The sequence below is a fragment of the Actinospineispora eucalypti genome, assembly GCF_039543365.1.
Lineage (GTDB): Bacteria > Actinomycetota > Actinomycetes > Mycobacteriales > Pseudonocardiaceae > Pseudonocardia > Pseudonocardia eucalypti.
Map to the genome: position 1 here is coordinate 1 of NZ_BAABJP010000021.1, position 54489 is coordinate 54489.

Consider the following 54489-nt stretch of genomic DNA (forward strand, 5'->3'; position numbering starts at 1 on the left):
GTCTGCTGGGGTTGAGGGGCACCGCGACCGCCGGACCGCTACCGGGTCATTTGGGCCACCACCAGCACCAGACCTCGGCCTCGGTGAGCCACTCCCGGCACAGTGACCGGATCGTCCACACCTCGGCGAGGACAGCGGCGATGATGGCGACGGTCAGATACCCGGTGTCCTCGGTGAACAGCCACACCGCCCCGACCCCGAGCGCGAGCCACAGGGTGGTCTTGAACCAGGTCTTGAGCACCCATCCCGTGGTGGACAACATCACGCCACCTCCCCCGTGTTGCGGACCACCGCGAGCCCAGCCGGCGGCAGGGGTGCACACCGCTTGACCAGTTCGGTGATGTCCTCGTCGGTGGTGTGCCCCAGCCGCAGCCGACGCGGCAGCCGAGAACCCTTGTCCACGCGGAACCCGATCCCGGCGTGCTCCTCATCCAGCGGGATCTCATCGGCCAGCGCGCCCCGGTCCCGCGCCCCATCACCCAGGGCCATGTCCACGTGGCTGGCGGCCGTGACGCCGAGGCAGATGCGGGTCGTGAACAGCTCCCGGATCTCCACAACGTCCTTGGACGGTTCCTGGACGTAGCCGGCCACGTTGAACAGCGTGTTCCGACCCTGAGTCATGATCTCCGAGAGCAGCGCGATCGCCTCACCCCGATCACCGCGGCTGGCGAACGCGGTCAGCATCGCCAACTCATCCACCATGATCAGGTCCTGCGGCGAATCCGGACCGAGGACCGCCCGGCGCATCTTGTCCCCGCGTAGCCGCTGCTGGGCGGCCTTCATGTCCTCCCGCGCCTCCCGCAGCAACTCCAGCGCGTCCTCGGTGGTGACCGCGCGCCGGTAGAACAGCTCCTTCCCGATCTCGGTTTCGGTGCCGCCCTTCGGGTCGATCACCCGCACCCGCACCAAGCCGTCGCGGATCATCGGACCCATCTGCCGCAACGGCCCCCAGATCGTGGAACTCTTCCCCGTCCCGGTCGCCCCGGCCACGAATAGGTGCGAGGTACCGGTGACCGAGACCAGGACTGGTTGGCCGAACTCGTCATCCCCGATGTCCAGCGCGGACAGGTCCACCTCATCCACCGAAGTCGGGATCTCCGGGGCCGGCAGCGGCACGGCGAACGGGTTTTCCCGCTCGACGACCACCGTCAACCGCCCCGGGCGTGCTTTGGCCACCGCGACCCGGTGCGCGCACAACGCCTCCGCGAGCGCCTCCGACCGGTCCGTCCAGGCGCGCAGGTCTTGACCGCGGACCATGCGGACCCGCAGCACATCAATCGAGGGGGTGACTGCCCGCACCCGCTCCAGGCGAGGCACCAGGATCTCCCCGGTGAGCCGGTTGTCCCGGGTCAGGTCGCACTCGAACAACAGCGCACCCCACAAACCGCCCCGGTAGTCCCACCACCGCCGCTTGAACGCCCGCAGCGTCGGCAACACCCACCGGTCGAACGTGGGCGGATGAACCCGCCACCACACCAGCAGCACGCCCACCGCGCCGGCGAGGGTGTAGGCGACCGGCAGCCAGCCGTAGCGCGCCCACCCGGCCACCAGCACGGCCGGCACCGACCACACCAGCGGGTGGCGCCACAGCCACGCGAGGGTCTTCATGTCCCGGCCGGTCGGGCGCGTGGCCCGGCCCCCCGGCTTGTATCCGTTACCCTTACTCATCACTACCCACCTCAATCAGAATTCGTCGCAATTTCGGGTTTGGTTCAGGCAGGTAGAGCGGGTGCCCGCCGTCGTATCCGCCAAGATCACCGGCGGGCACCCACCCCACCCTCATTCACCTTCTCGGGAAACGGGGTCGGGCCGAATCAATCAGCACCGTCAGCATCGCCATATCCAGCGCGAGCTTGTGATGCGTGTTCTTGAACCCACCCGCCCGGTACGGGATGCCGTGTACCGCTTTCCGGAGTTGCTTCATGGCGACGTCGAGTTCTTCCAGCGCGCCGTCCACCCTGCGTGACATACCGGCCTCCCCTTTATTTCCATTCGCGGGAGACCAGTTCGGCCTCCCACTTCTTCGACGCGGTCACCATGATTTGCAGCGACCGCCCGGCCTTCTTCGCCGCCTTCATCAACTCTTCGGCATCCGGAATCCGGTAACTCGCCACCGTCGCCTTATGGTCGGCGGCTTCGTTGATGAGCTTCTCGATATCGCCCATCGCCACATCCAGCAGCACCAGCGACTTCCAAAACTCCTGATACTTCCGCAAAGCGCGCTGGTTCACCGGCCGCAAATTCATCTTCGCCGCCGCCACCGTCGACAACGCGGTCGCCATCACGCCACCGCCCCGGCCCTGGCAGCCTTCGCCGCCGCCGCGCGCTGCCGCTGGACCACATCGGCCTCGGCTTCCAGCACCCTGTTCGACGCCAACCACTCGGCGTCGAGGATGGCCCGCCACACCACGTGCGGCTGACCCGTCAGCAGCGCCCACTCACCGAGCCGGCCCCACTGCACCCGCAGCCGCTCATACCAGTCCATCCGCCAACGCGCCGCCTCTACCAGCTCCCCCCAGCTCGGAGTCTTCCCAAGCTGAGGCCGGCTCTTGGCCTCCAGATACAGCGCGTCCACCGCCGCCTCGACCCGTTCCGGTGTGCACTCCGGACGCACCCGCGTCTGTCCCGTCTTGGTCGTCATGGGTCACACGCCCTTCCGGATCGCGACCTGAGCCAGCCGGATGCCCTCAGCCACCCCGGCCCGCCACGCCTGCTCAGTCGGGACCTCCCGCTCCCCCGACCGCGCCCACTGCCGCCGCTCCCGCTCCAGCCGGCGCACCAGCCGCCCCACACCCCGCTGCTTCGGCGCCCTGACCTCCGTACCGTTATTCATGTCGTTTCCGCTCCCACTTGTATTGGTTTCCGTCCGCCGTGCCGTACTCGTTGCGCTCATATGTGAACCTCCTATTCGTCGCCGGTACCGCCGCACTCCGGGCATTCCCCGCCGTCACGGCAGATGTCACAGAACTCGTCTTCCTCGCAGGCCAGGCAATCGCCCGTCCCCGCGCACGTTCCGCACTCCATGCGCACCTCCCGTCCACTCGTTTCTCGACACGTTTCTGTCATTCCGGCGCGCACGAATTGCGCCGGTTTTTGGCATGGGGGTATCCACTGTGGAATTGTCAAAGAACTATCGATCAACCACTCCGGAACACGACCGGCCAAACGCTCAGCCGCGCCCCGTATCGCCGCTTACTTCTCCGAGGCCGCCGAAACCGCCATCGGCTCGGTACCGGTCAACTTCATGCCCAGCGCCTTGAACGCCAGACCAGACGACACCCGACCGGTCTCCTCATCGCGCATCTCCCACGCATTCACCCGCGCGTCGATCAGCTCGACCCACTCACCCTCGCCGAAACCCTCACCAGGGTCCGACGCCAGCGTCACCCGGATCTCCTCACCCTTCGGAGTCCGCTGCCCCGCCACCGGCCGCTGCTTCACAAACAGCGACACCACAAACTGAGTCGCCCCGTTCCGATCCGTCACCGGACCCGAACCATCACGCTTCTGCTTCACCTCCGGCGCCTCCACCACAGTCAGCCGGAACCCGTTCAGCGCCACTGGGATGTCTCGCATCGGTCGCTCCTCCTCTCCTTTGGTCAACAGGTCCTCATTAGGACTCAACCAACGTAACACGCCTCTCGGAGACCTGTCAACAGGTCCTCATGAGGAGTAGGGTGAGGAGGCGATGACAGCAGTAGACGAGAGATCAGGAAGCAGTCCATGACCATCGACCTCGGTGCCCGCGCACCGAAGTACCAGCGCATCGCCGAGCAGCTACGGCGCGAGATCGCCGCTGGTCAGTACAAGCCCGGCGAGCGTATGCCGGCCGAAACCGACCTGGTAGAACGCTTCGGCGTCAGCCTGCCGACGATTCGCCAGGCACTGTCTGTCCTGCGCGCCGAGGGGCTGATTGAGTCGCGCCAGGGCAAGGGGACCTTCGTCAAGGAGACCCGCAAGCTCCAGCGGCGCTCTCGCCACCGCTACGGACGCGCACGGGCTGACGGCAAGCTCCTGACGTCTCATCTTCGACACGAGATCGCCGCAGCCGGACGGGAAGCCACTCCAAGCCACGTGGCCGAAGCCATCGCAGACGCGCCCGCCGAGATGGTTGTCCGCCGCCGCGTGCTCCGCGACGCCGAATCCGGCCAGGCCGAAGAGGTCGGCGCGAGCTACATCCCGACCGACATCGCCGGCGGGACGTTCCTCGAAGAGCCCACCGTCGTGCCCAAGGCGCTGTTCCTCTGCGTCGAAGACCTCAGCGGCACCACCTACGCGTACGCGCGCGACCGCTGGGAAGTGCGCATGCCCTCGGCGTACGAGGCCGATGTGCTGGACCTCGTGCCCGGCGCCACCGTCATTCACGTCCTGCACGTAGCCGAAGGTGCGGACGGCCGTGTCCTGGAGGTCTCCGAGTCGGTATGGCCCTCCGACCGGATCGTCATCCTCGACGACTACCCGATCACTCCGGACGCCGAGGTCCCCGGCGCCCCCTCGGAGGTCTGATGACGGCGAACGACGCGCCTCGCCTCAAGAACCACTGGTGGTCCCGCCCAGGCTGGCATCCCGGCCGGATCATGTACACCTGGCACATCACGTTCGAACACGCGACCGAGCTGCACGAGCACGTTCGCGCCTACCAGGCCGCCCTCACGCTCCCAGATCTACAGCTCATCCCGCCCCGCTGGCTACACCTCACGGTCCAAGGTCTCGGATACACCGACGAAGTGGGCGCCGATCTCCTGGACCGAAGCGGCATTGCCGTTGCGGAGGCTCTCCAACGCGTGCCGCCCTTTGACCTCAGCTTCGGCCGGCCCGACATACGGGGCGAAGCCATCGCCATGGCTCCCCGGCCGGCCGAGCCGTTGCAGGAAGTTTGGCGAACCATCCGCCAGGCCATCGCCGAGGTGACCGGAGAGGGTGCGGTGCACACCGGACCCGAGCAGGCCAACGGATTCCGACCCCATGTCAGCGTCGCCTACAGCAGCGCCGACCACGACGCCGAGCCCTACGCCCAGGCACTCGATTCCGTGCGACAGCCCGTTACGACCACCCACGTGAACGCAGTGAGCCTTATCCGCCAGGAACGACTCCTCGCTCCCCACTGGCTCTACCGCTGGACCACTGCCGCCGTCGCCCCGCTCAACGACTGAGCGCGCACTCCAATGGAACACCTAGACAACTTTGACGATCTGCGGCGGGACCCCGACCCGATCCGCAGGGGCCAACGGGCCTCCATCCTGCTCGCGCAGTACCAGCAACAGGCAACCGAGCTTGCCCGCATCCGGCGGCTCGCCATCGAAGAGGCCCACCGCGACCGGGGGATGAGCTACACCGAGATCGCTACCGCCCTTGGCCTGAGCAAAGGACGCATCACCCAGATACGCAAGACCGACGCGATCCTGCCGGACGCCAACATCCCCGGCGACCCCTCGTAGGTCCGACGCGACGAACGCTGCACCCGCGCGTTCAGAGTTTCTCTTCTTCTTCAAGGCGGCGCCGTTGGCGCCGCTGCGGCACTGTGCCTATGCAGCCGCAAGCGCTCGCACGGGGCGTGCGGCCTGCCGGCCGGTCCCCGCGCGGCGCGCGGCCGCCTTCAGCGGGGCCGCCCATTCAGCTCGTGTTGCCCAGGTCCTTCCGCATCGCCGCCTCGAGCTTGGCTATCACGGCCTTGTACTTGTTGTGTACCTGCGTAAAGTTCGCGTCGCTGATCGACTCGCCCTGTTCGGCCCTTGCTCGATCTTCGTCCGTGAGCCGCTCAATGAGTTGTGCGCGCGCGGTAACCAGCGCTCGGACAGCTGCGAGCACCTCACGGTGGCGTTTCCGGACCTCCGCCGATGCAATGATCTCCAACTGGCCGATCGGCGTGTTGTCAAGATCGTCTGACCCGCTCTCGTGGATCGCGCGTTGTTCGAGGTCACGGACTGCGGCCAAGTAGGCGACGTACGTCACGCGTTGTTCGGCGAACAGCCGACTGCGCCGTTCCCGACTGTTCGTCATGGCGCCGGTCAACAACGCGCCAAGAACACCGCCGATCGCGCCGGTGAAGGCCCCGAGGATCCCGGCTACGCCGGTCGGGGTGAGGAAGGCAGCGAGTTGGGCCAACATTGAACCTCGCAAGACGGGGGAGTACCAGCGGCGTGGCGTGGGGCGTACAGCGATCTCACGCGCTCAGCAGGATCCAGAAACTACACCGATGCCCTCGCCGGGCGGGCAGGTCTCCGGGATGGCAGGGGAGGGAAGCGCGGCCGGCGGGCTCGTGGTGGGCGCGTCCGGTGCCATCCCGTCGACCTCCCAGAGGGCTACCAGACCGCGCAGCGGGGGCAAGCCTGGCATAATTGGCCGCCGGTACGAGGGAATGTTGCCCCCGCTGCGCGGCCTGGTCGGGCGATGCCAGGTCGACGGGATGGCACCTCAGCCGGCACTTGTGGGAACAAGATCAAACCCCGCACTTACCCCCACTAAACAACACCAACTGACGCCAGATGAGCACGAGCGACACCCATCGTCGTTCCCGGTTCGTGCAGCGTACGGCGGGTAACGACAACTAAGGGCAGCCTACGAAACCAGCGGACGACGAATCCGCGGGTTCGGGGTTCGATCCCCCGGGGGCCCACCGTTCGCTAGGCGATTCGACGCTGTGGCGGGATGCTTGCGGCGTGCCTTACCACTGGTTGATGCGCCGGTACGTCCGTGCGGGATTCGAGGCGTTGGACGTGTTGGTCGACGGCCCGCCCTGGGCGATGCGTGCGGCGATCCGCTACCGCGTGCTGGACGGCGACAAGCTGGCCTACAGGGGGACTTCCTTCGTGCGCATGTCCTGGGGCCGCATCGTAGAGGCGCGGGTGCTCCCCGGACGCTCAGGCCGTCGCCGCGCTCGCGCCTCCGGCCGCATCCGACGCCGGATGACCTCGTGATGCGCCTCTCGGAGAGCGCGCGCGGTGCGGTGCGGGACTTCGCGTTCGCTGTTGCCGACGGCGCGCTGTACGTCGACCAGTACGGCGATCTGGGTGACTATCGACCCGCGCTGATGGAATACGGGTCAGCCCTGGAGATGGTGTTCGCGATCTTCGTCGGTCGCGCGCCGGGTGCGGCGTACCAGCCTTGCGCCTGTAACCGCTTGAGCAGCGGGAACAGCGTCCCCGAGTCGAGCCGCGGGAACTGGGCCAGCTGGCCGACGGTGAGCGTCTCGTGCTCCCCCACAGCGTGAGCATGACCAGGTACCGCGGATAGGTCAGTTCCCAGGGCTCGGTGCGACTGCCTCCGGCGCGCGAGCTCCGCGAATCGGCCGCCGGGCCCCTACCAGGTGTCGGCCGCCGTGGCCAGGGCGACATGACGTTGAGGTCGCAAGTATCACTCAATTCGAGGTTCGCCGGCGGGTGACGGCGCCACACGTCTGTGGGACCCGGCGGATGATCGGTCGACGCCGGGTGATCGGACGGGCGCTCGGTCACGCTTTGCAGTGGCTCGGCGACGCGTTGTAACGATTGAGGCGTGTGTGACGAATGAGATCGTCGGCCGGTAAAGATAACACTCTATTGCCGACCGCGGGGTCGTTATGCCTGGACGGCCGCGCCGTGGGTGCCTTAATTGCTTTCTCTATATGGTATTGGTTACAGACAGCGATCACTTTTGGGGAGCTTCGGCGGCCTAGTTGCCGCCTCACTCGCCCGGATTAATCCCCGAATCGCGACGTCACGAGTGATCGTGATGTGCGTTGGTTGACAGTGAAAGGACTCCGGCGCCATCGAGGGGGGCCGGTCGAGCGTCAATCGAAAGGGAATACACGCATGCTGAAGAAGGCCATTATCGCCGGCTCCATCACCGCCGTTGCGATGGCCGGTCTCGCCGGCGCCGCTTACGCGAGCGACAGTGACGACACGGCAAACACCCACTGCAACTCGTCCGAGGTGCACAAGCAGTCCAACAAGGGCCACCAGCTGGTTGGTGGGAACGTCGACGTCAACCGCCTGTCCGGCGGTGTGATCCAGGGTCAGGTCGACAAGGTTCCTGGCATCTGCCCGAGCGTTGGCAACAACAACAACCTCTGAGGTCGATTGACGCTCGGTGCCCCGGTGGCTGGGGGAGTCGCCACCGGGGCACTGCCCTGTTCTTTAAATTAGTTAGGCTCCCGCCGGTGAAAATTTCGGACTAGGGCTCCAGCACTACTTTCCCGCTGGTCGCGCGCGTTTCCAGCGCACGATGTGCGTCGGCCGCGTCGGCCAGCGGGAAGCATTGCACTCTGGGTCGCAGGCGACCGGTTGTTACCGCCGTGAGTGCCTCTTCCTCCAGCTCGCGCAGATTGTGCCGGCGCAGCATTCCCGGGCCGATGGCCCAGGTGACGGTGAGACCCCGGGCGACGATGTCATCCACGGTGACCGGAATCGGCGCCCCGGCCCCGGAGGACCAGCCGAACATGACCAGGCGGCCGCCGGTGTCGAGCAGGCGCAACGCGGCGGCTCCCGGTTCGCCGGCCACCCCGTCCAGCACCAGGCTCACCTCCCGCCCGGCCAGCGCTTCGCGCACCTGGTCGGGCCAGCCGGCTTGCCAGTAGTCCACCGCGATGTCCGCGCCCAGCTCGCGCGCGACCGCCACCTTGTCCGGCCCGCCGGCCAGCGCGACCACCGTGGCCCCGGCGTTCCGGCCGGCTTGCACCAGCAGGCCGCCGATCCCGCCCGCCGCCGCGGTGACCAGCATGACGTCGTCCTTGCTGATCCCCGCCGCGTGCAGGATGCCCATCGTGGTCCGACCGGTGCCGATCATGGCCACCGCTTCGGCGTCGCTGGGGCCTTCCACCTCGGGCAGCTTGTGCACCGCCGCGACGTCACGCACCGCGAGCTCGGCGTATCCGCCGCTGGCCGGGCCGAGGTGGGCCACCACGCGCTGCCCCAACCAGCCGCCCGGCACGCCCTCGCCGATCTGGTCGACCACGCCGGCCACCTCGCGGCCGGGGACCATGGGCAACTCGGGCGGCGCGAACGGCCCGGCGCCGGTGCCGGCGCGGATCGTGGTGTCCACCAGATGCACGCCGGCCGCGCGAACCCAGATCCGCACCTGGCCCGGTCCGGCCTGTGGGTCGGGGACCTCGGTGTAGCGCAGCACCTCCGGCCCACCGAACTCTCGTTGCTGGATCGCTCGCATCCGTTCGCTCCTTGGTCACTCGGTCTTGAGGTCAAGCCTGCAACCTGGAGTAACGTTGAGGTCAATGTGCTGAGAGCGAGCCCATACCCCAGCCGCGGTAGTCCATTTGGCGGTAACGGTTGTCGCTGCAACGGCCTAACGTCGAACCTCGCCCGCGACGCTGGGTATCGACGCCGACGGGGCGAGGGTGCCGCTTCCGCCGAACGCGCCTGCCCGGTTTTCCCGCGCGGGCGGTGGGTAGACACAGGGCACGCTCTCAGCCTGAAGCGGAAGGAACGATGTCGATGGGCATCACGGATCCGGGGGTCGTAGCGTCGTCACGAATCCGGGCCTACGCCACGGTGAGTGTCTCGGGGAGGCTCGACCGGCTCGGGATTGCCCGGCTGCGGGCCGAGTTGGCCGGCTGGCGAGCCGCCGGGGCGGTGGACGTGCGGTTGGATCTGTCCGGCGTCACCGGCCACGACGCCACCTTGGCCCGCACACTGGCCTGGGCGCAGAGCCAGCTGAACGGGGCCGGGGGCAACCTGCTGGTCACCGGGGCCGACCACCAGCTGCGAGGTGAGCTGCGCGACGCCGTCGCCGCGTTGCACGCGCTCCCCGGCTGGCGGCACGACCGGCATCACCATCACCACCAGATGCCGGACCAGCGGTCCTACCGCCCGGAGACCGCCGACCAGCCCTAGTGTCCTGAGTCGAAAGTCATGCGGCGGCCTCCGGCGCCCAGATGGCGCCTTGCGGCGTTGTCGTCGTCGCTGGTAGCGCCGCTACCAGCTCCTCCGAGTTGGACACCAGCCTTGCGATGCATCCATCTGGATCACCGGATCCTCGCCGCGAACTTACGACTCAGGACACCAGCGCGGAACGCGCGTGCCGAGCGCGCGCCCAGTTAGGTGCGCGGGAGACACGAGGTCAGGAGCCGAATCGGGCGCGCAGCAGCAGGCGCTCGGTGTCGGTGAATGCGGTGCGGCCGTGCAGCGTGACGTGGTTGTCCACGAGCAGCATGGCGTCGTCGGGGATGGGTAGCCGGATGTCGTCCGAAGAGTCGGCGAGCAGCCCGGCGACCAGGTCGATGGCCGCGCGCACCTCGGCGTTCTCGTGTTCGGGGCGTGCGGCCAGGCCGGCCTCGATCTTGTCCCGGCGCCAGCGCCACAGCGGGCGCTCGCCGAGCACCGGCGCGAGGTAGTAGCCCTTTGCGTCGGTGTGGCCCGGCCCGCGCATCGACTTGGGCACTCGCATCGGCAGCGGTGTATCGGTCAGCGCGCGCACGGCGGCCGGCCCGCCGGGCAGCGCCGCCAGCCGGTCCCGCAGGACCCGGCCGTCGCGCAGGAACCGTTCCCCGCCGCCGCAGCGCGGCGCGCGCACCGCGTACAACATGAAGTAGTGCTCGGGCATCGGCACCAGCGCGGAGTCGGTGTGGTGCTCGGCCTCCAGATCCGGGCCGTCACCACCGGTCGCGCCGGCCGCCGGCGTGCCCTCGGCCGGTGCTGGGACCTCGGTCGGTGCCGGGGTTTCGGCCGGCTTCGCCGGGACGGTGCCGACCGCCTGGTTGCCGACGTCGCGCACCTCGACCGTCTCGGACGGGCCGGCACCGACCAGCTGGGCCAGGTCGCGCAGCGCCGCGCGCCGTTTCTCCAGGTCGGCGTCGGCCAGGCCGAGCCGGGGCACGGACACCGCGCAGGCCCCCGCCTCGAACGCCCGCCGGATCTCCTCGGCCAGCTCGCCGGGTGCGTCCACCCAGCCCGGTCGCGCTTCCACCCGCGTCAGCATGCGGGCGATCCTGTCACCTCTCCTCCGACCCGTCCGACCGGGTGGCCAGCAGGTACGCCGACGGGGTCCGCTCCATCCGCTCCTCGCCGCCCAACCGCACCAGCTTGGGTTCCCGCACCAGCCGCCCGTGGACCGGAAGGCCCGCCGCGCCGAGCAGCTTCGCCACCGCTTCGGGCCGGCGGCGGTGGAAGTCCAGCACCACCGCATGCCCCAACGCCTCGGTCAGGCGCAGTGGTTCGTCGCCTATCTGGAACGCCAGCAGCGCCCAGCCGCCGGGGGCTAGCACCCGGGCGAACTCGGCGAACGCCTTCGGCAGTTCTTCGTCCGGCAGGTGGATGGTGGAGTACCAGGCCAGCAGGCCGGCCAGCGAGCCGTCCGGGATGTCCAGGGCCAGCATCGAGCCCTCCTGGAACCGCGCCTCGGGGTGCGCCCGCCGGGCCTCGGCCAGCATGCCGGGGGAGAGGTCGACCCCGAAGACGTCCAACCCGAGCGAGCGCAGGTGCCCGGTGACCCGGCCGGTGCCGCAGCCGATGTCGGCCACCGGCCCGGCCTCGCCGACCAGCTCGGCGAACGCCGCGAGCATGCCGCGTTCCAGGGGCATCTGCCCGAGCTCGTCGGCGGCGAACGCGACGTAGTCGCCGGCCACGGCGTCGTAGGAGTCGCGGGTGGCGGTCAGGAAGTCCAGCTCGGTGGTCACCCGCCGGACGCTAACTTCCAGGTACGACAGTTTCCGCGCGGATGCCGGCGACCAGCGACTCGGTGAGCCGGCGCAGCTCGGTGCGGAAGTCGATCCGGCAGCGCCGGGCCAGCTCTTCCTCCTCCAGGTAGAGCGCCTTCAACAAGGTGGGCGGGTTGGCCCATGGCCACAGCCCGGAGGCCAGCACCATCGTGCCGGTGACCACCCGTTGCCCCTGCTCGAAGCTCAGCCCGGGGCACTGCTGGGCCAGCGAGGTGGCGAGGTCGTCCACCGCCTCCAGCAGCGTGTACTTGAACCGCATCGCGCTGTCCCGGGAGACGTTGTGCTCCAGGCTGGCCGGGGCGTTGGCGAGCAGGTCGCAGAACAACGGGTCGTCGGCGAGGCAGTCGACCAGTGAAGCGGCCACCCACTCGGTGCTCGCCTCCTCCGGCAGCTCCACCCGGCCGGCCGCGCGCTCGCACCAGTCCCGGTACCCGGTGGTGGCCAGGTGGAGGTAGATCTCCTCGCGGGTGTCGAAGTAGCGCAGCACGTTGGACTTGGTCAGCCCGACGTCCTTGGCGATGTCGCCGAGGCTGACGTTGCGCACGCCGTTCGCCAGGGCCAGCCGGCGCGCGGCGGCCAGGATGGCGGTGCGGCGCATCGCCTTTTGTTCCGGGCTGCGCGCGCGCCGGAAGTCGGCCACGTTGGTCACCGTCGAGTCCACCGCACCGATTCTACGAGCACAGGGCTTCTGATCAGGTCAGATCCGTGAGGTTTAGGTAACCCACCCGTCATATGTGTGACCCGCGGCTCGTTACACAGGGTTACCTTCATGCTATAGCTGCCGGGCGTTACTGGATCTTGTCACTCGGTGGGATGGTTCGGCGGATCGGACATATCTCCGACGCCCGTCTCCGCGTTGGGAGGGCAAAGCAACAAAATGACAACGAACGGAGCATCATGAGCCGCACCAAGCTGATCATCGCCTCTTCCGCGGTCGTGGCCGCTGGCCTGCTGGGCCTGGGCGGGGTCGCCATGGCGGACAGCAGCGACAAGGGCGTGGACGTTGCCGGCATCGACGCCCCGGTCAGCACCCTGACCGACGCGACCGCCGACAACAACCTGGACGGCCTGAGCAGCGACTCGGTCGCCAACACCGACGCTGCCGGCTCCGTGACCAAGGGCCTCGGCGGCGTCGGCAAGTGAACTGAGCATTAGCGGAGACGCCGCTCGGGCCTGCTGGTCAGGCTCCGGGCGGCGTTTTTGTTTGTGTGGCCGCCGTCGAGGCGGTGCCGCCGAAGATCGGCGGCGCGGTCTCGTCGAAGCTCCTGGCCAGTAGGTAGCCGAGCGAGCCGATCGCGCCGAGCGCCATGGTCAGCACGATCCAGCCCCACGGGTTCCGGCCCCGCCGGCGGCTGTCGATGTGGATGAACACGGCGATCAGGATCAGCTCGATCAGAAAGTCATTGATGATCAGGAAGCTGCTCGCGCTGTCCGTCCAGCCCCGGTAGAGCAGGCTGATGCCGTCCACCGCGATGGCGTTCACCGTGAACACCGCGATGACCAGCCACCCGACCGCCATCAAGATCCTCTGCGCGTTCTTGGACATACCCAAAAACCTAACGCCGTTAAGCTCGACCGTCCAGATGGATGTGGACGGGGATCTGGTGCGGGGTTAGATGCGGCGGGCGTTGTGGAACTTCTGCCGGGCCATGCTGGTGATCTGGACCGGCCGGCCGGTCTCCACCGCGTTCAGGATCTTGTTGTCGCCGACGTAGATGCCCACGTGGCTGACCGGAGAGTTGAAGAACACCAGGTCGCCGGGCTGCAACTGGTCCCGGGAGACCGGCGTGCCGACCTGCGACTGCTGCCGGGAGGTGCGCGGCAGGTCCTTGCCGATCTGCTTGTACGCCCACTGCACCAGGCCGGAGCAGTCGAACGACCCGGGCCCGACGGCGCCCCACACGTACGGCCGGCCGATCTTGGTCATGGCCTTCTCCAGCGCCGCCGTCGGCAGCGGTTTCCCCTGGAAGATCGGCTTCGCGGCCTGCGCGGCGGCGGCTTGCGCGGTCTGGACGGCCTGTTGACCGATGTCGATCGAGCGGGACAGCGCGGCGATCTCGTTCGCGCCGGTCTGGTGCAGGTCGACGGCGGCGACCGTGCCGCCGGCAGCGGCCGGCGCGGGGGTGGCCAGTGCGCCGAGGGCACCGGGCGCGGCGATGTTCTTGGCCTGCTGGACCGGTGCCGCCGGAGCCGGTGCGGGAGCGGCCGCGGGAGCGGCGGCCGGCGCGAGGGCGGCCGGTTGCACGACCGGGGCCGGTGCGGCGGCGACCGGTACCGCCGGCGCGGGTGCGGCGAGCGGTTGAGCGGCCGGGACGGCGAGCGGTTGTGCGGTGGGTGCGGCGAGCGGTTGTGCGGCCGGCGCCGCGAGCGCGGGGGCCGGGATGGCCTCGATGGCCGGCGCGGCGGCCTGGGCCGGGATGGCGGCGATCACGGCGGCCGGTACCGGGAGCGCGGTGGGGGCGACGGCGGCGGTCGGCGCGGCCAGGTCCGGCGCCGGGACCACGGACGGCGCATCGCCGATGATCACCGAGGCGGGCGCGGCCAGCGGGGTGGCCTGCCCGGCCGGCGCGACCGGCGCCGCCACCGCGGCGGGTGCGGGGGCGGTCTGCGCGGCTCGCGGGGTCGCGGCCTGGTCGGCGGCCAGGGTGATCGGCTGGGCGAAGGTGCCGGTGTCGGCGGGGGTGGGAGGCGGCGGGACGGTGGGCACGGCGGCGAGCGTGCCGGTCATGGTGACCGCCGCACCGGCGCCGACGGCGGTCATGGCCACGGCGGACAGCGCGCGCTGCCGCTCGGCGGGCCGGGCGTGCGCGGGGCCGCCAACGGGCCTGGCCGGCACCTCGGCAACCGGAAAGGCGGCGAACCGCGTCGTCGCTTGGACACCACGCCGCGCGCGATGTGCGCCCATCGAAAGACCTCCGCGCCCACGCGGGATCGACGCGCGGCACTGCGGCGGCGAACGATCCGTGCGCACCCGCCCCGGTGTGCTGTCGGGCGCCAGGGGGAAAGCCGGTGGGCGGGAAGGGACCGGCCAGGCGCACCAGTCGGCTTGCTGCCGACCAGCCGAAAGTGACCGTAACTAATCCGAGACTCGCTCGTTCACTCCATGCGGTTAACGGTCGCCGATTAACGTTTACCGAGCAGATGCATCCATCGTGGAAGCTTTCTCGAACGGGTGAGCCGACGAATGAGGCATCACCATCGGTGAACGGCCTGGCTCCGAGTGGGGCGATGTGCGATCGGCTGGCCGTGGACTCCGCTGGGGCCAGTGTTTCTGATGTGACTTTTGTGACGAGCGACACGTCGGTCGTTCGGCGGGGTGCGTCGGGTCGGCCGGAGCGCCGAGCGGCGGGTTAGTAGGGTTCCGCGCGTGCGGGGCGGATTTGATGATCCAGACGCGACGAGGCGGCTCGGCGGTATCGGCGCGCACCACGGCGGAGGCGAAGCCGGGGGTGTGTCCGAGCTGACCGGCGTCACGCTGGCCCGCCGCTACCAGATCGGTGAGTTGCTCGGTGCCGGCCAGGCGGCCGAGCTTTACCGGGCGGTGGACTACCAGACCAACCGGCCGGTGCTGGTCAAGCTGTTCCGGCCGGCCACCGACCCGCGCGCCGAGGCGGACTTCCTGGAGGGCGCCCGCCTGCTGGCCAGCCTGAGCCACCCCGGCCTGCTGCCGGTGCGTCAGTTCGGGCAGGAGCGCGGCCGCGTCTACCTGGTCATGGACCACCTGGATGCGCCGACCCTGCGCGGAGTGATCACCCAGCGCCGGCCGTCCGACGGTGAGCTCTCGAGGATCGGCGCGCGGATCGCCGAGGTCCTCGACTACCTGCACGAACAGGGCGTGGTGCACCGCGAGGTGACGCCGACGAACATCGTGCTCTCCACCGACGGGCAGCCCCGGCTGGCCGATCTCGGGGTCCCCGCGCTGGCCGGCGAGGCGGGGCGGGGTGGTTACCCGCCGGCGTCGGCCTACCGGGCACCGGAGCAGGTGCGCGGCGAACCGGCCGGGCCGCCGGCGGACGTGTTCGCGCTGGGTCTGGTGCTGCTCGAGGCGGTGACCGGCCAGCCGGCCTACCCCGGCGACGAACGGTCCGCCGCCGCCGCCCGGCTGCACAACCCTCCGGTGGTGCCCAACGACCTGGCCGCCCCGCTGGCCAACGCCCTGCTGGCGATGACCGAGCTGAACCCCGGGGGCCGCCCGAGCGCCGCCCGGGCGGCCGCGATGCTGTCCGGCGCGCCGGCCGCGTCGGCCGCGGCCGCGCCGGTGGAGGGCTCGAGCGGCCCGGGCATGGGCAAGATGGCCGCGATCGGGCTTCCGGTGCTGGTGCTGCTCGGCCTGCTCGGAGTGCTGCTGTTCACCGGGGACGACGACGACTCGTCGGCCGGGTCTACCTCGGCCAGCGCCACCGTCGCCAGGACGGCGGCCCACACGGCGACGCGCACCGCCACGCCGACCACCCGCGCCACCACCAGCCGGCGCACCGCCAGCCCGTCGGCCGAGGCCAGCCGGCCCAGCCTGCCGGACCTGCCCAGCATCTCCGACCTGCCCAAGCCAGACGTGCCGTCCGGGATGACCGATAAAATGAAGCAGGCCTGGGACGATTTCACCAGCTGGCTTTCCGGGTTGTTCTGACCGGAAGTGTAGTGACCGGAGTCACTCGCTGGTTGATTTCGGCGTTACGCGAGGCGTAATTTTACGCAAGGCGTAAGCTCTGGCGTGAGGGGTGCATCGTGGCTGACCGGGGTCGCCGGGGAGGCGGCGTAAGCGGTTTCTGGCAGAACGTCAGCGACGACCTCAAGGATTTCTTCGACGACGAGGTGGTCGACCGGGTCCGCAATGTCGAGCGGGACCTGCGTGGCGACCGGGACAAGCCGGCGGAGGCGGAGTCCGGCCGGCGGGCCGAGATGGACGAGTTGCGGGCCGCCATCGCGGAGCTGAGCAAGAAGGTCAGCGCGTTGACCGATCGGAACAAGTCGACCGGAAACGGCCCGGCGGACCGGGGCTGACCACAGAGGGAGGGGTCGCCGAGTGGACGGACCCGAGAGTCCGGGGCCGAAAGCGGCTTCGCGACTGATCAAGCGCTACGCGAACCGGAAGCTCTACGACACCGTCGAGCGGCGGTTCACCTCGATCGGCGACATCCGTGACCTGGTGCGCGAGGGCGTCGACGTGGTGGTTGTGGACCATTCGACCGGCGAGGACCGCACCGCCGAGACCCTCGGCCAGGCGCTCGGCCGGGAGCGGGGCAACGGCGGACTGGCGCTGAACATGCTGGAGGAGCTGATCCGCGCGCCGGAGCGGCTCAGCCGGGTGCTGTCCGCCGACCGGAAGGACGCCGAGGAGCTGCGCGAGCTGCGGGACGAGGTACGCGCGCTGTCCAAGGTGCTGGACGACCTGCTCGCCCCGGGTGACGACACGACCAAGGTGGACTGAGCCATGGCATCCGAACTGGAACGCAGCTACAACCGCACGGTGCGGGTGCTGGCCCCGCTGCGCGCCCTCTACGACGACATGTGCACGGCGGCCGGCCTGCTCAAGTTCATGCCGCAGATCACCCGGTACCGGGTGACCGACAACCCGGACGAGGCCCGGATCGCCACCGAGCTCACCCTCGGCCCGGTTTCCTGGCCGGTGGAGGGCACGCTGGTGGTGCGCCGCACGCTGCCGCCCCGCGAGCTGGCCGCGCGCATCGACATCCCCAGCCTGCAGATCGTGGTGGACGGCCGGATCGAGCTGGAGGGCACCGCCGCCGAGGAGACCCAGCTGACCTTCGCCGCCACCATCCGGTCCGCCCATCCGCTGGTGCGCCGGATGCGCAGCCAGCTGACCGGCGCGCTGGAGGAGACCGTGGACACCACCACCGACCGGATCGCCATCCTGGCGCGCCAGCACGCCGAGGCGGAACGGCGGCTGGCCAACTCGAGGAACCAGGAGCGCGGTTGATGGAGCGGACGCTGGACGGTCGGGTCGCGTTCGTCACCGGTGGTTGGCACGGGCTCGGCGCGGCGATCACCGACCGGCTGGTGTCCCGGGGCGCGGCGGTCGGGGTCGGGTACCGGCGGCCGGACCCGGACGTGGACGAGTTCTTCGCCGAGCGGGCCGGCCACCCGATCACCCTGCACCACGGCTCGCTCACCGAGCCGGCGGACTGCCGGCGCACGATCGCCGAGCTGGTCGAGCAGCGGGGCCGGCTGGACGTGCTGGTGGCCCAGGTGAACTTCCGCAACGCCGGGCTGCTGTCCATCCGCCGGGGCACCCGCAGCCTCACCGACGGGGAGTGGGAACGGGCCATCACCGGCCACCTCTCCGGCGCGTTCCACCTGGCCCAGGCGGCCCTGGAGCACATGACGGCGGCCCGGTTCGGCCGGGTGGTCTTCGTGCTCGGCTATGCCGGGGTGCACGACCTGCAAGGGCACTTCGCCGCCGTGCGCGGCGGGCTGGGCGCGCTGGCCGCCGAGCTGGCCCGGGAGGTCGCCGGGTCCGGGGTGACGGTGAACCAGGTCGCCACCGGCCTGCTGGCCGACGAGATCCTCGCCGACCTGCCGGAGGAGGCGCTGGCCGCGACCATGCGCAACATCCCGGTCGGCCGGCCGGCGGAACTGGCCGAGGTGGCCCGGGTCGTCGAGTTCCTGGCCGATCCCGAGTGCGGTTACCTGACCGGTCAGCTGATCGCCGTGGACGGTGGGCTCACCCTCTGAATGGAGCAGCGTGCGGCACATTTGCCACATCTGCACCACCCGTATGCCGTAGCTGATCGGCGTGGGTCACTCAATCGGGCGATGGGAGCGCAACCGCGTTTCGTCATCAATCCGTGATCGTTAGTCCTGCCGTGGATGTGTGCCCGCGCCTCCCGCGCGCAGGCACACGTGTGGGCAACCGAGGAAGGATGACTCTGATGAGTCGTACCAAGCTTTTTGTGGCCGGCGCGGCCGTCGCCGTGCTGGGTTCGCTGGGTGTGGCCGGCGTGGCCTACGCCGACTCCGACGACTCGGGCTCGCCCGTGGGTGGCCTCAGCACCGAGAAGGCCGAAGTGGCCGATGTTCCGCTGACCGGCGTCCTCAACGGCGCGAAGACCGACCAGCTGAAGACCGACGGGCTTCCGTCGACCGACAGCGCGGGCTCGCTCACGAACTCGCTCGGCCGGTAATCTGAAGACCCCCTGCACGACTCAATCGGCCCCCGCGTCGCCCCGATGGCGCGGGGGCCGATTGCTGTCCGGATAGCCCCTCAGGCCGGGTTGGCCGCCTCGGCGGCCGCGACCGCGTTGCGGAACAGCACCGCCACCGTGGTCGGGCCGACGCCGCCGACCCGGGGCGTGATCGCCCCGGCCACCTCTTCGCAGCGCTCGTCCACGTCCGGCAGCAGCTTGCGGCCGGAGTAGCGCACGCCGCCGCCGACCACCACCGAACCCGGCCGCACGTGCTCCGGCTGGATGATCCCGGGCACGCCGGCGGCGGCCACCAGGATGTCCGCCCGGCGGGTGTAGCGGTCCCAGTCCGGCACGCCGGTGTGCACCACGGTGACGGCGGCGTTGGCGGTGGGCCGCTTCTGGGCGAGCAGCATGGCCAGCGGGCGGCCCAGGGTGGCGCCCCGGCCCAGGATGACCACCTCGCGCCCGGACACCGGGATCTCGTGGAAGGCGAGCAGCTCCTCGATGCCGGCCGGGGTGCACGGCAGCGGGCCGGGCACGCCGGCCGCCAGCTTGCCCAGGTTGAGCGGGTGCATGCCGTCGACGTCCTTGGCCGGGTCGATGGCGAGCAGCGCGGCGTCGTAGTCCAGGTGCTTCGGCACCGGGTACTGCACCAGCATGCCGTGCACCCCGGGGTCGGCGTTGTAGCCGGTCACCACGGCTTCCAGGTCGCTTTGCGTCGCGGAAGCCGGCAGGTGGGTGTGCGGCGAGTCGAAGCCCAGTTCGGTCGCCTGCTTCTGCTTGATCCGGATATAGCCCGCGCTGGCGTCGTCGTCGCCGACCAGGATGGTGGCCAGGCTGGGCGCGATGCCCCGGGCGCGCAGCGCGGCGGCCCGCGCCGTCACATCGGCGAAGATCTTTTCCGCGACGGGTGTTCCGGGGAGCAGCTTTGCGTTAGACACGGGGAGAGACTAGCCAGCGCGCCGGGCGCTCGCTCGGATCACGTGGACGGGCAGCTCCGCGTACTCCCACGGCTGCAGGTTGACCAGGTCGGAGACCAGCACGTAGCCCTGCTCGAACTGCCCGGTGGCCGCGTCCACCAGCCGGTACCACTGGCGGTCCGAGTCGATCGGCCGCGCCTCCAGCAGCACCACCCGCAGCTCGCCCGGCTCGAACCGGCAGCGCCGGTGCAGCGACTCGATCAGCTGCTCCCGGTGCAGGTGGCCGTCGCCGAAGTTCCAGCCGAGCAGCGAGCCGGCGACCACCTCGCCCTCCACCAGCACCGCGTCCTCGTGCCCCCGGTTGGCCCGGGGCAGCAGCGCGAACAGGGCTCGCCCGTGGTGGTGCATGAGCCGGAAGGTCTGGATCTTGTGCGCCAGCCACTCGGCGATCTGTTCGCCATAGATGATCTTGAGCTGGTTCTTGATGAACCCGCCGTAATGCGTCGCGTGCCGGTTCACCTTGTCGATCCCGGACCGCTCGAACAGCCACATCGAGGTCGACCAGTTGCCGGCGTAGTAGCGCATCGACAGCAGGAACGACACCTGGTCCGGGCGCAGGTTCCCCCAGGCGATAAGGAGCAGCACCGGCAGCCCGAACACGCCCAGGCACCACGGGTGCTGGGCGGTGATCACGTACTGGTCCGGGTGGCCGAGGAACAGCCAGGCCGCCGAGAACAGCATGAACACGTTCCACTCCAGCGGAACCCCGATCGGCATGGCGGTCAGGATCTGCAGGTGGAAGGCGATCATCACCAGCGCGGCGATCGTGGTCACGGTCGAGCTGCTGGACAGCAGCAGCACCAGCGGCGCGCCGAACTCGACCGCGGCGGCGGCGTAGGCGATCAGCCGGGTGAACCCGGACGGCAGTACGTCGTCCGGGAAGTCCCGGTACAGCCGGCGCTTGAGGAACCGGGGCATCACCGGGCTGTTGCTCAGCATGACCTGGATGACGAACGGGAACATCCGGTTCAGCTTGGAGGTCGCCGCGCCCAGCCAGATGAACACGGTGAGCAGCTTGATCACCGCGACGGTGTCCAGGAACGGCAGCAGCATGGCCGCGGTGGCGAACCAGAAGTGCTCCGGCCGGGCGGCCAGGAAGACCGTCTTGTCGCGCAGCCCCAGCAGCGGGATGAGCACTACGATCGGGATCATCAGGTGCGGGTTCAGCATGTGCACCGGGCCGTTCAGGCCATTGCACTGATAGTCGGCCGGGCACAGCAGCGCGTAGCCGATGGAGAACAACAACCCCACGTAGAGCAGTGCGTCCACCCAGGTCCGCGTGTCGCCGCCGGTCAGGGGCAGCTTGCCGCCCCACGGGGGCTGGCGGATCGTGCCGGGCCGGGCGAAGTACAGCGGCCCGCCGACCGGCGGCACGAACCGCGCGGTCAGCGGCCCGAACCCGCAGCCGAGGCCGAGCACCTCGAACCCGAGCGTCCACAGCACGGCCTTCTGCAGCACTACGGGCTGCCACCACCAGTTGGCGATATCCGTGACCGACCCGATTCCCGGGGTCAATTGAATGAAAGCTAAACCACCCGCGACATAGCCGGCGAGCTTGACCCAGTAGAGGACATACATGCCCCAAGGCATGCCGATGCCGTACTCCGCCCAGTGCTTGACCAGCGGTTTCAGCCGTTCCGCGCGCATGTTGAGGTACCACATCAGCACGTCGAAACGGGGCGGCAGTTTCGGCGCCAGGAATCCCATACGGTTCCCTACGAGGTTTCTACAACCGAACGTGACGACCGGGGCGAGGTCGTTAGATACCTTAACAACAGCACCAGCAGGACCGACAGCACCGAAGCCACTCCGCCGACAATCGTCGGTGCCCTTCCGCCGAACCGCTCGCCCAGCGCGCCGAGCAGCGGGGCGCCCAGCGGCGTCCCGCCGAGGAACAGCAGGATGTACAGCCCCATCACCCGGCCGCGCATGGTCGGGGAGACGGAGAGCTGCACGCTCGCGTTGGCGGCGGTGGTGAAAACCAGTGCGGCCAACCCGGTGGGCGCCAGCACGATCGCCGTGGCCAGCGCGTTGGGCATGAACCCGACGACGATCTCGAGCAGGCCGAACGCCAGCGCCGCGCCGTAGACCACACGCAGCCGGGGCTTACCGGTCCGGCGCGCGGCCACCGCCGCGCCGAGCAGCGAGCCGACGGCGAGCACCGTGGTCAGCGCGCCGTAGTCCTTCGGCCCGCCGCCGAAGACGTTGCGCACCAGGAGCGGCAGGGTCAGGTAGAAGTTCAGGCCCAGCGTGGATACCAGGAAGACCAGGGCCAACACCGAGATCAGCGTGGGCTGCCCGCGCACGTAGCGCAGGCCCTCGCGCAGCTGCCCGCGCGCCCTGGCCACCCGCTCCGACCGGAACAGCAGGGCCGGGTCCATGACCAGCAGCCCGGTCAGCACGGCGGCGAAGGACGCCGCGTTGAGCAGGAACACCCAGCCGGTACCCACGCCGGCGATCATCACGCCGGCCACCGAGGGTCCGACGATGCGCGCCAGGTTGAAGGTCATCGAGTTCAGCCCGACCGCGTTGGTCAGCTGGTCCGGCCCGACCAGCTCGGAGACGAACGCCTGCCGGATCGGCACGTCCAGCGCGGAGAAGCAGCCGAGCAGGAAACACAGCAGGTACACCTGCCACAGCCGGACCAGGTGGGTCACGTCGAGCGTGCCGAGCACCAGCGCGCACAGCCCCATGCCGGACTGCACGGCCACCAGCAGCTTGCGCTTGTCGTAGCGGTCGGCCAGCACGCCGCCCCACAGCGAGAGGCCGAGCGTCGGGCCGAACTGCAGGGCCGCCGCGATGCCCAGGGCCACCGGGCTGGACCCGGAGAGGTCGAGCACCAGCCAGTCCTGCGCGATCCGCTGCATCCAGGTGCCGATCAGCGACACGACCTGGCCGGCGGCGAAAAACCGGTAGTTGCGAACCCTCAGCGAGGCGAACATCCCGGTCTTTGCCACGTGCTTAGGAGCCCGCCATCCTGTCGAAGATGTCGCTGGCCTTGGCCAGGGTGATTCGCTCTTCCTCGGTGAGCTCGGCCAGCTGTTTGTTCAGCCAGCGCTCCTTGAGGCTGGCCTCGGCGGCGAGCAGCTCGGCGCCGGACCTGGTGATCTCGATGATGGACTGCCGGCCGTCCGTCGGGTGGTCCCGGCGGGACACCCAGCCCTGGTCCTCCAGCGCCGCGATCACCCTGGTCATGGACGGCGGGCGGACCCGTTCGGTGGCGGCCAGCTCGCTCGGCGTGAGCGGTCCGCAGCTTTTCAGCGCGTACAGCGCGGAGAGGTGGGTGAGTGAGGCCGAGTCGTCGGCGCGCTGCGAGCGCAGGCGGCGATTCAGCCGGACCACCGACAGCCGCAGTCGACTGGCCAGGTCCGAGCCGACATCCTGCTCGAGCGCCATGTCGTTAGCCTACCTTAGGACACTTTGCCTGATCGTAGTGGAACAGCGGACTGTAGCGGTACAGACCGATCTATGCCCCACCGGTGGTTGATTGTGCCCTGTCAACCGCCCCGCCGGGATACCGCGAGCCAAATCAGCAGCCCGCCGGCCAACGCCGCCGAGCCGGCCACCAGGCCGCCGGCGGCCACCACCCCGCCGCCGGTGCCGACCAGACCGATCACCACCGCGAACGGCACGAACACCAGCCAGGACACGGTGCTCACCGCCGAAGCCACCCCGGCGCGCACCCGGGACGGCACCGCGTCGTGCAACAGCCGGTTCACGTGGATGCCGGTGACCACCACCAGGAGCGCCAACGCGGTCTGCGCGGCGACCGCCGGCACCGGCCCGACCGGCAGTGCGAGCACCGCGCCCGCCCCGGCCATCGCCGCCGCGGTGGTGGCGGCGGCCACCGGGCGGTGCAGCCTCAACCGGCCGGCGAGCAGCCCGCCCAGCCCGAGCGTGGAGGTCAACCCGGCCCAGTACGGCCCGTACCAGACCGCCGGCACGGCCAGCGCCACCAACCACAGCGGCCCGAACTCCAGCAGCACCTGCACGAGCAGCGCGGTGAGCACGGCCAGCGTGACCACCGGCAACAACCGCCGGTGTAGCGACCGGTAGCCGATCACCAGGTGGGCGCTCAGTGGAACCTCGGCCCCGGTTTTGTGTAGCCGCGGTTCCCGGAAACGCAGGTAGACCACCATGGCGGCGATCCCGAACGGAATGGTGAGGAAATAGGTGGCGCGTGTGTCCAGTGCGCTGGCCAGCCACCCGCCGGCCAGCGCACTGGACACCAGGCCCAGGCTCTCGGCCAGCCGGATCCGGCCCATCTCCCGCTCGAACCGCTCGCCCGAACCGGTCTCCTCGCGCACCGCGTCGTACACGGCGGCCTCCGTGGTGCCCGAGTACATGGCGAAGAACCCGCCGAGTGCCAGCGCGCTCAACAGGTATCCCGGCACGTCGGTGGCCAGCCCGCCGAGCAGCGCGCTGACCGTGAGCGCACCGGTGGCCAGCAGCAGCACCCCGCGCCGGCTCCAACGGTCGGCCAGCACCCCGGACGGCACCTCGAGCAGCGGCACCACGGCCGCGTACGCGGCGGACACGAACCCGATGTCGGCGGCGTCGAACCCGATCTCGGTCTCGAACAGCTTCTCCACCGGCACCCAGAAGCCCACACTCTGCAGGAACCCGCCCAACCACAACGGCCACAACCGACGGCGCAGCAAACCGTTCCGACTGTCCAGCAACATGCCGGTACCGAGTCGCCAACCCTCTCGGGCGTTACACGGGTTCTCCCGCGCCCCGCTTTGGCTCTGCGTGGAGATATGCAACGCCCGACAGGCCGCCACACACGTCCCCTGCGGCACACACGTCGCGTGAGGGTTACGTCATGGGGATTTGATCTGGATGGAATCCCCACCATGCATCCCTCATGAAACGCATGTGACTTGGCGACGCCCGTGAGTGTCACGTTTGCCTCGTCTGTCACGGAATTCCCGAAAGGGCCACCGGGTGGGCACCGGTAGCCCACGCTGTACTGGGTGATCGGTGGACCGTTCCGGGGGAGCGAGGCGCGAGCGCGCGGGTTGGTGACGGCCGACGAGCTGCGCGGACCGCGCTTCCGTCGGCTGTTCCCGGACCTGTACCTGCCGGCGGACCGCGAGCCCGACTTGGTGACCCGCTCGCGTGCGGCGTTTCTGCTGGTAGAGCGGATGGGTGGCGTACTGTCCGGATATTCCGCGGCGGCCCTGCTGAATGCGGACTGCGCACCGCTCGACCCGCCCGCTGAAGTGATCGTTCCGAGGCCGGCGCGGCCACACCCCGGTCTGCGCATCACTCGCGGAAACCTCCCCGAGCGCGACGTGACGATCCGGAGGGACTGCCGGGTGACCAGCCCGGAACGCACCGCGTGGGACCTGGCCCGGCGTCTCCCGCTCATCGAGGCGGCTGTCGCCATGGATGCCCTGGCGCACGGTCGAACATTTCGCCCAAGCGATCTGCTCGCCCGGAAGAAGGCGCAACCGAACGCCCGGGGGTCAGCCCGGCTCGGCATCGTGATCGAACTGTCCGACCCGCGAGCGGAGTCGCCGATGGAGACCCGGCCGCGCCTCGGCCTGGTGCGCGCCGGGTTGCCGAAACCACACGTCCAGTACCAAGTCTGTGACGCGCACGATCACGTGATCGCCCGGGTCGACCTTGCCTATCCCGCCGCCAAACTGGCCCTGGAGTACGACGGCGAGGTGCACGACGATCCACTAGTGCGGGAGCGCGACCGGCTGCGCGACCACGATCTGGGCGATCTCGGCTGGCGGGTGGTGCACCTGCGCGGGCAGGACGTCCTGCACACCATGGCGCACACCGCGGCGCGGGTGCGTGCGTGGCTGGCGCGGCGTTCCGGCCCGTCCGAGGGCTCGCGCCAACCGGCCCGAGGGTGCTGAAGTGACTGAATCAGGGTGCTGAAGTGACTGAATCAGAGTGCTGAAGTGACTGAATCAGGGTGGGGGGTGGGCGCGGAAGGCGGATAGGAGGGTTTGGCGGGCGTCTTCCGGGAGGTGGTCGGGGGGGAGGTCGCCCAGTGCGGTGGCGGTGGCGCGGATCTGGGCCAGGTACTCGCCGCAGCCGTCGCACAGGGCCAGGTGGTCGACCACCCGGCGTTCGGTCGGCGGGTCCAGCGCGCCGTCCAGGAAGTCGGTGACCAGCTCCACGAGCTGGTTGCAGTCAAGCTCGGTCATCGAAGTACGCCTCCAGCCGCCCTCGAACGTACCCGCGTGCCCGGTGCAGCAGCACTCGCTGGTTGGCCGCCGAGATGTCCAGGATGGCGCACACCTCGTCGGCCGGATACCCGGCCACGTCCCGCAGGGTGATCACCACCCGTTGCCGTTCGGGCAGCTCGGCCAACGCCTGCTCCAGGCGTGATCGCAGTTCGCCGGCCACCGCGCGGTGCTCCGGCCAGGTGGACGGGAGTGCCCGCCAGTGGCCCGGGTAGGGCTCGTCCGGCCCCTGGAAACGGTCCGGGTCGACGGTGGGGCCGTCGTCCGGGTCCGATGGCGCCAGTGCGCTCATCGGAACGGCGCGCGCCTCCCGGGCAGCCCGGCGGCGCGCGGTGTTCACCAGGATCCGGTAGACCCAGGTCTTCAGGGCGGCCCGGCCCTCGAACCGGTCGATGTTCTCGATCACCGCCAGCCAGGTGTCCTGTACGACCTCGGCGGCCGACTCCCGGGTGGACACCAACGAGCGGGCCAGCCGGAGCATCCCGGCCGACCACTCGTCCAGTATCAGCACGAACGCCGACTCGTCCCGCTCGCGCAGCCGCGCGACCAGCTCGTCGTCGGCCAACACGCGGGTGAGCGTAGCCGTCACACCGCGAACCGGGCATCCAGCGCGCGCGACCCCGGGCCGGCCCAGAGCAGATAGAGCATGGCGACCAGCATCGTCGGCGCGACGCCGAGGTGGAACCAGCCACCCACCCGCACACCGGCGGTGAGGATGGCGCCGGCCATCACGACGGCCAGGCCGAGCGCGGCCAGCCGGGTCCCCGCCCCGGCGATCAGCATGAGCCCGGCGACCACCTCCAGCAGCCCGACCAGGTAGACGATCAGGCTGGAGTCCGGGAACCCGTAGAGGATGAACTCGGACAGTTCGAACTCGTGCATGGTGAACTTCAGGATCCCGAAGAACACGAAGAAGATCCCGGAGAACACCCGCAACGCCGCCGTTGCGGCGGCCGCGCGCCCGGTGACCCGATTGGCGAAGAACGTGTGCATGGTTCCTCCAAAGCGGTAGCTGTTGGAGGTACCGAGTCACGCCGCCGCCCGGCGTTACATGATCAGCCGAGCAGGGCCTGGATCGGGCCGACCGCGAAGTAGGCCACGAAGGCGGCCGCGACCACCCACATCAGCGGGTGCACCTCGCGCGCCCGCCCGGTGACCGCGCGCAGCAGCACGTAGGAGATGAAACCGGCGCCGATGCCGTTGGCGATGGAGTAGGTGAACGGCATGACCACGATGGTCAGAAATGCCGGCAGGGCAAGGGAGAAGTCGGTGAAGTCGATCTCGGTGATCTGCCGCATCATCAGCGCGCCCACCACCACCAGGGCCGGCGCGGCCGCCTCTACCGGCACCACCTCGTACAGCGGGGTGAAGAACATCGCGGCCAGGAAGAGCAGGCCGGTGACCACGTTGGCCAGCCCGGTGCGCGCGCCCTCGGCGATGCCGGACGCCGACTCGATGTACACCGTGTTGGAGGAGCTGGACGCGGCGCCGCCGGCCACCGCGCCGACGCCCTCCACGAACAGCGCGCGCCCGACGCGCGGCAGCTGCCCGTCCTGGTCCAGCAGCTTGCCCTGCTGGCCCAGGCCGGTCATGGTGCCCATGGCGTCGAAGAAGTTGGCCAGCACCAGGGTGAACACCAGCAGCGTCACGGTCAGCGCGGGCAGCCGGGTGAACGCGCCCAGCGAGACGTCGCCGACCAGGGAGAGGTCGGGCAGCCCGATGATCTGCTCGGGCAGCGCCGGGTAGCCCAGGTTCCAGCCCTTCGGGTTGGTGCCCTGGGACGGGCCGACCTTGGCGATCGCCTCCACGACGATCGCCAGCACGGTGGACCCCGCGACGCCGATCAGGATCGCCGCCCGCACGTTCCGGGCCACCAGCAGCCCGGTGAACAGCAGGCCGACCACGAACACCAGGGTCGGCCAGGACGCGATGGACCCGCCGATGCCCAGGCCGACCGGGACGGTGGTGTTGGCGGCGTCCGGCAGCCGCCGCACGAACCCGGCGTCCACCAGGCCGATGAACGCGATGAACAGCCCGATGCCCACCGCGATGGCCGCCTTCAACGCCGCCGGCACGGCGTTGAACACCGCCGTGCGGAACCCGGTGGCCACCAGCAGCACGATGATCAGGCCGTCGATCACCACCAGGCCCATGGCCTCCGGCCAGCTCATCTGCGGGGCGATGGTCACCGCGACCAGGGTGTTGATGCCCAGCCCGGTGGCGATGGCGAACGGGTACTTGGCGATCACCCCGAACAGCAGGGTCATCACGCCGGCCACCAGCGCGGTCACCGCCGCGACCTGGGGCACCGGCAGGATGGCGCCGAGGGCGTCCCGGTGCGCGCTGGGCGCATCGGCGGAGAAGCTGCCGATGATCAGCGGGTTCAGCACCACGATGTAGGACATCGTGACGAAGGTGACCAACCCGCCGCGCAGCTCCCGACCCACCGTGGAGCCGCGCTCGGAGATGCCGAAATACCGGTCCACGGCAGACATGGGCAGTCCCCCTCGCCACTCGAATGGCGCCACATTACCCAGCGGTAGACAAACACCGGGACCGAACACGGCGAGGTGATCAGCCGCATCAACCCAGCGGCATCGATCGACATCATCGCTACTGCCCTTACCGGCGAGTAGAACGTCAGTGGTGATGATGTCGATCTTGGTCAACCGTCACTCGGCGCGCCAGTGCGATGCGGATGTTCTCTACGGTGCGCGCCAGACCGGTGGTCGCCTGGCGCTTGTCCAGGCGCATCGTGTGCCAGCCGTAACGCGCGAGCTCGTTGTCGCGGCGCAGGTCACGGGCGCGGGCTCGGGCGTCGAAGTGCACCTCGCCGTCGTATTCGATGGCCAGTTTCGCCGCCGGGTAGGCCAGGTCCACCCGGGCGATCGGGTTCCAGTTCCGGTCCAGGATCTCGTACTGCACCTCGGGTGCCGGCAGTCCCGCGTGCCTCAGCGCCAGCCGTAGGCGAGTCTCCATCGGTGACTCGGCGAGCGGGTTGGCCAGGGCAACCACCTCATCCAACCGGCCGCACCCAGCCGCGCCCGGCCGCTGCGCACGCAGGGTCAGCAGGTCGGCCGGCCGGAAGCCGCGCGGATCGAACCGGTCTGGGTAGGTCAGCGCGTCGACCGCTACCACCGCCTCAACCAGCGGCAGCCGTCGCGCCAAATCCCACCCGGTGCGCCTGGGCGAGGTGACCCGACACCCGTCCGCCGTCACGATTTCCAGCACGTCCGGCCGCTGGTAACCGACCGACAAACCCGGATGGGCGCGCAGGAACCGAGGCACCAACACCTCGGCCGGGACGTCCCGGGGCGCGCAGTCCGCGCCGAGCAGTGCGGCGGCCGAGTAGCCGGCGAGCATCCCGCCCCGGTCCCTCACCAGCAGGAACGCCGCGCGGGACCGGATCTTGAGGGTGGGTTCGAGGTCGGCGGGGAGATAGACGTCGGGGAAGATCCGGCGGTAGCGCCGGCCGTACATCTGGCGGTGGCTGAGCAGGCCGGCGGCCAGCGCCTCGCTGCCTCGGAACGGGCCGTCCAACACCGGCCCAGCCTCCCGCCCCGGGCCGCCGGGTGTGGCCGGAATCGTTGGATTCGCCGCTCAAGTAAAGATCGACATCATCGCTACTGCCCTTACCGGCGAGTAGAACGTCAGTGGTGATGATGTCGATCAGTTAGTTTGCCGGCACGTAGTCGTTGGTGAAGGTCTTGGACACGTCGATCTTGGCGTTGGCGATCTCCGGGGTGAACTGGCGCAGCACGCCGTACACCGCCTCGGCGCCCTCGGGGGAGATCCGGCCGTCCGGGGAGAACGCGGACTTGGCCGCCTCGATCGCCTGGGCGTAGATCGCCGCGTCGCCGGCCGAGTACTCCGGCGGCATCTTCGCGGCCACCTCGGCGCCGGAGTGGGAGTGGATGAAGTCCAGTGCGCGCTTGATCGCCCGGGCCAGCTTGCGCGCGGTTTCCGGGTTGTCCGTCAGCCAGGACGAGCCGGAGTACAGCGCCGACGCCGGGTAGCTGGTCACGCCGAGGTCGCGTTGGACGCCGTCCAGGGTGCGGGTGTCGGACAGCACCTTCACGTTCTGCCCGCCGATCCGCTTGACCAGCGTGGAGTAGGCGGGATCCAGCATCACCGCCGCGTCCACCTGGCCGTTCTCCATCGCGGCCACCGCGCTGGCGTCCCCGCCGATCGCCTGCGGTGCCGCGTCGGTGGCCGCGAGGCCGTGCCGGACCAGCATGTTCTTCAGGAAGAAGTCGGTGGACGAGCCGGGTGAGGTGACGCCCACCTTGGCGCCCTTGAGGTCGGCGAAGGAGTTGATCGGCTTGCTGGCCTTGGGCGAGACCGCGAACACGAACGACGGGTAGCGCAGCATGCCCACGAACGCGGTGGTCGGCCGGTTCTTCGCCTGCATCTGGATGGTGTGGTCGTAGTAGCCGCTCACCACGTCCACGCTTCCGCCCTGCAACGCCTGCAGCGCCTTGGCGCCGCTGCCCAGGTCCTCCAGCCGGACGTTCAGGCCCTCCTCGCGGTAGTAGCCGAGCCGGTCGGCCAGCGTGGTGGGCATGAACACCAGCAGAGGCTGCCCGCCGATGCCCAGCCGGACCTCGCCCCCGCCCGAGCCGGAGCCGCCACCCGCGCAGCCGGCCGCCAGCGCGAGCGCGGCCGCCACGCCGGCGATTGCCAGTTTTCTGAGCCCCATCACGCCCTCCAACGCAGCAGATACCGTTCCACCCGGTGCACCCCGACGTCGATCAACAGCACCACCGCGGAGAGCACGACCATGCCGGCGAACACCGCCGTGGTGTCGAACACGCCCTCCGCCTGCGAGATCAGGAACCCGATGCCCTCCGAAGAGCCCAGGTACTCCCCGACCACCGCGCCCACGATGGCAAAGCCGACGCTCACGTGCAGGCTGGAGAAGATCCAGCTCAGGGCGCTGGGCAGGAACACGTGCCGGAGCAGTTGTCCCTCCTTGGCGCCCAGCATCCGGGCATTGTCCACCAGCACCCGGTTCACCTCGCGGATCCCGGAGTAGGTGTTGAAGAAGACGATGAAGAACACCAGCGTGAAGCCGAACGCCACCTTCGACCAGATGCCCAGCCCGAACCAGAGCAGGAAGATCGGCGCCAGCACCACCCGGGGCAGCGCGTTCAACATCTTGATGTAGGGATCCAGGATCTCCGCCAGCAGCGGCGCGCGGGCCAGCAGGAAGCCCACGCCGAGCCCGGCGGCGGCGCCGATCAGCAGCGCCAGCATGGCCTCTTCCAGGGTGATCCAGAGGTGCCGGAAGATGTCCCCCTCGGTCAGCCAGGTGACGATCTGCCCGGCGATCGCGGTCGGCCGGCTGAAGAAGAACGGGTCCAGCACGCCGCTGGCGGCGCCCAGCTCCCAGCCGGCCAGCACGACCACGCCGACCGCCACCTGCGCGGCCCGGACAGTGATCTGGCGCTTAGTCGTCGAGGTGCGCTTGCGGGTTGGCGCGCTCATAGCTGGTCATCACCTCCGAGCGCAGGTCGGCCCAGATGCTGGCGTAGATCTCGGTGAACGCCGGCTGGGTGCGGATGTTGAGCAGGTCGCGGGGGCGGTCCAGGGTCACCTCGTAGCGGCCGACCGGGTGGCTGCCGGGGCCGGCGGCGAGCACCACCACCTCGTCGGAGAGCGCGATCGCCTCGTCCAGGTCGTGGGTCACGAACAGCACCGTCTTGCCGGACCCGGTCCACAGCTGGAGCAGCTCGTTCTCCATGATCTGCCGGGTCTGCACGTCCAGCGCGCCGAACGGCTCGTCCATCAACAGGATGTCAGGGTCCACGATCCAGGTCTGCGCGACCGAGGTGCGCCGCCGCATGCCGCCGGAGAGCTGGTGCGGGTAGGACCGCTCGAACCCGGTCAGCCCGACGCGCTTGATCCAGTCGCGGGCACGCTCGTGGCGTTCCTCGGTGGGGACCCCGCGCAGCTGCAGGCCGAGCGCGACGTTGTCCAGGACGGTCTTCCAGGGCAGCAGGCCGTCCTGCTGGAACAGGTAACCGGCGCGTGCGTTGCGGCCGCGCAGCGGTTGGCCGTCGATGAGCACCTGGCCGGTGGACGGCTCGATCAGCCCGGCGACCGCGTTGAGCAGCGTGGACTTGCCGCAGCCCGTGGGGCCGACCACCGAGACGAACCGCCCCGCCGGCACGTTCATCCGCACATCGCGGATCGCGGTGTACGGCTCACCGCCGTTGGTTGCCGGATAGGAAATCGATATCCCGTCGAGCGTTATCTCGGCCATTTCATCACCCCCTCGCCGTAATGGGTATCAGGTTAAAGGCGCTTCGCCAACCGTTTGGGCGCACACGGTTGCCGCTTCCGGCACACGTAACGGCGTTTCTCTGCCGGAAGTGGCAAGTGGTTCCGGACTTGCGCCGCACTCTCTCAGTTCGGCGGCGTCGGGTCGTAGGCTGGGCGGGTGCAGGATCCGCCGCCTCCGCCGCGCCGACTCACCGAGATGACCTGGGTGGTCGGGGCCTGCACCGGCCTGTGGTTCCTGGCCTGGTTCGCGCTGCTCTGCGCGCATTTTTTCATCGGTCGGCCGCTGGACATCTGGTTCGGCACCACGCTGGTCGGCTGGCTGCTCGGCCTGCTCGGCTACGCCGTCTTCCGCGCCCAACGCGCCGCCGCCCGCCGGGGCGATCGAACCGCCCAACGCGGCCTGGACTGATCCGGCGTCCAGGCGAACGCCGGATCTCGTGCGCCCTTTTGTATAGCTTGACAGTCATATGAGTAGAGGGTTAAGTGTTATGCGTGGATGTGTTCCAGGCGGTGGCGGATCCGGTGCGGCGGGAACTGGTCGAGGTGTTGGCCGGCGGTGAGCGCAGCGCGGGTGAGCTGGCCGAACACGCCGCGAACCGGTTCGGGCTGACCCAGCCGGGCACGTCGAAGCACCTGCGCGCGCTGCGCGACGCCGGAGTGGTGGCCAGCCGGGTGGACGGCAAGCGGCGGGTCTACCGCCTGCGCCCGGCCCGGGTGCGCGAGCTCGCGGATTGGGCCGAGCGGATGACCCGGTTCTGGGACGCGCGGCTGGACGCGCTGGGTGCGGCGCTGGAACGGGAGACGGGAGACCCGCGGTGATCGAACACGCAGTGATCAAACACAGGGGCACGATGGTCGCGCCGCGCGACGGCGCGGACGGCCTGGTCGAGCTGAGCCGGCGGTTCGACGCGCCGCCCGAGCGGGTCTGGGCGCACTGGACCGACCCGGAGCGGATGGCCGCCTGGCTGGGTCCCGTGGAGGGCACCCCGGGGCCGGGCGCGGAGTTCGTGCTGCGCATGGAACCGGAGGCGAGCGCCACCTGCACGGTCACCGCCTGGGACCCGCCGGTGCTGCTCGAGCTGGTCTGGCACTACACCGGCGAGCCGCCGACCACGGTGCGGGTGGAGCTGGCGCCGGACGCCGGCGGCACCCTGCTGCGGCTGCGCCACGAGCGCACCGACCTGCCACTGGACTACCTGGCCGGCTGGCACGCCGAACTGGACCTGCTGGCCGCCGAACTGGCCGGCCGGCCGCACCCGGACTTCCACGCCCGGTACGCCGAACTGCGGAAACTCTATGGCGAGGGATCATGACCGACACCGACATGTCGTGGACGCACGAGCTGAAGAGCATCACCCTGCTCGCCGACGACGACACCCCGCCGCTGTACGCGCCGGGCGCCAGCGAGGAGTACCGGGCCGCGCGGCGGGCGCTGAGCGAGGCGGAGATGGCGCTGCGTGACCACGTGGAGCAGGTCGCCGCGCTGCGCCGGGCGCTCCCGCCCGGCCCCGCGTTGCCCGAGTACCGGTTCACCGAGGGCTCGCCCCACGACGTCACCCTGGCCGAGCTGTTCGGCGAGCACCGCGAGCTGGTCGTCTACCACCTGATGTTCCACCCCGACGACGACGCCGCGTGCGCGCAGTGCTCGCTGTGGGTGGACGGCCTGCACGGGGTGCGCAAGCACATCACCCGGCGGGCAGCCCTGGCCGTGGTGGCGGTGGCGCCGGTCGAGAAGCTGCGCGGGTTGGCCCGCCGGCGGGGCTGGCACGGGTTGCGCCTGGTCTCGGCGCACGGCGGGGCGTTCGCCACCGACCTGGGTATCCAGGGTTCGCGGGGCGGGCTGTGGCCGGCGGTCAGCGTGTTCACCAGGGATGATGGCGGGGTGGTGCGGCACAGCTACACGCAGAGCTCGAACTTCCCGGACGGCCGGGAGCGCGGCATGGACCAGATCGCCCCGGTGTGGCACGTGTTCGACCTGCTCCCCTCCGGGCGCGGCGACTTCTACCCGGACAACACCTACCCGCTGGCGCACTGATGTTGCGGACCGCCCTGGTGCTGCTCGCGGTGCTCGCGCTGGCGGTCGGTGCGCTGTGGCTGGGCCAGCGGAAGCTGATCTACCTGCCGGCCGGGGAGCCGGGGCCGGTGTCCGCCGCCGGGCCGACCGCGCGCGAGGTCACCCTGCGCACCGAGGACGGCCTGAACCTGCGCGCGTGGTCGGTCGGCCCGACCGGTGCGGACCTGGGGGTGCACGTGCTGTTCGCCCCGGGCAACGCCGGGAACCGGGGGCACCGGGCGATCCTGGCCCGGCGGCTGGCCGCGCTCGGCTGCACCGTTCTGCTGCTGGACTATCGCGGCTTCGGCGGCAATCCCGGCAGCCCCTCGGAAGCCGGCCTGGCCGCCGATGCCCGAGCCGCCCGTTCCTACCTGCTGGAACACGCCGGCGGACCCGGCGGGCCGGGTCGGCTGATCTACTTCGGGGAGAGCCTGGGTGCGGCCGTGGTCACCGGGTTGGCCGAGACGCACCCGCCGGCCGGGTTGCTGCTGCGCTCGCCGTTCACCGACCTGGCCTCGGTGGCGGCTCGGCACTACCCGTTCCTGCCGGTGCGGGGGATGCTGTGGGACCGGTTCGACGTGCTGGGCCGGATCCGCTCGGTGCGCGCGCCGACCGTGGTGGTCTACGGCGGCGCGGACCGGGTGGTTCCGCCGGAACAGAGCCGCGCGGTGGCTTCGGCGGCGCCGGGCCTGCTGCGCGCGGTCGGGGTTCCCGGTGCGGACCACAACGATGACGATCTGCTGGACGGCCAGGAGATCATCTCAGCGGTCCGGGATCTGGCGACGGGCTAGCGCCAGTCACGGCCCAGGCAGTCCTGCGGGCCGCCCTTGGCGCCGATGTTGTACGAGTCGATGCGTTCCTTGGCGTTGCCGTGGTCGTTCGGGTTGGTCCAGGGAGTGTCGTCCGCGACCGCGGTGAGGCCCTGGCCCAGCTTCTGCGAGTCGCCGGTCTCCCAGGTGATCCAGCCCTGCTTGGCCGCCCCGGCCAGCGCGGCGCCGGCCAGGCAGTCGGCCTGCAGCTCCTCCGCGCGGGAGACCAGCTTGCGGCTGAGCCGGTTCTGCACCGCGTGCCCCCACTCGTGCGCGATGATCAGGTAGATCCAGGGGTTGCCGATCTTGTCGTAACCGCTGGCCATCAGCTTCTCGTCCCAGGCCAGGAAGTCACCGGGCGGGCAGTAGGCGGCGTTGAACGGCACCGACGCCTGGCCGCCGCAGGACGGGCCGTTGTTGCCGTTGTACGGGCCGATCACCCGGGGCGAGCGGTACGGCTTGCGGAACTCCTGCTCGAAGTACATCCGCCAGAACCGGTCGACCACGCTCACCGCGGAGCGCTCGTCGTCCACCATGGTGGCCGGCAGCGGCCGGGTGATTTCCGATGCTTCGGCGGTCGGCGTCCTCGGTGCCAGCCCCAACACCCCCACCAGTAGCGCGCACACCGTCAGTACCAGCGGAAGGCGTCGAGAAGCCGTCATGCCCGTCATCATGGAGTACCCGCCATCGGCGTACAGGTGATTTCCGCGAAATCAACCGGGTGAGATCGACGAATTCGCCGCCGCCGCCAACCCGCGCAGCAGATCCGCTACGTGCCAGCGGCCGTCCTGGCGCCACACCGGCACCTCGACCCGGCCGCGCGCCGGCCGGGTCAGCTCCACGATCAACTTCTCGTGGCGGACCAGCTCGCCGGCCGGCACCGGCACGCCCAGCGCCGCGCAGGCGGCGACCACCTCGGGCAGCGCCGACCAGCTCACCACGTTGCCCGGCTGGTCGTTCGTGACCTCCCCGCGTACCACCTCGGAGGCCAGCGGGAGGTCCAGCAGGTCGGCCAGCGCGCGGGCCGCTTCCGGGTGGAACGGGCCGGGCACGGCGTGCGCCGGGTCCAGCGCGGGGGCCAGCCACGGCCGGTCGAGCAGCACGGCGGGGCCGGCGTCGGTGACCGTGCCGGCCAGCGCGCGCAACCGGTCCGGCGGGTCCAGATCGTCGGGCTCGCAGCGCCCGGCCACCACCGCGTCGGCCAGCTCCGCGTGCGCCGCCCAGACCAGTGCGGACTCCGGGGTGCGCGCCGGGTCGGCCAGCCGGCGCAGCAGGTCCTCGGCGTCGGTCCCGGTGCGCACCGAGACGTCCGTGCGCACGCCGATCGCGGTGAGCAGCTTTTCCGGAGCGGTCTCGGTGAGCGGCACCGGATCGTACAGGCCGGCCAGTGCGGTCGCCCCCGGCAGTCGCCAGTGCGCCGGGCGGTGGCCACCCAGGCGGGCGTGCTCGGCGAGCCACCATGCGGTGTAGCCGTCCGGGTCGTGCAGGGCGGCGCGCGCGACGGGGTCGGCCCCGGCCAGCCGGGCCAGCTCGGCCAGCGCCGCCGGCCAGGCGTCGTCGGCCACCAGGTCCAGGTCGCGCACCGCGACCACCCGCTCCGGCTCCGGCCGGCCGGTCGCCGCGAACCCGTCCCACCAGCGGTCCTCGTCGTCCAGGTCGTGTTCGGGGCCGGCCGGCTCGTCGTCGGCGAGCAGGGCGAACGAGTCCAGCACGCCCACCGAGGTAAGCACCCGCCTCGGGTGGCGGGCCACCAGCTCGCCGTCCAGCACGCCGATCGGCGCGTCCGGCACCAGCAGCGGGGCGATCGCCGCGTCCGGCAGCATCAGCTCGTCGGCCCGGGCCGGTTCGCCGTGTTCGTCCGGCAGGGCCAGCGCGGCCAGCCACGGGCGGGTGGCGAGCACGTCCCCAGCGAGCTCGGCGACCAGCGCGAGCACCAGGTCGGCCAGCGGTTCGGGGTCCCGGTCGCCCTCCTCGGCGGCGGCGACCGAGGTGGTCACCGCATCCCGGATGCTCGGGTGGTCCAGCAGCTCGGCGGGACCGGCCTCGGTCACGCCGAGCCGGATCAGCAACGGGTGCGCCGCCTCCGGGTGCAGGATGCGCAGCCCGGGCAGGTCCAGCGGCCGGTCGCCGGTGAGCGCGGCGGAACCGCCGGTCAGGGCGGTGACGGTGCGCGGCCCGGTGACGGTGCGGCCGTCGACCAGGGGCACCGGCAGGGCGGCCAGCTCGTCCCGCGCCGACGGCACCCGGTCCACCTCGGTGGCCAGCGCCGCGTACAGCTCGCGCCACCAGGACGGCGGTCGGCGCAGCCCGGCCAGCCGGTCGGCCAGCTCGGCCAACGCCAGCGTGGGCACGCCCAGCGCGGTGAGGGCGGCCCTCGGGACTGTGCTGAACCCGCTACCGTCGCCCGGCGCGAGAATGCCGGGGACGACCTCGGCCAACGCCTCGGCCAGCGCGGGCGGTTCGACCAGGATGGCGTCCGCGGGGCGGACGCCCCGTGAGTGATTTGTGTGGCTATAGCCACACAAATCACTCACGGGTGGAGCGGTGGGCAGCCAAGGCTGCCCACGCAGCTCCGCACCCACCGCGTCGCGCAGAGCGGCGTCCAGCTCGGACAGGGGGAAACCCGGCTCGGGCGCGAGCCCGAGCCGGTGCGCCGGTGACACCGCGCGGGCCAGGTCCAGGTACGCGCGCGCCGCCTCCGCGATTACCGCGTCGGTGGCCGGCCCGGTGCGGACCCGGCGCCGGCTCGGCTGCATGGGCAGGCTGGCCAGCAACCGGGCGGGCAGCGACAGCCGCTCGTCGCTCGGCGTCGGCGCGTGCAGCACGTCCTCACCCAGGGGCAGCGGCCGGCCGTCCGCGTCCACCGGCAGCGCCCAGCAGACCGACCAGGCCAGCGGGTCCTCGGCCGCAGCGGCCGGTTCCGCGTAGCGACCCTCGCGGCGGGCCAGCAGCCAGCGCCGACCGCCCGGTTCCAGGGTCACCTCGGCGGAGCCGGCGGGCCGGGTCGGGCGCCCAGTTTGGCGCCCGAAGGAAACACCACCACCACCACCACCGTCGTCGCTGCGCCGGTGCGACACGGTCCGTCCGTCCGAGCCGTGCACGGTGATCTCCACCAACCACGGCAACGCCAGCAGCAGGTCCGGCGCGGCGGCGTCCGCGCCGGCGCACAGCTCGTCCGGCCGGACGCCGGCGCGCGGGGGCATCCGCACCTCCGTCCGGTACCCGTCGGGCGGCGGCTCGGCGTGGTCGGCCGGCCAGCACAGCCGCAGCACCGGCGGGCGTCCGCCGCGCCGGTTCAGCTCGTCGGCGGCCGGGCCGCCCAGCGCGCGCACCTCGTCCCGGGTGCGGTCCGAGGAGAAGCTCACCCCGCCGGGCGAGGAGACGATGGTCGGCTGGTCGGTCACCCCCAGCACGGCGGCGAAGCCGACGCCGAACCGGCCGACCGACTCGCCGTCCCGCTTGCTGGACGCCCGCAGCGAGGCCAGCGCGGTGACCCCGTCGGCGTCCAGGGGCGCCCCGGTGTTCGCCACCCGGAGCTCGCCGTCCACCGCCCGGACGAGCAGCCGGCCGGGCTCGCCGGACCGGCGGGCGGCGTCCGCCGCGTTCTGGGCCAGCTCCACCAGCCAGCGGTCCGCGTAGCCGCCGAGCAGCAGGTCTTCCTCGGCGTTCGCGTCCTCCCGGAACCGGGTGGGCGAGTCGGCCCAGGCGCGCAGCGTGGCCGCGCGCAGCGACCCGGTCCGGAAGGGGTCAGTCACTTCGCTCCGCGTTGATCCAGAGGAACAGCGGGATCCGCCGCCACCGCTCCAGCCCCGGCTGGTCGCCGCTGAGCGCCTCGGCCGGCACCGGCTCGCGCAGGTCGGTGATCACCAGTCCGGCGTCGGCCAGCGCCGAGGTGTAGGCCTGCAGCGGGTGGCTCCAGCCGTGGAACCTCATGGTGAGCCCGTTGCGGCTCTCCTCGCCGAGGAACTCGCTGGTGGCGAAGTAGTCGTCCACCACCGTGAACACCCCGTCCTCGTCGAACCGGCCCCGGTCGGTGAACGGGTGCACCACGGACAGGCTCAGCACCCCGCCGGGTTCCAGCACCCGGGCCGCCTCGGTCACCGCCTTCGGCATGTCCGGCACGTCCATCAGCATGTTGTAGGCGACCACCCGGTCGAACTCGCCGTCCGCGAAGGGCAGGGCGGTCGCGTCGGCCAGCCGGTAGCGCTCCGCCGAACCGGACCGCTCGGCCGCCGCCAGCAGCGTCGCGGAGACGTCGCTGGCGGTCACCCGGTGACCGAGCGCGGTGAGCGCCCGGGACACCCGGCCCTCGCCGCAGCCGAGGTCCAGCGTGGCCCGGCCGGCCGGCGGGAGGAAATCGCGGAACGCCGCCAGATACGCCCAGAACGCGTCGTGCCCGGGCTCGCGCGCCCACGCGGTCCACGCCTGGGCGTTGCGTTCCCAATGTTGATCAACACTCATGTGGCCAGCTTTACCACCGGGGCTCGCCGCGCGGCGAGCAAAATGATCAAGGCGTGTCGGGCGACACGTTCTCCTCGGGTTGCTTCGACTGCTTCGGCTCCTTGGCCTCCAGCTCGACGCCGTCGTCGTAGACGACCTCGGCGACCGGGGCCACCGGGCCGCTGTCCGGTTCGACGTCGGAGTGCGCGCCGCAGCCGTACTCGGCGTGCACCGCGGCGCCGTCCGCCGGGGCGAACTCGTTCGCGCACACCCCGAAGGCGGCCCGCATCGAGCCGGCCAGCGGCAGGTAGAAGCCGCAGCCGCCGCAGGTCCCGGGCGCGGCGCGGGCCATGTCCGAACGGGGTCCCCGGTCGCCGTCCCGCCAACGATCGGCGGCGTCCTCCCGGCCGAGCCGACTCAGCACCCGGCGGCGGCCGAGGCCGACCTCCCGCGCCACCTCCTCGACGGCGGGGTCGTCCGAGGCCAGGTACCCGGGCACCAGCCGGGCGTCGTCCGGCTCGGTGGGCAGCAGGTCGCCGACGCCGAGGTCACCGGCGCGGATGCGCTCCTGCCACGGCACCCAGCCGGGGGCGACCAGCGCGTCCGGCCCGGGCAGCAGCACGGCCTCGCTGACCGTGACCTCCGCGCCGGGTTCGACGCAGGCCAAGGTGACCGCCCAGCGCCACCCCCGGTAACCGGGCTGGCGCGCGGTGAAGAAGTGGGTGACCGCGTGCGGGTCCTCGGCGAACGCCTCCTCGTGCTCGCCGACCGCGTCGCCGCCGTACATCTCCTCGGCCAGCTCGGTGGCCGTGGCACGGGCCAGCTCGGTCGCCTCGAGCAGGGCAGGGCTGGCCGCCGGGTGGGAATTCGCGGCCGTGTCGGCTTCGGGCATCACGGGAACCACGTAACGATTGTGCCACCCTGCTCACCGTGCCCGAGCGCCGTGTACCCGTGAAGCTGGCCAGGCTGTTGTTGCTGCTCGCGCTGCCGCCGGTGGTGATGCTGGCCGGGTGCCAGTCGTCCGCCCCGGCCGGCCCCGCGCCGGACGGTGCTTCAGCCCTCGAAGGACCGCCGCTGACCCCGGTCGACGTGAACCCCAACGAGTCGATCCGGGAGGGCCTGGCGGACGGCGTGCCCCGGCTGCGCCCGGTGGTGCTCGGCACCCTGCCGCACGATCGCTCGTCGTGGACCCAGGGCCTGGAGGTCTCTGGCCAGACCCTCTTCGAGGGCACCGGCCTGTACGGCCGCTCGAAGCTGCGCGAGCTGGACCCGCGCACCGGTCGGGTGCTGCGCGACTCGCCCCTGGCGCCCGAGCTGTACGGCGAGGGGATCACCGTGCTCGGCGACCAGATCTGGCAGCTGACCTGGAAGAACGGCGTGGTGCTCGGCTGGGACCGGCCCGGCCTGCGCCAGACCGGCCGGCAGCCGTGGTCCGGCGAGGGGTGGGGGCTGTGCCACACCTCCGACGGGCGGGTGGTGGCCAGCGACGGCACCGATCGGCTGCGCCTGTTGGCCGGGTCCGACCTGCGGCCGACGGGTGCCCTGGCGGTGCGCATCGGCGGCCGGGCGGTGACCGCGCTGAACGAGCTGGAGTGCGTCGGCGACTCGGTCTACGCGAACGTCTTCGAGACCGACTGGCTGGTGCGCATCGATCTGGCCAGTGGGAACGTCACCGCCGTGGTCGACGCCGCCGGGCTGCTCCCCGAGGCCCAGCGGGTGGACGCCAGCGTGCTCAACGGCATCGCCGCCCTGCCCGGCACCGACGAGTTCCTGCTCACCGGGAAACTCTGGCCGACCATCTTCCGGGTCCGCCTCGCGTCCCAGTGAACTCCGGGGCACCTCGAATCGCGCCGAGGTCGCGACCAGAGACGTTCGATCATGCAGAAACGTCTGTGATCGCGACCTCGGCGCACAATCAGGTCGCGAATGAGGCCTGTGTTGCGACTGGGGCTAGTGTGACGCGCGCGAGAAGAGGACGGTTCGCCTGTGCGGGTTCCGGATGGGGAACAATGAACGCGTGTCCCGTTCGGAGTCGCCGGAGCCGCCCCTCGGCGGCCGCGCGGGCTGGTCCTCCGGGGGCCGGCGCCGCAAGATGTGGCAACGCCGGGACGAGCCGTACGACCAGGAGCGGGACCCGGACCGGGAAGAACCGGCGCCGGCGCGCCGGCCGCCGCCCCGCCAGCCGGAACGCCCGCCCGGGCCGCGCCAGCCCCAACCCGGCCACCGGGCACCCGGCCAGCCGATAGCCCAACCGCCGCCGCCCCGGCAGCCTCCACTGCCCGGACACTCGATCCCGCCCCACCAGCGCGCGGGTTCCGCTCCCCGGCCCTCGGACGAGTTGGGCGCCGGTGGGCACGGACCTAGGGGCACGCGCGTGTACGGGCCGTTCGACGGTCCCGCCGACCAGTCCCGCGATCGAGGAGGCGGTCCCGCCGGCCCGGGCGAGCACACCGGACGGGCCGGCCACTCCGGCCACACCGGGCGCGGCGACTCCCCGCGCGAGGCGCCACCCGAGGGGGACAACCGCCGGAGCACCCCGCCGCCCCGCAAGCTGACCGTCACCCGGGTCGCGGCCTGGCGCAGCCGGCAGCTCACCGAGCAGGGCATCCGGGCTTTCCAGCGGGCGGCGGGCGCCGACGGCGCGGACCGTTCCGGGCTCCGCGCGCTCACCTACGCCACCATGCTGAACTACGCCAACGACGCCGCGATCGCGGTGGCGCTGGCCAACACGCTGTTCTTCTCCGCCGCCACCGCCGAGTCCAAGACCAAGGTGGCGCTGTACCTGCTGATCACCGTCGCGCCGTTCGCCATCATCGCCCCGGTGATCGGCCCGCTGCTGGACCGCATCCAGCGGGGCCGCCGCGTCGCCCTGGCCGCCTCGTTCGCCGGGCGCGCGGTGCTGTGCGTGGTGATGGCCTTCCACTTCAACGACTGGGGGCTCTACCCGGCGGCGCTGGGCGTCATGGTGCTGTCCAAGTCGTTCACCGTGCTGCGCGCCGCCGTCACCCCGCGGGTGCTGCCCCGGGCGATCACCCTGGTCACCACCAACTCGCGGCTGACCGCGTTCGGGCTGATCGCGGGCGGGGTGTTCGGCGCGTTCGCCGCCGGGTTCGCCAAGCTCACCGGTTCCCCGGGCGCACTGGTGTACACCGCCGCGCTGTGCGTGCTCGGCGGTTACCTGTGCCTGCGCATCCCGCGCTGGGTGGAGGTGACCGAGGGCGAGGTGCCGGCCGCACTGCGCCACGCCGACCCGACCCGGCCCCTGCGCGCGATCGGTCCGGGTCGCGGAGGCGCCGGCCGCGCGCCCCGGCCGAAGCAGCCGATCAGCCGCCCCGTCGTCGTGGCGCTATGGGCCAACTCGGCGATCCGGGTGCTCACCGGCTTCCTGATGCTTTTCGTGGCGTTCGCGGTGAAGGCGGAGACCGAACGGGACCCGACCCGGCAGTTGGTGCTGCTCGGCCTGGTCGGCGCGGCCGCCGGGATCGGCAGTTTCGCCGGCAACGCGGCCGGTTCGCGCAAGCTGCCCGCGCGAACCGACGCGCTGCTGTTCGGTTGCCTGGGCGCCGGGCTGCTCGGCGCGGTGGGCGCGGCGGTGTTCCCCGGGATCGCCGCCGCGACGGTGTGTGCGCTGCTCGCGTCGACCGGCAGTGCGTTGGCCAAGGTGTGCCTGGACGCGGTGATCCAGCGGGACCTGCCGGAGCGCTCGAGGGCATCCGCCTTCGGCCGGTCGGAGACGGTGCTGCAGCTGGCCTGGGTTACCGGCGGCGCGGCCGGGGTGCTGCTGCCGCCGGTCTACTGGATCGGGTTCACGGTGGTCGCCGGGCTGGTCGCGCTGGTCGGTGCGCAGGCGGTGCTGATCAGCCGGGGTGGCTCGTTGCTGCCGTGGCTGCGGCACCGGGAGGCGATGTGAGCGCCGCCCTGCGCGGGGTGCTCGCGGCCGGCCTGCTGGCCGGGGCCGTCGGCTGCGGGTCCGGGGGCCCGCCGGCCGTCGAGTTCAGCTCGGCCGCCGGCACGTTGAGCACCGGCCCGGCGCAGTACTGCGACATCGCGGTCAAGGACTGTGCGAACCACCCGGACTCGGTGATCAGGCTGCCGGTGCCGCCGGGGCAGTCGCTGCGCATCAAGGTGCCGGACGAGGTGGCCGCCGGGCCGTGGGTCGTGGCGTTCGCCTACCGGCCGGCCGCCGGCGGCGAGCAGCAGAGCGGGCGCAGCGCCCTGTTCCTGCCCAACCAGCGCCGCGACTACGAGCTGGTGCTGCCCGCGCCGACCGACCAGCTGCTCACCGCCCAGGTGCAGCAGTTCGGCGGCGGCCAACCGGTGCTGGACCAGAACGGCGAACCGGCGTTCCCGATCCGCGGCAGCTGGGTACTCGTTACCTCGTAGTGTCTCCTCCCGCGTGCGCCTAACTGGGCGCCCGCTCGGCGAGCGCGTTCCGCGCTAGGCGTGCGCGCCCATCGGGTAGACCGTGGCGCTGGGCACGTCCAGGCGCAGCCCGACGCCGCGCACGGTGTGCAGGTAGCGCGGTGCCTTGCCGCTCTCCCGGAGCTTGCGGCGCAGCCAGGAGACGTGCACGTCGACGGTCCGGTCGGCGTGGTTGTACGGCATCTGCCACACCTCGGCGAGCAGCTCCCGCCGGGTGACCACCTGGCCGGCGCGGTGGGCCAGGTAGCAGAGCAGGTCGAACTCCTTGGGGGAGAGCGAGAGCGACCGGCCCTCCAGCTCCGCGGTGCGGGCCACCGGGTCGACCGTCAGCCCGCCCAGCACCAGGCTGGACCGCCGGGACCGGGCCCACCCGGCCCGGCGCAGCACCGCGCGCACCCGGGCCAGCAGTGCGCTCGCGCCGATCGGGATGACCAGGTAGTCGTCCGCGCCCGCGTCCAGCGCCTCGATCATGTGGTTCTCGTCGGTGCGGGCGCTCATCGCGATCACCGGCAGGTGGTCGATGGTGGCGCGCATGCGGGGGAGCAGCGCGACCCCGTCGGCGTCCGGCAGCGACACGTCCATCAGCACCAGGTCCGCGGGTCGCTCGGACAGTGCGTGCAGCCCGGCGGCCCCGGTGGCCGCCGAGCTGGCCAGGTAGCCCGCCTCGGTGAGCGCGCGAACCAGGCCAGCCTGTTGGAGGGGGTCTTCCCCGACAACCAATACGTGTGGCACGTAGGTAAACCTAGCCGTTCTTGCTATAACATTGGAAGTCATAGAGTGCACTCAGTACTCAGTATGCCGAGCGTCACGATTTTGTCACCAATGGGCCTCGAACGGTAGACCGGGGGATCATCAATCTGGTCCCCGGCCGCCGGGGGGACGTCGGCGCGGACCCGTCGATCGAGGCTAATGAGTGCAACGAAAGCGCAGGTGAATAGCGCTGTCGCGGTAGGTCAGCCGCACCTTGCGAGGTCGTGGTGATGCGCCTGGCCGGACGCCCGGCGACCCACCCTCGGACTGGGCGCCGACCCTTCCCCGTCGACCCTGTCCGGCGCCCGATCGGCGGCCAAAGCTTCGCCGGTGTGAGGGATCTCTCACTGGTCAGATACTACGCCGAACGGGCTACACAGGGTACCTAAATAGCATATAGCGACATATGAACCTAGCCGTCCAGGTCGCGCGCCACCGCACGGACCACTTCCGCAGCCAGCTTCGAGGTCTTCCGGTCGGGGTAGCGGCCCCGGCGCAGGTCGGGCTGCACCTTGGAGTCCAGGAGCTTGATCATGTCCTCGATCAGGCCGTGCAGCTCCTCGGCGGGCCGCCGCCGCGCCTCCACCACCGAGGGTGGGGCGTCCACCAGCCGGACGGACAGCGCCTGAGGCCCGCGCCGACCCTCGGCCATGCCGAACTCGACGCGCTGGCCGGATTTCAGGCCGTCCACACCAGCGGGAAGGGCGGCTTTGCGGACGTAAACGTCCTGCCCCCCGTCTTGGGAGAGAAAGCCGAAGCCCTTCTCAGCGTCGTACCATTTGACCCGGCCGGTCGGCACCCTGCTCACCCATCCCTTGCTGGTATCACGACGAACGCGCCCCGAGCCGTGCTGGTCGCCAAGCCGGGACGCGCGAAGTCCAGCCTAGCGTTGATCCCCGTTATCGTGCGCGCCTTATCCGCGGTTAATTGGCCGGGGAAAGTCCCAGCAGTTCCACCGAACGCTCCCGCATCTCCACCTTGCGCACCTTGCCGGTCACGGTCATCGGGAAATCGTCCACCAGGTGCACGTAGCGAGGGATCTTGTAGTGCGCGAGCTTGCCCGTGGCGTACTCCCGCAGCGACTCGGCGGTGAGCGGCTCGGCGCCCTCGCGCATGCGCACCCAGGCGCACAGCTCCTCGCCGTAGCGCGCGTCCGGCACGCCGATGACCTGCGCGTCCAGCACGTCGGGATGGGTGTAGAGGAACTCCTCGATCTCCCGGGGGTAGATGTTCTCCCCGCCCCGGATGACCATGTCCTTGATCCGCCCGGTGATGCTCAGGTAGCCGTCGCTGTCCATCACCGCCAGGTCGCCGGTGTGCATCCAGCGGCCCGCGTCGATCGCCTCGGCGGTCTTCTCCGGCTCGTTCCAGTATCCGAGCATCACCGAGTAGCCGCGGGTGCACAGCTCGCCCGGCTCGCCCCGGGGCTGGGTCAGCCCGGTGACCGGGTCGATCACCTTGACCTCGACGTGCGGGTGCACCCGGCCGACCGTGGAGACCCGGCGCTCCAGCGAGTCGTCCGCCCGGGTCTGGGTGGACACCGGTGAGGTCTCGGTCATGCCGTAGCAGATGCCGACCTCGGTCATGCCCATCCGGTTGATGACCTGCTTCATCACCTCGACCGGGCACGGCGAGCCGGCCATGATCCCGGTGCGCAGCGAGGACAGGTCGTAGGACTCGAAGTCCGGCTCGGCCAGTTCCGCGATGAACATCGTGGGCACCCCGTACAGCGAGGTGCACCGCTCCTGGGCGACCGCCGCCAGCGTGGCCTTCGGCTCGAAGGACGGCGCCGGGATGATCATGGCGGAGCCGTGCGTTGTGGCGCCGAGGTTGCCCATCACCATGCCGAAGCAGTGGTAGAACGGCACCGGGATGCACACCCGGTCCAGCTCGGTGTACCCGCACAGCTCGCCGACGAAGTAGCCGTTGTTCAGGATGTTGTGGTGGGACAGCGTGGCACCCTTGGGAAACCCGGTGGTGCCGCTGGTGTACTGGATGTTGATCGGGTCGTCCGGGCTCAGGTTTTTTTGCGCGGCGGCGAGGTCGGCCCGGTCGCGTTCGCTCGCGCGCGCGAGTCGTTCCCACTCCGGGGAGCCGAGCAGGAACACCTGCTTGAGTGCCGCGCAGCGCGGCCGCACCTCTTCGATCATGGCGGCGTAGTCGGAGGTCTTGAAGCTGGGCGCGGCGACCAGGGTGCCGATGCCGGCCTGGTTGAGCACGAACTCCAGCTCGTGCGTGCGGTACGCCGGGTTGATGTTGACCAGGATGACGCCGATCTTCGCCGTGGCGTACTGGGTCAGCGTCCACTCCGCCCGGTTCGGGGACCAGATGCCCAGCCGGTCACCCTTGGCCAGCCCGGCGTCCAGCAGGCCGAGCGCCAGCCTTTCCACGTCGGTGACGAACTCGCGGTACGTCCAGCGCTGTCCGGTCTGCACCTCGACCAGGGCGTCCCGGTCCGGGAACTGGGCCGCGGTGCGGTCCAGGTTGTCGCCGATGGTGTCGCCCAGCAGCGGCTGGTCGGCGGTCGCGGAGGCGTAGGACGGGAGGGCGGGGCTCACGGTGGCTCCTCGGATGCGCACGGCGGTGTACAGCGACAACATCCTGCCTGTACCTGAGAGCCCGCACCAGCCCACCAACGTGCCACACGGGTAACGAAGCGTCAGGACTCCCGGGGCTCGCGGATGAGGATCACGGCGATCAGGCTGATCACGCCGACCAGCACCATGTAGGCGGAGATGGACAGCGAGGTGCCGGTGCCGGCGTACAGCGCCGTGGCGATCATCGGGGCGAAGCCGCCACCGAGCACCGCGCCGGCCGCATAGCTGATCGACGCCCCGCTGTACCGGAACCGGGGCTCGAACATGCCCGCGAACAGTGCCGACTGCGGTCCGTAGGACGCGCCGAGGCCGATGGTCAGCAGGATCACCGCGACCAGCATCCACGCCGTTGCCTTGGTGTCCAGCAGCAGGAAGAACGGCACCGACCAGACCACCAGCAGCACCGAGCCGACCAGGTACACCGGCCGGCGCCCGATCCGGTCCGACCAGATTGCCGCCGCCACGATGCTGACCAGCCAGGACACGCTGCCGACGATCACCACGATGAGCATCAGGTTGCGGCTCACCTTGAGCACCTGGGTGCCGTAGGAGAGCAGGTAGGCGAGGAACACGTAGCCGATCGCGGTGTTGGCGATGAAGCTGACGGCGGCCAGCACCAGCTCGCGGGGGCGTTCCCTGGCCACCTCGACCACCGGGGCGCGGCTGCGCGCGGAGCGTTCGGACAGCTCCCGAAACACCGGGCTCTCCTCGATGCGCAGCCGGATGAACAGCCCGACGGCGACCAGCAGGATGCTGATCAGGAACGGCACCCGCCAGCCCCAGGCCTCGAACTGCGCCTTGCTGGTCAGGTTGCTCATCAGGAAGAACATCAACTGGGCCAGGATCAACCCGGCCGGCACGCCGATCTGGGAGAAGGAGCCGTAGCGGCCTCGCTGGCCGGCCGGCGCGTGTTCCACCGCCATCAGCGCCGCGCCGCCCCACTCGCCGCCGGCCGACAACCCCTGCAACAGCCGCAGCGCCAGCAGCAGGATCGGCGCCCACAGGCCGATCTGCCCGTAGGTGGGCAGCAGGCCGACGCCGACCGTCGCCGCGCCCATCAGCAGCAGCGACGCGATCAGCATCGCCTTGCGCCCCAGCACGTCGCCGAAGTGGCCCCACAGCACCCCGCCGATCGGCCGGGCCAGGAAGCCGACCCCGAGGGTGGCGAACGCGGCCAGCGTGCCGGACGAGGTGGACAGCGGGGAGAAGAACTGCGAGCCGAAGATCAGCGCCGCCGCCGTGGAGTAGATGAAGTAGTCGTACCACTCGATAGTCGTGCCAACCGCGCTGGCCAGAGCCACGCGGCGCAGCTGGCCGGGATCGGTCGACTCGGCACCGAGCGCGGGAGAGGTAGCCACGGCGCAACCATGACACAGGCCACAGCGCAGAGCCAGGGATCGTTTTCCGACCGTTGCCTGCTCAGGCGCCGCCGTGTGGTTCCTCGAGCTCGCGCCATTCCTCGTCGACCCGGACATCGGGGCCGAACAGCTTGCCGAGCCGGCGGCCGAGCTCCGGGCTGTGCTGGTTGGACATGATGACGGTGTCGTCCGGCCAACGCAGGGTCAGCGTGGTCCGGTTGTAGCCCTCGTCGGTGTCCCCGGTGTGCTCCACCCGCACGCTCAGCTCGGCGGTGAGCCGGGTCCGCTTCCTGGTCCTACTGGTCAGCCGCACCTGGCTTCGCGTGATGAATGCCGTGTGTGGCTGCCGGCGGTCATCCAGGTGGCCGAGCACCGCGCCCACCAGGCCGAGGCCGAGCACACCGAACGCCCAGTTGGGAGACAGTCCGAAGAAGTGGTAACCCGCGCCCATGCCGAGGGCGCCCACCATCAGGCCGCCGGTCGCGCAGCCCAGGCAACCGCTGCCCCCGGTGTTCCGCCAGACCACCGTGTCAACGACTTCGTCGGCCATTTCCCGGTCAACCCTCTCGCCGCCCCCGCCGCCCATCGTGCGCGAAGCGGGGGCCGGGAGGTTACCGGGTTTGATCAGCCGCCGTTGCGGACGGCTCGTTCGATGCGGTCGCCGATCTCCTTGTCGATGTTCTTCCAGTACTGGAAGGCCCGCTCGCGGATCTCGTCGGAGACCACCCCGCCGATCGCGCCCGCCGCGTTGGACACCAGCCGCTCCCGCTGGGCGTCGTCCATGACCTGGTTGATCAGGGTGTTGGGTTGGCCGAAGTCGTCGTCATCGGGGCGCAGGGTGTAGGCGTGCCGGACCATCTCGCCGTCCGCCGCGTACAGGCCGGTCTCGGCGCCGCGCACCGGGTCCGCCTTCGGTCCGCCCAGTGAGTTCGGCGCGTACACCGGGTCGGAGACGTTGTGCACCCGCATCGCGCCGTCCTTGGAGTAGCTGTGCACCGGGCTCTTCGGCCGGTTCACCGGGATCTGCTGGTAGTTCACCCCCAGCCGGGCGCGGTGGGCGTCCGCGTAGGAGAAACCGCGGGCCAGCAGCATCTTGTCCGGCGAGAGGCCGGTGCCGGGCACCAGGTTGTTCGGCTGGAAGGCCGCCTGCTCCATCTCGGTGTGGTAGTCGGTGACGTTGCGGTTCAGGGTCAGCTTGCCGACCTCGATCAGCGGGTAGTCGGAGTGCGGCCAGACCTTGGTGAGGTCGAACGGGTTGAACCGGTAGGTCTTGGCGTCCTCGTACGGCATGATCTGCATGTTCAGCGTCCAGGACGGGAAGTCGCCGGCCTTGATCGAGTTGTACAGGTCGCGCTGGTGGTAGTCGCCGTCCTCGCCCGCGATCCGGTCGGCGTCCGCCTGGGTCAGGAAGTCGACCGGCTGGTCGCACCGGAAGTGGTACTTGACCCAGAACTGCTCGCCCGCCGCGTTGGACCACGAGTAGGTGTGGCTGGAGTAGCCGTTCATGTTGCGCCAGGTCTTCGGGATGCCCCGGTCGCCGAACAGCCAGGTCACCTGGTGCGCGGACTCCGGCGACAGGGACCAGAAGTCCCACTGCATGTCCGGGTCGCGCAGGTTGTTCGCGGCCAGCCGCTTCTGGCTGCGGATGAAGTGCTGGAACTTCATCGGGTCCCGGACGAAGAACACCGGGGTGTTGTTGCCGACGATGTCCAGGTTGCCCTCGGAGGTGTAGAACTTCACCGCGAAACCGCGCGGGTCGCGCCAGGTGTCCGGGCTGCCCCGCTCGCCGGCGACGCTGGAGAACCGGATCAGCAGGTCGGTCGTGGTGCCGGGCTGGAAGACAGCGGCCCGGGTGTACCGGCTGAGGTCGCCGGTGACCACGAACTCGCCGAACGCCCCTCCGCCCTTGGCGTGGGGCTGGCGCTCCGGGATGCGCTCCCGGTTGAACGCCGCCATCTGCTCGATCAGGTAGTGGTCCTGCAGGAGGACCGGGCCGTCCGGGCCGACGGTGAGCGAGTGCTCGTCGCTGGCGACCGGGATTCCGGCATCAGTGGTGGTGGGTGGAGTGGAGGTCAAGGTGCAACTCCTTCGCGTCGTTTCGTTGCTCCTGACAGTCCGGGCAGGTGCCCCAGAACACGATCTCCGCCTCGTCCACCACGAACCCCGCGTTGTCGCTCGGGGTCAGGCACGGCCGCTCGCCGGCGGTGCAGTCGACGTCCTCGGTCCGGCCACAGTGCCGGCAGACCAGATGGTGGTGGTTGTCGCCGGTCCGGGTCTCGAACCGGGCGGCGGATCCCGCCGGCTCGATCCGGCGGACCAGCCCGGCCTGGGCGCACGCCGCCAGCACGTCGTAGACGGCCTGCTTGGACACCGAGCCGAGTCGAGCCGTGACCAGCCGGACCACCGTGTCCGCCGTGGCGTGCGGGTGTTCACCCAGCACGTCGAGCACGGCCAGCCGGGACGCGGTCACCCGCAGGCCGGATTCGCGCAGCCGCGCGCGGGCGTCGCTTTCCGCGCTTTCCGGAAGGGACCTCGGCTCGGGCATGGCTCCCACCTTTTCTGGACCAAGTCCAGGCTACGCGTTGTTCGGCCGACGCGGGGCGCGTCATCGTGCGATTACCGTGCGTATACCTTGGTAAGCGGTAGTTGCCTCGTTGGAGCAACGTTGCGGTTAACCGGCTAGGCCGTATGGCGGTCTTGCCGATTACGGATCGCTGTCAGGATGGGTTGGTTCGCTCCTCAGTGATTGGTCAGCCAGTACTCGTATGACAACCTGCGAGTTCCCCCTGCCGGAACAAGTGACGAGAACCGGGCAGGAACCCGGGCGCCCCAGACCCCGATCCCCCAGGCGCCCGGCTCCGCCGTCATCGACGAAACCGGTGACGGTGGCGGTGCGGCCGCCGGTGCCCGGGGCACCGGCGCCGAAGCCCGGTGCGCCCAGAACGGGCGTACCCCACGCCTCGGTGCCGAAACAACGCGCACCGCGAGATGGTGTGCCGGGCCCGGCGCACGCCGCCGAGCCGGACGCCCCGAACCCTGAATTCGGCGCGCCCGGAACCGGAGGTGTTCCGCCATCGCCACCGCCGGGAACGCCCCCGGTGCCGGCGGACGCCGACCCGGGCGACGAGCCCCCCGATCCCGGCCCCTCGGTGCCCGCCACGTCGGGGTCCGAGCCGCACACCGAGCCGCTGCGGATCCCGGTCGCCTTCCTTGCCCCGGGACCGACCTCCGGGGCGCTCGCGGTCCCGCCCACCGTGCCGCCTCCCCCCGAGGGCGGCCTGGCGGTCCCGCCGTCGGTTCCGCCCCCGCCGGAGGGTGGTCTGGTGGTTCCGCCGTCGGTTCCGCCTCCGCCGGAGGGTGGTTTGGTGGCGCCGCCGACCGTGCCGCCACCTCCCGCGACCCCCCATTCGTCGGGACCGGGTGATCGTGAGCCGGCACCTACCGGGACGCAGGCCTGGTCGGGATCCGTATCCGCCGCGCCGGCTGACCGAGCGGTGCGGCTCGCCGACCTGCTGGGCAGTCCGTCGGCCCCGCGTAGCGACCAAGCCGACGGCTCCTCGATGGACCGTGCCGACGAGGATCTCCGCGCACCGACCGGTTCGGCGGCCTTGCCATCGGCCGCCAGGACGCCGGAACCGATCGCCGATGAGCGGCGGGCGTGGGCGGAGGTGCCGCGAGCGTCGGAACCGGTCGCTGAGGACGGGCGGGCGTGGGCGGAGGCGCCGCGAGCGTCGGAAACGACGGCCGACCAGCGGCCGGTTTCGGCGCCAGGTACTTCCTCCGGTGCGGGGGGTCCGCGGCACGGGCGGACCCCGGAATCGCCGGTGTCGCGGACCGTTCGACTTCCGGACGGGACTGATCCGGGGAACGGGCGGCATGCGGACGTGCCGGCGCCGCGGAAGGGTCGGGACGCGTCGGCCTCGCCGGAGTCGAGGCCGGGCACGGCCGGGCCGGATACGGTGCACCCCTCGGATGTCGCGGGTCCTTGGGCGGACCGGACCGCCGAACTCCGGCCGTCATCGCGCTCGGTGGACGAATCCCCGGACCCGTCGGTGGATCCGCCCACCGTCTCGCTCGGGGAGCCGACCGGCGAGGTGCGTGCGCTCGGCTCGGCCGCGCCGCCAGACCTGCCCCCCGCCGAGGTGACCCGTCCGCTGACCGAGCGGGTCCGTGGTGCGGTGCCCGGAACTGAGCAGGCCCGAGGGGTTGCGCCTGGAACTGAGCGTGCCCGAGGGGCGGCGGCTGGAACCGAGCGTGCCCGTGGGGCGGCGGCTGGAACCGAGCGGGTCCGTGGTGCGGTGGCTGGAACCGAGCGGGTCCGTGGTGCGGTGGCTGGAACCGAGCGGGTCCGTGGTGCGGCGGCTGGAACCGAGCGGGTCCGTGGGGCGGCGCCCGGGACCGAGCCGCTCGCCCGTCCGCGCCGCCGGCCGACCTCGGTCGAGCCTCCGGTGGTTGACCGGAGTGGTGTCGATGCGCCGACGGTTGCCGAGCCCCGCGACGGGGTGCGGCAAGCCGCTCCGCAGCGGGGGGCCACGTTGCCCCCCGAGCGGAGGCCGGACTCGCGCGTCACTTCCGTTCCCGACCGTCCCGCCGCGCGGACCGGCACTGACACGGGGTCCATCCCGGGTGCCGGTTCCGGTGGGGGCGGTGATTCCGGGGCTGCCGCCGAGGCCCCGTCGAGTGCCAAGGGGCGGCGCCGGGTGTTGGTGTTGCTGGTGTGGTCGGTGGTGTTGGCGCTGGTCGTCGGGCTCTGGGTGGGGCGGGATCGTTGGCTCGGCCTGGTCGCTTCCGACAACCCGTTCCAGGCCACGCCGGCGGAGTTCTTCGCCGTCGGCGCGGAGGGAATCGTGTTGCCCGAGGCGCGCGCCGTGGACGGCTGGAGCACGCGCGAGGTGGCCGACGCCCTGGACAAGGTCAAACGAGCGCTGGCCGCGTCGTACCTGGATCCCCAGCTGCTCAAGTCGCACGACCCGGCGGCGGTGCTCGGGCTGCTCGCCCCGGACAGCGTGGAGACCGTGCGCACCCGGTTGGAGGAGGGCGGATACGGCACCGCGTTGATCCGGGTCGGCCGGGATGCCTCGCTGGCCGGGACGCCGAGGGTGTCCGGGAAGCTGACCTACCGGCAGGTGGACTGGAACGGCCGGCCGGCGCTGGACGTGACCAGCAACTACGTGTTCGCCTACGCGTTCGACCAGCCGCGCGGCGTCGTCGTGGTGCACGCCGAGACGCACTGGATGTTCCCCAAGGGCGCCGACATCCGGCCGTCCTCGCGGGGCATGTACCTGGGCCGGACCACCGGGTACTGGCACGGCATGGACTGCGCGCTGGCCGCGCGCGGGTTCACCGGGCCGGCCGGGGGCGGCCAGGACGCGGCCGCCCAGTACCAGCCGGGCGATGCACAGGACGCCTACTTCGACCCGACCCAGCCGGTCGGGGTGGCCTCCGCCTGCCGCTGATCCAGGGGCGCGGTGCTGTATGTCCCGCGCGCGCCTAACTGGGCGCGCGCTCGGCTGGCGCGTGCCGCGCTAGCGCCGGTCCAGGAGCGGGGAGGTGAGCTGGCGGGGGCCGACCCGGCGGTAGGCGCGCTGGGTGGGCACCGAGACGTGCGTGCGGCTGGGGGTGTTGGTGGGGCCGGGCGGCTCGGGCTCCCGGCGCGGCCGGGTGCGCATGAACAGGCCGCTACCCACGGTGACCAGCATGGCCCACCCGATCAGTAGCACCATGGCGCGGTCGGTGGCCGGGTTGGGGCCGCGCCTGGGCGGTTCGCCGGGGCCGGGCACGTGCCTCGTGGCGGTCG

Annotated in this window: 63 protein-coding genes and 1 pseudogene (1 of these 64 only partly in view); 24 read left to right on the forward strand and 40 right to left on the reverse strand. The window is 70.9% G+C overall.

What is annotated here, in order from left to right; genetic code table 11:
- Window positions 1-46 precede the first annotated feature (46 nt).
- From ABEB12_RS21695 to ABEB12_RS21725, 7 genes are all read right to left on the reverse strand, one after another.
- Window positions 47-262 carry a hypothetical protein gene (locus ABEB12_RS21695; RefSeq protein WP_185060479.1) on the reverse strand — a complete coding sequence of 72 codons (216 nt, stop codon included), beginning with the start codon at window positions 260-262 and terminating at the stop codon, window positions 47-49.
- A complete protein-coding gene (locus tag ABEB12_RS21700) occupies window positions 262-1668 on the reverse strand; it encodes a cell division protein FtsK (protein WP_185063623.1) in 1407 nt (468 codons plus the stop codon). Before ABEB12_RS21700 ends, ABEB12_RS21695 begins: the two co-directional genes overlap by 1 nt.
- 115 nt (window positions 1669-1783) lie before the next feature.
- Complete coding sequence (locus ABEB12_RS21705) at window positions 1784-1957, reverse strand: hypothetical protein (RefSeq protein ID WP_345702989.1); 174 nt, start codon at window positions 1955-1957, stop codon at window positions 1784-1786.
- Between the two features lie 25 nt (window positions 1958-1982).
- Window positions 1983-2282, reverse strand: coding sequence for a hypothetical protein (locus ABEB12_RS21710; RefSeq protein ID WP_345702990.1), 300 nt, complete (start codon window positions 2280-2282; stop codon window positions 1983-1985).
- Window positions 2282-2641, reverse strand: coding sequence for a hypothetical protein (locus tag ABEB12_RS21715; protein ID WP_185063624.1), 360 nt, complete (start codon window positions 2639-2641; stop codon window positions 2282-2284). Before ABEB12_RS21715 ends, ABEB12_RS21710 begins: the two co-directional genes overlap by 1 nt.
- A gap of 3 nt (window positions 2642-2644) precedes the next feature.
- Entirely contained in the window at window positions 2645-2833 is a 189-nt protein-coding gene (locus ABEB12_RS21720; protein ID WP_185064739.1) for a hypothetical protein, read from the reverse strand.
- Window positions 2834-3192: 359 nt separating this feature from the next.
- Window positions 3193-3603: a hypothetical protein gene (locus ABEB12_RS21725; protein ID WP_345703025.1), complete on the reverse strand. Its 411-nt coding sequence runs from the start codon at window positions 3601-3603 to the stop codon at window positions 3193-3195.
- A 120-nt stretch (window positions 3604-3723) separates the two neighbouring features.
- Between ABEB12_RS21725 and ABEB12_RS21730 the strand changes: the two genes are divergently transcribed.
- From ABEB12_RS21730 to ABEB12_RS21740, 3 genes are read left to right on the forward strand one after another with little or no spacing between them, the layout of a single operon-like run.
- Entirely contained in the window at window positions 3724-4506 is a 783-nt protein-coding gene (locus tag ABEB12_RS21730) for a GntR family transcriptional regulator (protein WP_185063625.1), read from the forward strand.
- Entirely contained in the window at window positions 4506-5153 is a 648-nt protein-coding gene (locus ABEB12_RS21735) for a 2'-5' RNA ligase family protein (protein WP_185063626.1), read from the forward strand. The genes ABEB12_RS21730 and ABEB12_RS21735 overlap by 1 nt, the downstream gene beginning before the upstream one ends.
- A gap of 12 nt (window positions 5154-5165) precedes the next feature.
- The gene (locus ABEB12_RS21740) at window positions 5166-5438 is read left to right on the forward strand and encodes a hypothetical protein (protein ID WP_345703026.1); all 273 of its coding nucleotides are present in this window, start codon (window positions 5166-5168) and stop codon (window positions 5436-5438) included.
- Between the two features lie 175 nt (window positions 5439-5613).
- On the opposite strand, the gene ABEB12_RS21745 is transcribed toward ABEB12_RS21740, so the two are convergent.
- Window positions 5614-6108: a hypothetical protein gene (locus ABEB12_RS21745; RefSeq protein WP_185063627.1), complete on the reverse strand. Its 495-nt coding sequence runs from the start codon at window positions 6106-6108 to the stop codon at window positions 5614-5616.
- 551 nt (window positions 6109-6659) lie between these two features.
- On the opposite strand from ABEB12_RS21745, the gene ABEB12_RS21750 reads away from it, so the two are divergent.
- Both ABEB12_RS21750 and ABEB12_RS42170 read left to right on the forward strand, forming a co-directional pair.
- On the forward strand, window positions 6660-6917 hold the full coding sequence (locus ABEB12_RS21750; RefSeq protein ID WP_185063628.1) for a hypothetical protein: 258 nt from the start codon (window positions 6660-6662) through the stop codon (window positions 6915-6917).
- Window positions 6917-7015, forward strand: a pseudogene (locus ABEB12_RS42170) (hypothetical protein); the annotation flags it as partial. The gene ABEB12_RS21750 and the pseudogene ABEB12_RS42170, both read left to right, overlap by 1 nt.
- On the opposite strand, the gene ABEB12_RS21755 reads toward ABEB12_RS42170, so the two are convergent.
- Window positions 7015-7203 carry a hypothetical protein gene (locus ABEB12_RS21755; RefSeq protein WP_185063629.1) on the reverse strand — a complete coding sequence of 63 codons (189 nt, stop codon included), beginning with the start codon at window positions 7201-7203 and terminating at the stop codon, window positions 7015-7017. The pseudogene ABEB12_RS42170 and the gene ABEB12_RS21755 overlap by 1 nt on opposite strands.
- A 587-nt stretch (window positions 7204-7790) precedes the next feature.
- Between ABEB12_RS21755 and ABEB12_RS21760 the strand changes: the two genes are divergently transcribed.
- The gene (locus ABEB12_RS21760; protein WP_185063630.1) at window positions 7791-8051 is read left to right on the forward strand and encodes a hypothetical protein; all 261 of its coding nucleotides are present in this window, start codon (window positions 7791-7793) and stop codon (window positions 8049-8051) included.
- Window positions 8052-8151: 100 nt separating this feature from the next.
- Here the strand turns inward: ABEB12_RS21760 and ABEB12_RS21765 are convergent, their stop codons facing one another.
- The gene (locus ABEB12_RS21765) at window positions 8152-9141 is read right to left on the reverse strand and encodes a zinc-binding dehydrogenase (protein WP_185063631.1); all 990 of its coding nucleotides are present in this window, start codon (window positions 9139-9141) and stop codon (window positions 8152-8154) included.
- Between the two features lie 284 nt (window positions 9142-9425).
- Between ABEB12_RS21765 and ABEB12_RS21770 the strand changes: the two genes are divergently transcribed.
- Window positions 9426-9824 (forward strand): STAS domain-containing protein, encoded by a 399-nt coding sequence (locus ABEB12_RS21770; RefSeq protein WP_185063632.1) that lies wholly within the window; start codon window positions 9426-9428, stop codon window positions 9822-9824.
- 226 nt (window positions 9825-10050) lie between these two features.
- Here the strand turns inward: ABEB12_RS21770 and ABEB12_RS21775 are convergent, their stop codons facing one another.
- The 3 genes from ABEB12_RS21775 to ABEB12_RS21785 are packed head-to-tail and all read right to left on the reverse strand — an operon-like array spanning window position 10051 to window position 12308.
- A complete protein-coding gene (locus ABEB12_RS21775) occupies window positions 10051-10908 on the reverse strand; it encodes a TauD/TfdA family dioxygenase (RefSeq protein ID WP_185063633.1) in 858 nt (285 codons plus the stop codon).
- A 13-nt stretch (window positions 10909-10921) separates the two neighbouring features.
- Entirely contained in the window at window positions 10922-11605 is a 684-nt protein-coding gene (locus tag ABEB12_RS21780; RefSeq protein ID WP_345703027.1) for a class I SAM-dependent DNA methyltransferase, read from the reverse strand.
- Between the two features lie 10 nt (window positions 11606-11615).
- Entirely contained in the window at window positions 11616-12308 is a 693-nt protein-coding gene (locus ABEB12_RS21785) for a TetR family transcriptional regulator (protein ID WP_185063634.1), read from the reverse strand.
- A 236-nt stretch (window positions 12309-12544) separates the two neighbouring features.
- Between ABEB12_RS21785 and ABEB12_RS21790 the strand changes: the two genes are divergently transcribed.
- On the forward strand, window positions 12545-12790 hold the full coding sequence (locus tag ABEB12_RS21790; protein WP_185063635.1) for a hypothetical protein: 246 nt from the start codon (window positions 12545-12547) through the stop codon (window positions 12788-12790).
- A gap of 37 nt (window positions 12791-12827) precedes the next feature.
- Here ABEB12_RS21790 and ABEB12_RS21795 read toward each other — a convergent pair whose 3' ends face one another.
- Together ABEB12_RS21795 and ABEB12_RS21800 are read right to left on the reverse strand one after the other, a co-directional pair.
- The gene (locus ABEB12_RS21795) at window positions 12828-13193 is read right to left on the reverse strand and encodes a hypothetical protein (protein ID WP_185063636.1); all 366 of its coding nucleotides are present in this window, start codon (window positions 13191-13193) and stop codon (window positions 12828-12830) included.
- 66 nt (window positions 13194-13259) lie between these two features.
- On the reverse strand, window positions 13260-14483 hold the full coding sequence (locus ABEB12_RS21800) for a C40 family peptidase (RefSeq protein ID WP_345703028.1): 1224 nt from the start codon (window positions 14481-14483) through the stop codon (window positions 13260-13262).
- Window positions 14484-15098: 615 nt separating this feature from the next.
- Between ABEB12_RS21800 and ABEB12_RS21805 the strand changes: the two genes are divergently transcribed.
- The 6 genes from ABEB12_RS21805 (at window position 15099) to ABEB12_RS21830 (ending at window position 18789) form a co-directional block, all read left to right on the forward strand.
- Window positions 15099-16274 carry a protein kinase domain-containing protein gene (locus tag ABEB12_RS21805; RefSeq protein ID WP_185063637.1) on the forward strand — a complete coding sequence of 392 codons (1176 nt, stop codon included), beginning with the start codon at window positions 15099-15101 and terminating at the stop codon, window positions 16272-16274.
- A 98-nt stretch (window positions 16275-16372) separates the two neighbouring features.
- On the forward strand, window positions 16373-16648 hold the full coding sequence (locus tag ABEB12_RS21810) for a hypothetical protein (RefSeq protein WP_185063638.1): 276 nt from the start codon (window positions 16373-16375) through the stop codon (window positions 16646-16648).
- A gap of 22 nt (window positions 16649-16670) precedes the next feature.
- Entirely contained in the window at window positions 16671-17075 is a 405-nt protein-coding gene (locus tag ABEB12_RS21815; RefSeq protein ID WP_185063639.1) for a polyhydroxyalkanoate synthesis regulator DNA-binding domain-containing protein, read from the forward strand.
- Between the two features lie 3 nt (window positions 17076-17078).
- Window positions 17079-17585, forward strand: coding sequence for an SRPBCC family protein (locus ABEB12_RS21820; RefSeq protein ID WP_185063640.1), 507 nt, complete (start codon window positions 17079-17081; stop codon window positions 17583-17585).
- Window positions 17585-18340 carry an SDR family oxidoreductase gene (locus ABEB12_RS21825; RefSeq protein WP_185063641.1) on the forward strand — a complete coding sequence of 252 codons (756 nt, stop codon included), beginning with the start codon at window positions 17585-17587 and terminating at the stop codon, window positions 18338-18340. The genes ABEB12_RS21820 and ABEB12_RS21825 overlap by 1 nt, the downstream gene beginning before the upstream one ends.
- A 197-nt stretch (window positions 18341-18537) precedes the next feature.
- Window positions 18538-18789 (forward strand): hypothetical protein, encoded by a 252-nt coding sequence (locus ABEB12_RS21830; protein WP_185063642.1) that lies wholly within the window; start codon window positions 18538-18540, stop codon window positions 18787-18789.
- A gap of 80 nt (window positions 18790-18869) precedes the next feature.
- Here the strand turns inward: ABEB12_RS21830 and ABEB12_RS21835 are convergent, their stop codons facing one another.
- The 5 genes from ABEB12_RS21835 to ABEB12_RS21855 form a co-directional block, all read right to left on the reverse strand.
- Complete coding sequence (locus ABEB12_RS21835) at window positions 18870-19733, reverse strand: tetrahydrofolate dehydrogenase/cyclohydrolase catalytic domain-containing protein (RefSeq protein ID WP_185063643.1); 864 nt, start codon at window positions 19731-19733, stop codon at window positions 18870-18872.
- 9 nt (window positions 19734-19742) lie between these two features.
- On the reverse strand, window positions 19743-21479 hold the full coding sequence (locus tag ABEB12_RS21840; RefSeq protein WP_185063644.1) for a DUF3556 domain-containing protein: 1737 nt from the start codon (window positions 21477-21479) through the stop codon (window positions 19743-19745).
- An 8-nt stretch (window positions 21480-21487) separates the two neighbouring features.
- A complete protein-coding gene (locus tag ABEB12_RS21845; protein ID WP_425572259.1) occupies window positions 21488-22729 on the reverse strand; it encodes an MFS transporter in 1242 nt (413 codons plus the stop codon).
- 4 nt (window positions 22730-22733) lie between these two features.
- Window positions 22734-23168: a MarR family transcriptional regulator gene (locus tag ABEB12_RS21850; RefSeq protein WP_185063645.1), complete on the reverse strand. Its 435-nt coding sequence runs from the start codon at window positions 23166-23168 to the stop codon at window positions 22734-22736.
- 101 nt (window positions 23169-23269) lie between these two features.
- Window positions 23270-24457, reverse strand: coding sequence for an MFS transporter (locus ABEB12_RS21855; RefSeq protein WP_185063646.1), 1188 nt, complete (start codon window positions 24455-24457; stop codon window positions 23270-23272).
- Window positions 24458-24796: 339 nt separating this feature from the next.
- Between ABEB12_RS21855 and ABEB12_RS21860 the strand changes: the two genes are divergently transcribed.
- Window positions 24797-25645, forward strand: coding sequence for a DUF559 domain-containing protein (locus tag ABEB12_RS21860; protein WP_185063647.1), 849 nt, complete (start codon window positions 24797-24799; stop codon window positions 25643-25645).
- A gap of 54 nt (window positions 25646-25699) precedes the next feature.
- Here the strand turns inward: ABEB12_RS21860 and ABEB12_RS21865 are convergent, their stop codons facing one another.
- The 8 genes from ABEB12_RS21865 to ABEB12_RS21900 form a co-directional block, all read right to left on the reverse strand.
- Entirely contained in the window at window positions 25700-25939 is a 240-nt protein-coding gene (locus ABEB12_RS21865) for a zf-HC2 domain-containing protein (protein WP_185063648.1), read from the reverse strand.
- The gene (locus ABEB12_RS21870; protein WP_345703029.1) at window positions 25926-26546 is read right to left on the reverse strand and encodes an RNA polymerase sigma factor; all 621 of its coding nucleotides are present in this window, start codon (window positions 26544-26546) and stop codon (window positions 25926-25928) included. Before ABEB12_RS21870 ends, ABEB12_RS21865 begins: the two co-directional genes overlap by 14 nt.
- A gap of 17 nt (window positions 26547-26563) precedes the next feature.
- Entirely contained in the window at window positions 26564-26971 is a 408-nt protein-coding gene (locus ABEB12_RS21875) for a DoxX family membrane protein (RefSeq protein WP_185063650.1), read from the reverse strand.
- Window positions 26972-27033: 62 nt separating this feature from the next.
- Complete coding sequence (locus ABEB12_RS21880) at window positions 27034-28473, reverse strand: solute carrier family 23 protein (protein WP_185063651.1); 1440 nt, start codon at window positions 28471-28473, stop codon at window positions 27034-27036.
- Between the two features lie 145 nt (window positions 28474-28618).
- The gene (locus tag ABEB12_RS21885) at window positions 28619-29521 is read right to left on the reverse strand and encodes a DUF559 domain-containing protein (protein ID WP_185063652.1); all 903 of its coding nucleotides are present in this window, start codon (window positions 29519-29521) and stop codon (window positions 28619-28621) included.
- Between the two features lie 130 nt (window positions 29522-29651).
- Window positions 29652-30677 (reverse strand): ABC transporter substrate-binding protein, encoded by a 1026-nt coding sequence (locus ABEB12_RS21890; RefSeq protein WP_185063653.1) that lies wholly within the window; start codon window positions 30675-30677, stop codon window positions 29652-29654.
- Window positions 30677-31465 carry an ABC transporter permease subunit gene (locus ABEB12_RS21895; RefSeq protein WP_185063654.1) on the reverse strand — a complete coding sequence of 263 codons (789 nt, stop codon included), beginning with the start codon at window positions 31463-31465 and terminating at the stop codon, window positions 30677-30679. The genes ABEB12_RS21890 and ABEB12_RS21895 overlap by 1 nt, the downstream gene beginning before the upstream one ends.
- Window positions 31428-32243 (reverse strand): ATP-binding cassette domain-containing protein, encoded by an 816-nt coding sequence (locus ABEB12_RS21900; protein WP_185063655.1) that lies wholly within the window; start codon window positions 32241-32243, stop codon window positions 31428-31430. Before ABEB12_RS21900 ends, ABEB12_RS21895 begins: the two co-directional genes overlap by 38 nt.
- 177 nt (window positions 32244-32420) lie before the next feature.
- Here ABEB12_RS21900 and ABEB12_RS21905 point away from each other — a divergent pair, with 177 nt between their 5' ends.
- From ABEB12_RS21905 to ABEB12_RS21925, 5 genes are all read left to right on the forward strand, one after another.
- Window positions 32421-32672 carry a DUF2530 domain-containing protein gene (locus tag ABEB12_RS21905; protein ID WP_345703030.1) on the forward strand — a complete coding sequence of 84 codons (252 nt, stop codon included), beginning with the start codon at window positions 32421-32423 and terminating at the stop codon, window positions 32670-32672.
- Between the two features lie 83 nt (window positions 32673-32755).
- Window positions 32756-33082, forward strand: a complete 327-nt coding sequence (locus tag ABEB12_RS21910; protein ID WP_345703031.1) for an ArsR/SmtB family transcription factor — start codon at window positions 32756-32758, stop codon at window positions 33080-33082.
- On the forward strand, window positions 33079-33576 hold the full coding sequence (locus tag ABEB12_RS21915; RefSeq protein ID WP_185063657.1) for an SRPBCC domain-containing protein: 498 nt from the start codon (window positions 33079-33081) through the stop codon (window positions 33574-33576). The genes ABEB12_RS21910 and ABEB12_RS21915 overlap by 4 nt, the downstream gene beginning before the upstream one ends.
- Window positions 33573-34298, forward strand: coding sequence for a DUF899 family protein (locus ABEB12_RS21920; RefSeq protein WP_345703032.1), 726 nt, complete (start codon window positions 33573-33575; stop codon window positions 34296-34298). The genes ABEB12_RS21915 and ABEB12_RS21920 overlap by 4 nt, the downstream gene beginning before the upstream one ends.
- Window positions 34298-35107 (forward strand): alpha/beta fold hydrolase, encoded by an 810-nt coding sequence (locus ABEB12_RS21925; protein ID WP_185063658.1) that lies wholly within the window; start codon window positions 34298-34300, stop codon window positions 35105-35107. Before ABEB12_RS21920 ends, ABEB12_RS21925 begins: the two co-directional genes overlap by 1 nt.
- Here the strand turns inward: ABEB12_RS21925 and ABEB12_RS21930 are convergent.
- From ABEB12_RS21930 to ABEB12_RS21945, 4 genes are read right to left on the reverse strand one after another with little or no spacing between them, the layout of a single operon-like run.
- On the reverse strand, window positions 35104-35787 hold the full coding sequence (locus ABEB12_RS21930) for a neutral zinc metallopeptidase (protein ID WP_185063659.1): 684 nt from the start codon (window positions 35785-35787) through the stop codon (window positions 35104-35106). The two genes, ABEB12_RS21925 and ABEB12_RS21930, sit on opposite strands and share 4 nt — an antisense overlap.
- A 51-nt stretch (window positions 35788-35838) precedes the next feature.
- Entirely contained in the window at window positions 35839-38880 is a 3042-nt protein-coding gene (locus ABEB12_RS21935) for a sacsin N-terminal ATP-binding-like domain-containing protein (RefSeq protein WP_185063660.1), read from the reverse strand.
- Complete coding sequence (locus ABEB12_RS21940; protein WP_185063661.1) at window positions 38873-39586, reverse strand: methyltransferase domain-containing protein; 714 nt, start codon at window positions 39584-39586, stop codon at window positions 38873-38875. The genes ABEB12_RS21935 and ABEB12_RS21940 overlap by 8 nt, the downstream gene beginning before the upstream one ends.
- A gap of 46 nt (window positions 39587-39632) precedes the next feature.
- The gene (locus tag ABEB12_RS21945) at window positions 39633-40457 is read right to left on the reverse strand and encodes a DUF3027 domain-containing protein (RefSeq protein WP_185063662.1); all 825 of its coding nucleotides are present in this window, start codon (window positions 40455-40457) and stop codon (window positions 39633-39635) included.
- 38 nt (window positions 40458-40495) lie between these two features.
- Here ABEB12_RS21945 and ABEB12_RS21950 point away from each other — a divergent pair, with 38 nt between their 5' ends.
- The 3 genes from ABEB12_RS21950 to ABEB12_RS21960 all read left to right on the forward strand — a co-directional run bounded on the left by ABEB12_RS21950 (window position 40496) and on the right by ABEB12_RS21960 (window position 43948).
- On the forward strand, window positions 40496-41392 hold the full coding sequence (locus ABEB12_RS21950; RefSeq protein WP_345703033.1) for a glutaminyl-peptide cyclotransferase: 897 nt from the start codon (window positions 40496-40498) through the stop codon (window positions 41390-41392).
- 190 nt (window positions 41393-41582) lie between these two features.
- On the forward strand, window positions 41583-43475 hold the full coding sequence (locus ABEB12_RS21955; protein WP_425572260.1) for an MFS transporter: 1893 nt from the start codon (window positions 41583-41585) through the stop codon (window positions 43473-43475).
- On the forward strand, window positions 43472-43948 hold the full coding sequence (locus ABEB12_RS21960; RefSeq protein ID WP_185063664.1) for a DUF2771 family protein: 477 nt from the start codon (window positions 43472-43474) through the stop codon (window positions 43946-43948). The genes ABEB12_RS21955 and ABEB12_RS21960 overlap by 4 nt, the downstream gene beginning before the upstream one ends.
- Before the next feature lie 54 nt (window positions 43949-44002).
- Here ABEB12_RS21960 and ABEB12_RS21965 read toward each other — a convergent pair whose 3' ends face one another.
- From ABEB12_RS21965 to ABEB12_RS21995, 7 genes are all read right to left on the reverse strand, one after another.
- A complete protein-coding gene (locus ABEB12_RS21965; RefSeq protein WP_185063665.1) occupies window positions 44003-44719 on the reverse strand; it encodes a winged helix-turn-helix domain-containing protein in 717 nt (238 codons plus the stop codon).
- A 430-nt stretch (window positions 44720-45149) separates the two neighbouring features.
- Window positions 45150-45536, reverse strand: coding sequence for a cold shock domain-containing protein (locus tag ABEB12_RS21970; protein WP_185064622.1), 387 nt, complete (start codon window positions 45534-45536; stop codon window positions 45150-45152).
- A gap of 124 nt (window positions 45537-45660) precedes the next feature.
- A complete protein-coding gene (locus tag ABEB12_RS21975; RefSeq protein WP_185063666.1) occupies window positions 45661-47337 on the reverse strand; it encodes an AMP-binding protein in 1677 nt (558 codons plus the stop codon).
- A gap of 59 nt (window positions 47338-47396) precedes the next feature.
- Window positions 47397-48692: an MFS transporter gene (locus ABEB12_RS21980; RefSeq protein WP_345703034.1), complete on the reverse strand. Its 1296-nt coding sequence runs from the start codon at window positions 48690-48692 to the stop codon at window positions 47397-47399.
- A 61-nt stretch (window positions 48693-48753) separates the two neighbouring features.
- Window positions 48754-49242 carry a hypothetical protein gene (locus ABEB12_RS21985; protein ID WP_185063668.1) on the reverse strand — a complete coding sequence of 163 codons (489 nt, stop codon included), beginning with the start codon at window positions 49240-49242 and terminating at the stop codon, window positions 48754-48756.
- A 74-nt stretch (window positions 49243-49316) separates the two neighbouring features.
- Complete coding sequence (locus ABEB12_RS21990; RefSeq protein WP_185063669.1) at window positions 49317-50768, reverse strand: catalase; 1452 nt, start codon at window positions 50766-50768, stop codon at window positions 49317-49319.
- Window positions 50740-51237, reverse strand: a complete 498-nt coding sequence (locus ABEB12_RS21995) for a transcriptional repressor (protein ID WP_185063670.1) — start codon at window positions 51235-51237, stop codon at window positions 50740-50742. Before ABEB12_RS21995 ends, ABEB12_RS21990 begins: the two co-directional genes overlap by 29 nt.
- Before the next feature lie 2155 nt (window positions 51238-53392).
- Here ABEB12_RS21995 and ABEB12_RS22000 point away from each other — a divergent pair.
- Window positions 53393-54148, forward strand: a complete 756-nt coding sequence (locus ABEB12_RS22000; RefSeq protein ID WP_185063671.1) for a hypothetical protein — start codon at window positions 53393-53395, stop codon at window positions 54146-54148.
- Window positions 54149-54217: 69 nt separating this feature from the next.
- Here ABEB12_RS22000 and ABEB12_RS22005 read toward each other — a convergent pair whose 3' ends face one another.
- Window positions 54218-54489 carry the 3' portion of a hypothetical protein gene (locus ABEB12_RS22005; RefSeq protein ID WP_185063672.1) on the reverse strand. The gene runs 199 nt beyond the window's last position, so 272 of the gene's 471 nt are visible here — the last part of the coding sequence; its start codon lies beyond the right edge, outside the window — the gene reads right to left on this strand; it ends in the stop codon at window positions 54218-54220.

Bases quoted from the DNA above. Each gene is read 5' to 3' on its own strand.
- ABEB12_RS21770 (WP_185063632.1), top strand. From the start codon at position 9,426: ATGGGCATCACGGATCCGGGGGTCGTAGCGTCGTCACGAATCCGGGCC.
- ABEB12_RS21895 (WP_185063654.1), bottom strand. From the start codon at position 31,465: ATGAGCGCGCCAACCCGCAAGCGCACCTCGACGACTAAGCGCCAGATC.
- ABEB12_RS21930 (WP_185063659.1), bottom strand. From the start codon at position 35,787: ATGACGGCTTCTCGACGCCTTCCGCTGGTACTGACGGTGTGCGCGCTA.
- ABEB12_RS21875 (WP_185063650.1), bottom strand. From the start codon at position 26,971: ATGCACACGTTCTTCGCCAATCGGGTCACCGGGCGCGCGGCCGCCGCA.
- ABEB12_RS21995 (WP_185063670.1), bottom strand. From the start codon at position 51,237: ATGCCCGAGCCGAGGTCCCTTCCGGAAAGCGCGGAAAGCGACGCCCGC.
- ABEB12_RS21985 (WP_185063668.1), bottom strand. From the start codon at position 49,242: ATGGCCGACGAAGTCGTTGACACGGTGGTCTGGCGGAACACCGGGGGC.
- ABEB12_RS21740 (WP_345703026.1), top strand. From the start codon at position 5,166: ATGGAACACCTAGACAACTTTGACGATCTGCGGCGGGACCCCGACCCG.
- ABEB12_RS21890 (WP_185063653.1), bottom strand. From the start codon at position 30,677: ATGGGGCTCAGAAAACTGGCAATCGCCGGCGTGGCGGCCGCGCTCGCG.
- ABEB12_RS21775 (WP_185063633.1), bottom strand. From the start codon at position 10,908: ATGCTGACGCGGGTGGAAGCGCGACCGGGCTGGGTGGACGCACCCGGC.
- ABEB12_RS21975 (WP_185063666.1), bottom strand. From the start codon at position 47,337: ATGTTGTCGCTGTACACCGCCGTGCGCATCCGAGGAGCCACCGTGAGC.
- ABEB12_RS21715 (WP_185063624.1), bottom strand. From the start codon at position 2,641: ATGACGACCAAGACGGGACAGACGCGGGTGCGTCCGGAGTGCACACCG.
- ABEB12_RS21850 (WP_185063645.1), bottom strand. From the start codon at position 23,168: ATGGCGCTCGAGCAGGATGTCGGCTCGGACCTGGCCAGTCGACTGCGG.
- ABEB12_RS21900 (WP_185063655.1), bottom strand. From the start codon at position 32,243: ATGGCCGAGATAACGCTCGACGGGATATCGATTTCCTATCCGGCAACC.
- ABEB12_RS21880 (WP_185063651.1), bottom strand. From the start codon at position 28,473: ATGTCTGCCGTGGACCGGTATTTCGGCATCTCCGAGCGCGGCTCCACG.
- ABEB12_RS21730 (WP_185063625.1), top strand. From the start codon at position 3,724: ATGACCATCGACCTCGGTGCCCGCGCACCGAAGTACCAGCGCATCGCC.
- ABEB12_RS21795 (WP_185063636.1), bottom strand. From the start codon at position 13,193: ATGTCCAAGAACGCGCAGAGGATCTTGATGGCGGTCGGGTGGCTGGTC.
- ABEB12_RS21825 (WP_185063641.1), top strand. From the start codon at position 17,585: ATGGAGCGGACGCTGGACGGTCGGGTCGCGTTCGTCACCGGTGGTTGG.
- ABEB12_RS21710 (WP_345702990.1), bottom strand. From the start codon at position 2,282: ATGGCGACCGCGTTGTCGACGGTGGCGGCGGCGAAGATGAATTTGCGG.
- ABEB12_RS21765 (WP_185063631.1), bottom strand. From the start codon at position 9,141: ATGCGAGCGATCCAGCAACGAGAGTTCGGTGGGCCGGAGGTGCTGCGC.
- ABEB12_RS21760 (WP_185063630.1), top strand. From the start codon at position 7,791: ATGCTGAAGAAGGCCATTATCGCCGGCTCCATCACCGCCGTTGCGATG.
- ABEB12_RS21830 (WP_185063642.1), top strand. From the start codon at position 18,538: ATGAGTCGTACCAAGCTTTTTGTGGCCGGCGCGGCCGTCGCCGTGCTG.
- ABEB12_RS21840 (WP_185063644.1), bottom strand. From the start codon at position 21,479: ATGGGATTCCTGGCGCCGAAACTGCCGCCCCGTTTCGACGTGCTGATG.
- ABEB12_RS21695 (WP_185060479.1), bottom strand. From the start codon at position 262: ATGTTGTCCACCACGGGATGGGTGCTCAAGACCTGGTTCAAGACCACC.
- ABEB12_RS21945 (WP_185063662.1), bottom strand. From the start codon at position 40,457: ATGCCCGAAGCCGACACGGCCGCGAATTCCCACCCGGCGGCCAGCCCT.
- ABEB12_RS21925 (WP_185063658.1), top strand. From the start codon at position 34,298: ATGTTGCGGACCGCCCTGGTGCTGCTCGCGGTGCTCGCGCTGGCGGTC.
- ABEB12_RS21820 (WP_185063640.1), top strand. From the start codon at position 17,079: ATGGCATCCGAACTGGAACGCAGCTACAACCGCACGGTGCGGGTGCTG.
- ABEB12_RS21700 (WP_185063623.1), bottom strand. From the start codon at position 1,668: ATGAGTAAGGGTAACGGATACAAGCCGGGGGGCCGGGCCACGCGCCCG.
- ABEB12_RS21940 (WP_185063661.1), bottom strand. From the start codon at position 39,586: ATGAGTGTTGATCAACATTGGGAACGCAACGCCCAGGCGTGGACCGCG.
- ABEB12_RS21920 (WP_345703032.1), top strand. From the start codon at position 33,573: ATGACCGACACCGACATGTCGTGGACGCACGAGCTGAAGAGCATCACC.
- ABEB12_RS21735 (WP_185063626.1), top strand. From the start codon at position 4,506: ATGACGGCGAACGACGCGCCTCGCCTCAAGAACCACTGGTGGTCCCGC.
- ABEB12_RS21720 (WP_185064739.1), bottom strand. From the start codon at position 2,833: ATGAATAACGGTACGGAGGTCAGGGCGCCGAAGCAGCGGGGTGTGGGG.
- ABEB12_RS21865 (WP_185063648.1), bottom strand. From the start codon at position 25,939: ATGACCGAGCTTGACTGCAACCAGCTCGTGGAGCTGGTCACCGACTTC.
- ABEB12_RS21745 (WP_185063627.1), bottom strand. From the start codon at position 6,108: ATGTTGGCCCAACTCGCTGCCTTCCTCACCCCGACCGGCGTAGCCGGG.
- ABEB12_RS21855 (WP_185063646.1), bottom strand. From the start codon at position 24,457: ATGTTGCTGGACAGTCGGAACGGTTTGCTGCGCCGTCGGTTGTGGCCG.
- ABEB12_RS21790 (WP_185063635.1), top strand. From the start codon at position 12,545: ATGAGCCGCACCAAGCTGATCATCGCCTCTTCCGCGGTCGTGGCCGCT.